Annotated in this window: 56 protein-coding genes and 1 tRNA gene (2 of these 57 running past the window's edge); 18 read left to right on the top strand and 39 right to left on the bottom strand. The window is 69.7% G+C overall.

The window, feature by feature from the left end; all coding sequences use genetic code 11:
• The 4 genes from clpX to MTBUT4_RS12955 form a co-directional block, all read right to left on the bottom strand.
• A protein-coding gene (gene clpX, locus MTBUT4_RS12970) for an ATP-dependent Clp protease ATP-binding subunit ClpX (RefSeq protein ID WP_173980107.1) crosses the window boundary here: on the bottom strand, positions 1-968 show its 5' portion. It extends 298 nt beyond the left edge of the window; 968 of the gene's 1,266 nt are visible here — the first part of the coding sequence; it begins with the start codon at positions 966-968; the stop codon falls past the left edge of the window.
• 157 nt (positions 969-1,125) lie between these two features.
• Complete coding sequence (clpP, locus tag MTBUT4_RS12965) at positions 1,126-1,773, bottom strand: ATP-dependent Clp endopeptidase proteolytic subunit ClpP (protein WP_173980106.1); 648 nt, start codon at positions 1,771-1,773, stop codon at positions 1,126-1,128.
• Between the two features lie 118 nt (positions 1,774-1,891).
• Positions 1,892-3,343 carry a trigger factor gene (tig, locus tag MTBUT4_RS12960; protein ID WP_173980105.1) on the bottom strand — a complete coding sequence of 484 codons (1,452 nt, stop codon included), beginning with the start codon at positions 3,341-3,343 and terminating at the stop codon, positions 1,892-1,894.
• Positions 3,344-3,420: 77 nt separating this feature from the next.
• Positions 3,421-3,506: transfer RNA gene (locus tag MTBUT4_RS12955), tRNA-Leu, on the bottom strand.
• A gap of 315 nt (positions 3,507-3,821) precedes the next feature.
• Here MTBUT4_RS12955 and MTBUT4_RS12950 point away from each other — a divergent pair.
• Positions 3,822-5,153: a globin-coupled sensor protein gene (locus MTBUT4_RS12950; RefSeq protein WP_173980104.1), complete on the top strand. Its 1,332-nt coding sequence runs from the start codon at positions 3,822-3,824 to the stop codon at positions 5,151-5,153.
• Between the two features lie 114 nt (positions 5,154-5,267).
• Complete coding sequence (locus MTBUT4_RS12945) at positions 5,268-5,465, top strand: hypothetical protein (protein ID WP_173980103.1); 198 nt, start codon at positions 5,268-5,270, stop codon at positions 5,463-5,465.
• 6 nt (positions 5,466-5,471) lie between these two features.
• Here MTBUT4_RS12945 and MTBUT4_RS12940 read toward each other — a convergent pair whose 3' ends face one another.
• The gene (locus MTBUT4_RS12940; RefSeq protein ID WP_254434853.1) at positions 5,472-7,613 is read right to left on the bottom strand and encodes a ComEC/Rec2 family competence protein; all 2,142 of its coding nucleotides are present in this window, start codon (positions 7,611-7,613) and stop codon (positions 5,472-5,474) included.
• Positions 7,614-7,751: 138 nt separating this feature from the next.
• On the opposite strand from MTBUT4_RS12940, the gene gltX reads away from it, so the two are divergent.
• Genes gltX through MTBUT4_RS12925 form a run of 3 tightly spaced genes read left to right on the top strand, consistent with a single transcriptional unit; the run spans position 7,752 to position 10,694 of the window.
• Entirely contained in the window at positions 7,752-9,158 is a 1,407-nt protein-coding gene (gltX, locus tag MTBUT4_RS12935) for a glutamate--tRNA ligase (protein ID WP_173980101.1), read from the top strand.
• Positions 9,159-9,214: 56 nt separating this feature from the next.
• Positions 9,215-10,519: a citrate synthase gene (gene gltA, locus MTBUT4_RS12930; RefSeq protein ID WP_173980100.1), complete on the top strand. Its 1,305-nt coding sequence runs from the start codon at positions 9,215-9,217 to the stop codon at positions 10,517-10,519.
• Complete coding sequence (locus MTBUT4_RS12925) at positions 10,512-10,694, top strand: hypothetical protein (protein ID WP_173980099.1); 183 nt, start codon at positions 10,512-10,514, stop codon at positions 10,692-10,694. Before gltA ends, MTBUT4_RS12925 begins: the two co-directional genes overlap by 8 nt.
• A gap of 1 nt (position 10,695) precedes the next feature.
• Here MTBUT4_RS12925 and MTBUT4_RS12920 read toward each other — a convergent pair whose 3' ends face one another.
• Complete coding sequence (locus MTBUT4_RS12920; RefSeq protein ID WP_173980098.1) at positions 10,696-11,553, bottom strand: DUF1207 domain-containing protein; 858 nt, start codon at positions 11,551-11,553, stop codon at positions 10,696-10,698.
• 186 nt (positions 11,554-11,739) lie between these two features.
• Between MTBUT4_RS12920 and MTBUT4_RS12915 the strand changes: the two genes are divergently transcribed.
• Positions 11,740-12,387: a TetR/AcrR family transcriptional regulator gene (locus MTBUT4_RS12915; protein WP_173980097.1), complete on the top strand. Its 648-nt coding sequence runs from the start codon at positions 11,740-11,742 to the stop codon at positions 12,385-12,387.
• Between the two features lie 69 nt (positions 12,388-12,456).
• The gene (locus MTBUT4_RS12910; protein WP_173980096.1) at positions 12,457-12,777 is read left to right on the top strand and encodes a hypothetical protein; all 321 of its coding nucleotides are present in this window, start codon (positions 12,457-12,459) and stop codon (positions 12,775-12,777) included.
• On the opposite strand, the gene MTBUT4_RS12905 is transcribed toward MTBUT4_RS12910, so the two are convergent.
• Together MTBUT4_RS12905 and MTBUT4_RS12900 are read right to left on the bottom strand one after the other, a co-directional pair.
• The gene (locus MTBUT4_RS12905; RefSeq protein ID WP_173980095.1) at positions 12,767-14,176 is read right to left on the bottom strand and encodes a malonyl-CoA decarboxylase; all 1,410 of its coding nucleotides are present in this window, start codon (positions 14,174-14,176) and stop codon (positions 12,767-12,769) included. The genes MTBUT4_RS12910 and MTBUT4_RS12905 overlap by 11 nt on opposite strands.
• Before the next feature lie 57 nt (positions 14,177-14,233).
• Positions 14,234-15,679: an NAD(P)H-hydrate dehydratase gene (locus MTBUT4_RS12900; protein ID WP_173980094.1), complete on the bottom strand. Its 1,446-nt coding sequence runs from the start codon at positions 15,677-15,679 to the stop codon at positions 14,234-14,236.
• A gap of 128 nt (positions 15,680-15,807) precedes the next feature.
• Between MTBUT4_RS12900 and MTBUT4_RS12895 the strand changes: the two genes are divergently transcribed.
• Entirely contained in the window at positions 15,808-17,076 is a 1,269-nt protein-coding gene (locus MTBUT4_RS12895) for a D-amino acid dehydrogenase (RefSeq protein ID WP_173980173.1), read from the top strand.
• Between the two features lie 29 nt (positions 17,077-17,105).
• On the opposite strand, the gene MTBUT4_RS12890 is transcribed toward MTBUT4_RS12895, so the two are convergent.
• Complete coding sequence (locus MTBUT4_RS12890; RefSeq protein ID WP_173980093.1) at positions 17,106-17,285, bottom strand: hypothetical protein; 180 nt, start codon at positions 17,283-17,285, stop codon at positions 17,106-17,108.
• 240 nt (positions 17,286-17,525) lie between these two features.
• Here MTBUT4_RS12890 and MTBUT4_RS12885 point away from each other — a divergent pair, with 240 nt between their 5' ends.
• Positions 17,526-17,699 (top strand): hypothetical protein, encoded by a 174-nt coding sequence (locus MTBUT4_RS12885; protein WP_173980092.1) that lies wholly within the window; start codon positions 17,526-17,528, stop codon positions 17,697-17,699.
• 9 nt (positions 17,700-17,708) lie between these two features.
• On the opposite strand, the gene MTBUT4_RS12880 is transcribed toward MTBUT4_RS12885, so the two are convergent.
• The 4 genes from MTBUT4_RS12880 to MTBUT4_RS12865 form a co-directional block, all read right to left on the bottom strand.
• A complete protein-coding gene (locus MTBUT4_RS12880; protein ID WP_173980091.1) occupies positions 17,709-18,023 on the bottom strand; it encodes a PilZ domain-containing protein in 315 nt (104 codons plus the stop codon).
• 85 nt (positions 18,024-18,108) lie between these two features.
• Positions 18,109-18,669 (bottom strand): biliverdin-producing heme oxygenase, encoded by a 561-nt coding sequence (locus tag MTBUT4_RS12875; RefSeq protein WP_173980090.1) that lies wholly within the window; start codon positions 18,667-18,669, stop codon positions 18,109-18,111.
• The gene (locus MTBUT4_RS12870) at positions 18,666-20,939 is read right to left on the bottom strand and encodes an ATP-binding protein (protein WP_173980089.1); all 2,274 of its coding nucleotides are present in this window, start codon (positions 20,937-20,939) and stop codon (positions 18,666-18,668) included. The genes MTBUT4_RS12875 and MTBUT4_RS12870 overlap by 4 nt, the downstream gene beginning before the upstream one ends.
• A 281-nt stretch (positions 20,940-21,220) precedes the next feature.
• Complete coding sequence (locus MTBUT4_RS12865) at positions 21,221-21,688, bottom strand: helix-turn-helix domain-containing protein (RefSeq protein ID WP_173980088.1); 468 nt, start codon at positions 21,686-21,688, stop codon at positions 21,221-21,223.
• 147 nt (positions 21,689-21,835) lie between these two features.
• Between MTBUT4_RS12865 and MTBUT4_RS12860 the strand changes: the two genes are divergently transcribed.
• From MTBUT4_RS12860 to MTBUT4_RS12840, 5 genes are all read left to right on the top strand, one after another.
• Positions 21,836-22,549 carry a LuxR family transcriptional regulator gene (locus MTBUT4_RS12860; protein ID WP_173980087.1) on the top strand — a complete coding sequence of 238 codons (714 nt, stop codon included), beginning with the start codon at positions 21,836-21,838 and terminating at the stop codon, positions 22,547-22,549.
• A 177-nt stretch (positions 22,550-22,726) separates the two neighbouring features.
• The gene (locus MTBUT4_RS12855; protein ID WP_173980086.1) at positions 22,727-23,380 is read left to right on the top strand and encodes an acyl-homoserine-lactone synthase; all 654 of its coding nucleotides are present in this window, start codon (positions 22,727-22,729) and stop codon (positions 23,378-23,380) included.
• Positions 23,380-23,592: a hypothetical protein gene (locus MTBUT4_RS12850; protein ID WP_173980085.1), complete on the top strand. Its 213-nt coding sequence runs from the start codon at positions 23,380-23,382 to the stop codon at positions 23,590-23,592. Before MTBUT4_RS12855 ends, MTBUT4_RS12850 begins: the two co-directional genes overlap by 1 nt.
• Entirely contained in the window at positions 23,573-24,925 is a 1,353-nt protein-coding gene (locus MTBUT4_RS12845) for an aspartate aminotransferase family protein (RefSeq protein ID WP_173980084.1), read from the top strand. Before MTBUT4_RS12850 ends, MTBUT4_RS12845 begins: the two co-directional genes overlap by 20 nt.
• 18 nt (positions 24,926-24,943) lie before the next feature.
• Positions 24,944-25,150: a hypothetical protein gene (locus MTBUT4_RS12840; RefSeq protein ID WP_173980083.1), complete on the top strand. Its 207-nt coding sequence runs from the start codon at positions 24,944-24,946 to the stop codon at positions 25,148-25,150.
• 180 nt (positions 25,151-25,330) lie between these two features.
• Here the strand turns inward: MTBUT4_RS12840 and MTBUT4_RS12835 are convergent, their stop codons facing one another.
• The 8 genes from MTBUT4_RS12835 to glmM all read right to left on the bottom strand — a co-directional run bounded on the left by MTBUT4_RS12835 (position 25,331) and on the right by glmM (position 35,883).
• Positions 25,331-25,828 (bottom strand): acyl-CoA synthetase, encoded by a 498-nt coding sequence (locus tag MTBUT4_RS12835; protein ID WP_173980082.1) that lies wholly within the window; start codon positions 25,826-25,828, stop codon positions 25,331-25,333.
• A gap of 3 nt (positions 25,829-25,831) precedes the next feature.
• Positions 25,832-27,877 carry a hypothetical protein gene (locus MTBUT4_RS12830; protein WP_173980081.1) on the bottom strand — a complete coding sequence of 682 codons (2,046 nt, stop codon included), beginning with the start codon at positions 27,875-27,877 and terminating at the stop codon, positions 25,832-25,834.
• Between the two features lie 95 nt (positions 27,878-27,972).
• Positions 27,973-29,262, bottom strand: coding sequence for an adenylosuccinate synthase (locus MTBUT4_RS12825; protein ID WP_173980080.1), 1,290 nt, complete (start codon positions 29,260-29,262; stop codon positions 27,973-27,975).
• 16 nt (positions 29,263-29,278) lie between these two features.
• A complete protein-coding gene (locus MTBUT4_RS12820) occupies positions 29,279-30,412 on the bottom strand; it encodes an ATP phosphoribosyltransferase regulatory subunit (RefSeq protein WP_173980079.1) in 1,134 nt (377 codons plus the stop codon).
• Between the two features lie 245 nt (positions 30,413-30,657).
• Positions 30,658-32,235, bottom strand: a complete 1,578-nt coding sequence (gene serA, locus MTBUT4_RS12815) for a phosphoglycerate dehydrogenase (RefSeq protein WP_173980078.1) — start codon at positions 32,233-32,235, stop codon at positions 30,658-30,660.
• Between the two features lie 139 nt (positions 32,236-32,374).
• Positions 32,375-33,553 (bottom strand): phosphoserine transaminase, encoded by a 1,179-nt coding sequence (locus tag MTBUT4_RS12810; protein ID WP_173980077.1) that lies wholly within the window; start codon positions 33,551-33,553, stop codon positions 32,375-32,377.
• A 114-nt stretch (positions 33,554-33,667) separates the two neighbouring features.
• The gene (thiD, locus tag MTBUT4_RS12805; protein ID WP_173980076.1) at positions 33,668-34,468 is read right to left on the bottom strand and encodes a bifunctional hydroxymethylpyrimidine kinase/phosphomethylpyrimidine kinase; all 801 of its coding nucleotides are present in this window, start codon (positions 34,466-34,468) and stop codon (positions 33,668-33,670) included.
• Positions 34,469-34,533: 65 nt separating this feature from the next.
• Positions 34,534-35,883: a phosphoglucosamine mutase gene (glmM, locus tag MTBUT4_RS12800; RefSeq protein ID WP_173980075.1), complete on the bottom strand. Its 1,350-nt coding sequence runs from the start codon at positions 35,881-35,883 to the stop codon at positions 34,534-34,536.
• A gap of 106 nt (positions 35,884-35,989) precedes the next feature.
• Between glmM and MTBUT4_RS12795 the strand changes: the two genes are divergently transcribed.
• Positions 35,990-36,757 (top strand): DUF4239 domain-containing protein, encoded by a 768-nt coding sequence (locus MTBUT4_RS12795; protein WP_173980074.1) that lies wholly within the window; start codon positions 35,990-35,992, stop codon positions 36,755-36,757.
• A 16-nt stretch (positions 36,758-36,773) separates the two neighbouring features.
• Here MTBUT4_RS12795 and MTBUT4_RS12790 read toward each other — a convergent pair whose 3' ends face one another.
• A complete protein-coding gene (locus MTBUT4_RS12790) occupies positions 36,774-38,006 on the bottom strand; it encodes a tetratricopeptide repeat protein (protein WP_173980073.1) in 1,233 nt (410 codons plus the stop codon).
• A 258-nt stretch (positions 38,007-38,264) separates the two neighbouring features.
• On the opposite strand from MTBUT4_RS12790, the gene MTBUT4_RS12785 reads away from it, so the two are divergent.
• From MTBUT4_RS12785 to MTBUT4_RS12775, 3 genes are read left to right on the top strand one after another with little or no spacing between them, the layout of a single operon-like run.
• The gene (locus MTBUT4_RS12785) at positions 38,265-38,561 is read left to right on the top strand and encodes a hypothetical protein (RefSeq protein ID WP_173980072.1); all 297 of its coding nucleotides are present in this window, start codon (positions 38,265-38,267) and stop codon (positions 38,559-38,561) included.
• On the top strand, positions 38,551-38,955 hold the full coding sequence (locus tag MTBUT4_RS12780) for a hypothetical protein (RefSeq protein ID WP_173980071.1): 405 nt from the start codon (positions 38,551-38,553) through the stop codon (positions 38,953-38,955). The genes MTBUT4_RS12785 and MTBUT4_RS12780 overlap by 11 nt, the downstream gene beginning before the upstream one ends.
• Position 38,956: 1 nt before the next feature.
• A complete protein-coding gene (locus MTBUT4_RS12775) occupies positions 38,957-39,376 on the top strand; it encodes a hypothetical protein (RefSeq protein WP_173980070.1) in 420 nt (139 codons plus the stop codon).
• 29 nt (positions 39,377-39,405) lie between these two features.
• On the opposite strand, the gene MTBUT4_RS12770 is transcribed toward MTBUT4_RS12775, so the two are convergent.
• From MTBUT4_RS12770 to MTBUT4_RS12690, 17 genes are all read right to left on the bottom strand, one after another.
• Positions 39,406-40,284 (bottom strand): hypothetical protein, encoded by an 879-nt coding sequence (locus tag MTBUT4_RS12770; protein ID WP_173980069.1) that lies wholly within the window; start codon positions 40,282-40,284, stop codon positions 39,406-39,408.
• Positions 40,281-41,810: a GlcNAc-transferase family protein gene (locus MTBUT4_RS19315; protein WP_305792116.1), complete on the bottom strand. Its 1,530-nt coding sequence runs from the start codon at positions 41,808-41,810 to the stop codon at positions 40,281-40,283. Before MTBUT4_RS19315 ends, MTBUT4_RS12770 begins: the two co-directional genes overlap by 4 nt.
• 78 nt (positions 41,811-41,888) lie before the next feature.
• Positions 41,889-43,025: a dihydropteroate synthase gene (folP, locus tag MTBUT4_RS12760; protein ID WP_254434852.1), complete on the bottom strand. Its 1,137-nt coding sequence runs from the start codon at positions 43,023-43,025 to the stop codon at positions 41,889-41,891.
• Positions 43,026-43,154: 129 nt separating this feature from the next.
• Entirely contained in the window at positions 43,155-45,092 is a 1,938-nt protein-coding gene (gene ftsH, locus MTBUT4_RS12755) for an ATP-dependent zinc metalloprotease FtsH (protein ID WP_173980068.1), read from the bottom strand.
• 92 nt (positions 45,093-45,184) lie between these two features.
• Complete coding sequence (tilS, locus tag MTBUT4_RS19825) at positions 45,185-46,528, bottom strand: tRNA lysidine(34) synthetase TilS (protein WP_305792115.1); 1,344 nt, start codon at positions 46,526-46,528, stop codon at positions 45,185-45,187.
• Positions 46,529-46,532: 4 nt separating this feature from the next.
• Positions 46,533-47,519, bottom strand: coding sequence for a tol-pal system protein YbgF (gene ybgF, locus MTBUT4_RS12745; protein ID WP_173980067.1), 987 nt, complete (start codon positions 47,517-47,519; stop codon positions 46,533-46,535).
• A gap of 134 nt (positions 47,520-47,653) precedes the next feature.
• Positions 47,654-48,145: a peptidoglycan-associated lipoprotein Pal gene (gene pal / locus MTBUT4_RS12740; protein ID WP_173980066.1), complete on the bottom strand. Its 492-nt coding sequence runs from the start codon at positions 48,143-48,145 to the stop codon at positions 47,654-47,656.
• Between the two features lie 178 nt (positions 48,146-48,323).
• Positions 48,324-49,661, bottom strand: coding sequence for a Tol-Pal system beta propeller repeat protein TolB (tolB, locus tag MTBUT4_RS12735; protein WP_173980065.1), 1,338 nt, complete (start codon positions 49,659-49,661; stop codon positions 48,324-48,326).
• 98 nt (positions 49,662-49,759) lie between these two features.
• Positions 49,760-50,128, bottom strand: coding sequence for a cell envelope integrity protein TolA (locus tag MTBUT4_RS12730; RefSeq protein ID WP_173980064.1), 369 nt, complete (start codon positions 50,126-50,128; stop codon positions 49,760-49,762).
• Positions 50,125-51,036, bottom strand: a complete 912-nt coding sequence (locus tag MTBUT4_RS12725; RefSeq protein ID WP_173980063.1) for an energy transducer TonB — start codon at positions 51,034-51,036, stop codon at positions 50,125-50,127. The genes MTBUT4_RS12730 and MTBUT4_RS12725 overlap by 4 nt, the downstream gene beginning before the upstream one ends.
• Before the next feature lie 9 nt (positions 51,037-51,045).
• Positions 51,046-51,510 carry a protein TolR gene (tolR, locus tag MTBUT4_RS12720; protein WP_173980062.1) on the bottom strand — a complete coding sequence of 155 codons (465 nt, stop codon included), beginning with the start codon at positions 51,508-51,510 and terminating at the stop codon, positions 51,046-51,048.
• On the bottom strand, positions 51,510-52,235 hold the full coding sequence (tolQ, locus tag MTBUT4_RS12715) for a protein TolQ (RefSeq protein ID WP_173980061.1): 726 nt from the start codon (positions 52,233-52,235) through the stop codon (positions 51,510-51,512). Before tolQ ends, tolR begins: the two co-directional genes overlap by 1 nt.
• 4 nt (positions 52,236-52,239) lie before the next feature.
• Positions 52,240-52,626: a YbgC/FadM family acyl-CoA thioesterase gene (locus MTBUT4_RS12710; protein ID WP_371737885.1), complete on the bottom strand. Its 387-nt coding sequence runs from the start codon at positions 52,624-52,626 to the stop codon at positions 52,240-52,242.
• A gap of 176 nt (positions 52,627-52,802) precedes the next feature.
• Positions 52,803-53,840: a Holliday junction branch migration DNA helicase RuvB gene (ruvB, locus tag MTBUT4_RS12705; protein ID WP_173980059.1), complete on the bottom strand. Its 1,038-nt coding sequence runs from the start codon at positions 53,838-53,840 to the stop codon at positions 52,803-52,805.
• On the bottom strand, positions 53,837-54,469 hold the full coding sequence (gene ruvA / locus MTBUT4_RS12700; RefSeq protein ID WP_173980058.1) for a Holliday junction branch migration protein RuvA: 633 nt from the start codon (positions 54,467-54,469) through the stop codon (positions 53,837-53,839). Before ruvA ends, ruvB begins: the two co-directional genes overlap by 4 nt.
• A gap of 139 nt (positions 54,470-54,608) precedes the next feature.
• Positions 54,609-55,109: a crossover junction endodeoxyribonuclease RuvC gene (gene ruvC / locus MTBUT4_RS12695; RefSeq protein WP_173980057.1), complete on the bottom strand. Its 501-nt coding sequence runs from the start codon at positions 55,107-55,109 to the stop codon at positions 54,609-54,611.
• A 134-nt stretch (positions 55,110-55,243) separates the two neighbouring features.
• Positions 55,244-55,607, bottom strand: partial view of a YebC/PmpR family DNA-binding transcriptional regulator gene (locus MTBUT4_RS12690; RefSeq protein ID WP_173980056.1) — the end only. Its footprint extends 386 nt past the window's final position; the window shows 364 of its 750 coding nt (coding positions 387-750); the start codon falls outside the window, past its right edge; the stop codon is at positions 55,244-55,246.

Here is a 55,607-nt window from a genome sequence, read left to right as displayed (position 1 = left end):
AGGATCTCCACCAGGGCATCGACGTCGAGGTCGTCCAGGGTGGCGATCACCGGCAGGCGGCCGACGAATTCGGGGATCAGGCCGAACTTCAGCAGATCCTCGGGCTCGACCTCGCGCAGGATTTCGCCGGTGCGGCGCTCGTCGGGGCCGCGCACCTCGGCACCGAAGCCGATGGAGGTGCCGTTGCCGCGATTGCCGATGATCCGCTCCAGCCCCGAGAAGGCGCCGCCGCAGATGAACAGGATGTTGGTGGTGTCGACCTGCAGGAACTCCTGCTGCGGGTGCTTGCGCCCGCCCTGGGGAGGCACCGAGGCGACGGTGCCCTCCATGATCTTCAGCAGGGCCTGCTGCACACCCTCGCCCGACACGTCGCGGGTGATCGAGGGGTTGTCGGACTTGCGGCTGATCTTGTCGACCTCGTCGATATAGACGATGCCGCGCTGGGCGCGCTCGACGTTGTACTCGGCAGCCTGCAGCAGCTTGAGGATGATGTTCTCGACGTCCTCGCCGACATAGCCGGCCTCGGTCAAGGTGGTGGCGTCGGCCATGGTGAAGGGCACGTCGAGGATGCGCGCCAGGGTCTGCGCCAGCAGCGTCTTGCCGCAGCCGGTGGGGCCGACCAGCAGGATGTTGGACTTGGCGATCTCGATCTCGCCGGCCTTGCCGCCGTGCTGCAGCCGCTTGTAGTGGTTGTGCACCGCCACCGACAGCACCTTCTTGGCGTGATCCTGGCCGATCACGTAATCGTCCAGGACCGCCCGGATATCCTTGGGCGTCGGCACGCCATCGCGCGAGCGGACCAGGTGGGTCTTGTGCTCCTCGCGGATGATGTCCATGCACAGCTCGACGCATTCATCGCAGATGAAGACGGTCGGCCCGGCGATCAGCTTGCGCACCTCGTGCTGGCTCTTTCCGCAGAAGGAGCAATACAGGGTGTTCTTGGAATCGCCGCTGGTGGACTTGCTCATCGGTACTCCATCGGGAAAGCGGCCGTGGTGACGGACCGGTGGTATGTTAGCCATACCGTCACGCGCCGCACAACGAAAAACGCCCCGCGGCGCGGGCGCCGTGCCGGCTGAGGAAACGGGCGGGCGGCGGGGTCACCCTCCGCCGCCGGACGTTGGATCAGCCCTCGCCCGAACCGTCGTCGGACTTCTCGGGACGGCTGCTCACCACCTCGTCGATCAGGCCGAATTCCTTGGCGTCGGTGGCGCTCATGAACTTGTCGCGCTCCATCGCCTGCTCGATGACCTCGATCGGCTGGCCGGTGTGCTGGACATACATGTTGTTCAGCCGCGCCCTGAGCGCAAGGATTTCGCGGGCATGGATCTCGATATCGGTGGCCTGGCCCTGGAAGCCGCCCGAGGGCTGGTGCACCATGATGCGCGCATTGGGCAGCGAGTAGCGCTTGCCCTTGGCGCCGGCGGTCAGCAGCAGCGAGCCCATGGAGGCGGCCTGGCCGAGGCAGACGGTGGACACCTCGGGACGGATGTACTGCATGGTGTCGTAGATCGAAAGACCACTGGTCACCACGCCGCCCGGCGAGTTGATATAGAAGGCGATGTCCTTCTTCGGATTCTCGGATTCCAGGAACAGCAGCTGGGCGCAGATCAGGCTGGCGACCTCGTCGTAGACCTGGCCGGTGAGGAAGATGATGCGTTCCTTCAGCAGGCGCGAATAGATGTCGTAAGCGCGCTCGCCCCGGTTGGTCTGCTCGACCACCATCGGCACCAGGGTGTTCATGTAGAGGTCGATGGGGTCTCTCTCGCGCATGGCTCGTCCTTGTCGTTGGGCGCCGGCGGCCTGCCCGCGCTTTCGCATCAGATGGGCGCGAACACGCCCGATGTCAAAGCGGCCGCCGGCCCCGCCGTCGCGGGGCCGGCGCTCCCGATCACTCGCCCTTGTCGGCCTTCTTCTTGGCCGCCGGCTTCTTGGCCGGCTTGGCCTCGCCCTCGTCGGCCGGCTCGGCCTTGTCCGCCGCCTTCTTCTTGGCGGCGGCCTTCTTGGCCGGCTTGGCCTCGGCCTCCGCCTCGTCCGGGTCGGTGCGCAGGTCGGCGGCGGCGACCTCCTTGTCGGTCACCTGGGCCAGTTCGAGGATGAAGTCGATGACCTTGTCCTCGAAGATCGGCGCCCGCAGCGCGTCGAGCGCCTCGGGGTTGCCCTTGTAGTACTGGAACACCAGGTGCTCCTGGCCGGGATAGCGGCGCGCCTCCTCGATCAGGGCCTTGTTGAGGTCGTCCTGGGTCACCGAGACCGAGTTGGCGCGGCCGACATCGGCCAGCAGCAGGCCGAGGCGGACCCGGCGTTCGGCCAGGGCGCGGTAGTCGGCCTTCACCGTCTCCTCGTCCTTGCCCTCGTCGGTGGGGTCGATGCGCCCCTGTTCGCGATCGGCGGCGACCTGCTTCCAGATGGCCTCGAATTCCTGCTCCACCATGCTGCCCGGGACCGGGAAGTCATGGCCGGCGGCCAGGGCGTCCAGCAGCTTGCGCTTGACCTTCATGCGGGCCAGGGCGTTCAGCTCGCGGACGATCTCGTCGCGGATGGCGGTCTTCAGCGCCTCCAGCGAGTCCAGGCCGACCTTCTTGGCCAGTTCGTCATCGACCGCCGACGGGGCGGCGGCGCGGACCTCCTTGACGGTGACCGAGAACTCGGCCGGCTTGCCGGCCAGCTCGCCATTGCCGTAGGCGTCGGGGAAGGTCACGGAAACGGTGACTTCCTCGCCCGCGCTCTTGCCGACCAGCTGGTCCTCGAAGCCGGGGATGAAGGTGCCCGAACCCAGCTTGAGCTGGTAGTCCTGGGCCGAACCGCCGGGGAACTCGATGCCGTCCTGGCGGCCGACGAAGTCGATCACCGCGATATCGCCTTCCTTGGCGGCGCGGCCGACCGGCTCCGACGATTCGTGGCGCTCGGCCAGGCGGGCCAGGGTGTCGTCGACCTCCTCCTCGGGGGCCGCCGCCTTCTCGCGCTCCAGGGTGATGGAGGCGAAATCCATGGGGGCGATGTCGGGCAGAACCTCGAGCGCCACCGTGAATTCCAGGTCGGCGCCCTCGGCATAGGCGGTGATCTCCACCTTGGGCTGGGCCGCCGGGCGCAGGTTGCGCTCGGCGATGGCCGACTGGGCGCCGTCATTGACCGCCTGCTCCAGCACTTCGCCCACCACCGAGGGGCCGTACTTCTGGCGCACGATCTTCATCGGCACCTTGCCCGGCCGGAAGCCCGGCATGCGGACCGTGCGTGCGATCTCCGCCAGGCGGTCCTCGGTACGCGTGGCCAGCTGCCCCGCGGGGACGACGACCTTGTACTCGCGCTTCAGGCCATCGGTGTTCGTCTCGGTTACCTGCATCAGTCTTTCGCCAATCGAATCAAATCGTTGAGGAACCCCGGCGGCCACCGCCCCGCCTGCGGACGGGTGGAAGAAGCTGGTGCGGGCGAAGGGACTTGAACCCCCACGGCCGAAGGCCGCCAGAACCTAAATCTGGTGCGTCTACCAGTTCCGCCACGCCCGCAGGGGCAGGTGCGCGGCCCCCGAAGCCCGAAAACCTGGGGGCCGGCCCGCCGGAAACGGTGTCTATAGCACAGTCGGTGGCGCCGATACAGGCCTTCTACGCGGGGTTTTTCGCCCAACCCGGCAGGCAAAAACATCGGCGCAATTCCCGTCGAAGAATATGGTTGCCTGATTCCCCGGCTGAGATATAACCCTTGCTATGACCAAAGTTTAGACCAAGCCTCATCGGGTCAAGGAAAGGCATGTCCTTCTTCTCTTGACCGCGCGACGGCGAAACTCGTATGGATTGATCGTCAATCAGGGTCGGGGGACTCACATGGATCTGGATCGTTCGGGGCGTCTGTCTTTCCTTCAGATCGACGACGAGACCTGCCGCACGCTGCGCGACTTCCGCGAGGTCCTGGCGACCCGCATCGACCAGGTGCTGACCGCCTTCTACGGCCACGTGCAGAAGAATGCCGAACTGGCGTCCCTGTTCGGCTCGCCCGATCGCGTCGCCCATGCCCGCGCCATGCAGAAGAAGCACTGGATGGACAGCGTGTTCGCCGGCAAGTTCGACGACACCTATTTCGCCAACGTCACCGAGATCGGCAAGGTCCACCAGCGGATCGGGCTGGAGCCGCGCTGGTACACCGCCGGCTATTGCTGTGTGCTGAACGACGTGTTCGAGCTGGCGATCCAGCACTACCGCAAGAAGCCCGAAATGGCGGCCAAGGTCATCGCCGCGGTGAACAGGGCGGCGTTCCTCGACATGGATCTGGCCACCTCGGCCTACATCGAGACCAACACCGCCGCCATCATCGCCCGCGAGCTGGGCGCCAAGGCCGACACCTTCGAGCGCAACGTCAAGGGCGTGGTGGGCGAGGTCGCCGCCGCCGCGACGCAGATGGAAAGCGCGGCCCGCACCATGGCGGACAATGCCGAGGAGACTTCGGCCCAGTCCACCACCGTGGCCGCCGCCGCCGAGGAGGCCACCACCAACATCCAGACCGTGGCCGCCGCGGCCGAGGAGCTGTCCTCCTCCATCGCCGAGATCAGCCGCCAGGTGTCGCAGTCGGCCGCCATCGCCTCGTCGGCCATGGACGAAGCCAACCGCACCAACGAGATGGTCCAGAGCCTGGCCGAAGCCGCCGCCAAAATCGGCCAGGTGGTCAAGCTCATCAACGACATCGCCTCGCAGACCAACCTGCTGGCGCTCAACGCCACCATCGAGGCGGCGCGGGCGGGCGAAGCGGGCAAGGGCTTCGCCGTGGTCGCCCACGAGGTCAAGTCGCTGGCCACCCAGACCGCCAAGGCGACCGAGGAGATCGGGGCGCAGATCGCCGCCGTCCAGGGCGCCACCCGCGACGCCGTCGGCGCCATCGCCGGCATCGCCCGGACCATCGGCGAGATCAACGAGATTTCCGGCTCCATCGCCGCCTCGGTCGAGGAACAGGGCGCCGCCACCTCCGAGATCGCCCGCAACGTCCAGCAGGCCGCCATGGGTACCCAGGAGGTCACCGGCACCATCGCCCGCGTGTCCGCCGCCGCCTACGAAACCGGCAACGCCGCCCGCCAGGTGCTCGAATCCGCCAGTTCGCTGGCGAACAACTCGAATATCCTGGAAACCCAGGTCGATCTGTTCGTCTCGGACATCCGCAGCGCCTGAGCAAGCCATGCGCCCGACGGCGTCTCGCAGTTGCGAATTCGCAAAGCGCAATTTCGGCTGAGTGACATACACTCGTTCCGACCAAGGTCCGACCGAACCGGAAGGAGGAACGGCATGGGAATGCTGCTCAGGGATCGCGCCTACTGGCGCGGACGCGAAATCGGCGCCGTGGCCGACGATACGGACGAGCTGGACTATCTGGTGCGCAGCTTCCTGCGTGGCAATCCCGACGCCGCCGACGACGACGAATGCGTCGCGGCCCTGTGGCAGGGCATCGGCGCCACCCGCCCCGAAGGCCTGCCGCCGCACTGACGGCAACTACTCTTCCGCCGCCGGCGGTTCCTCGGGCACGGGCACGGGCTCGGGAATGGGCATGGGCATGGGGTCGGGCCGCTTGCGGCGGCGATGGGGACGGTGCGACCACGGGCGGTCGCCCTGCCAGCCGGCCACCGTCTCGATGCGGGCGCCGCCCTCCTCCAGCCAGAGCGCATGGGCGCCGCGCCGCCACAGGTCGAACCGGTCGATGACCACCCTGGGCACCACCGCCGGGCCGCGGCAGGCGCCGCGCAACGGCACCGCCGACACCACCACGGCGGCGGCGGCGCAACCGGCGGCGATGCCGGCCTCGTCCTGCACCAGCGCCACCACCGCCCCCTCGCCCCGGTAAAGGCATCCCACCTCGTCGCAGGCCAGCCTTCCGTCCTCGCTGCGGCCCCGCTTCGGCCAGCGCCCGGCGGCCAGCGGCCCGGCCCGGCGGTCCCAGGTCTCCTTGAGGATGCGGCCGCCGCGATTGACCAGCAGCGCCCCATCGGCCGTGCGCACCGCCATGGCATAGCCGCGCCCGTCCACCACTACGTCGGGTGGCTGGTGCAGCGCCAGCGTCGCCAGCCCCGCCACCATCGCCACCCAGCCCCCGTGGCGCCAGCGCCGCCGCCACAGCAGCAGCCACAGCCCGCCCAGGGTGAACAGCGTCAGGCCCCAGGCCGGCATGGGCGGCAGCACCACCGCCGCCGCCGGCCAGGCGGCGATGGCGGCAGCCAGGCGGTTGACCGCCTCGACGCCCCAGCCCATGGGCACCAGCGCCAGGAATTCCAGCCCGAACGGCATCAGCAGCAGGGCCACCGGCACGAACGGCATCACCAGGAACCCGGTCAGCGGCACCGCCGCAAGATTGGCGGCCAGCGACCACACGGCGAAGCGGTTGAAATGGTAGGCGCCGTACACCGCGGTGGCCGATCCCGCCACCAGCGAGCTGAGGGCCACCCCGGCCAGGTACAGGCCGGCCCGCTGCCACAGGCGGGGATGCTCGATCCGCCAGGCCGTCAGGCGCGGCGAGGCGACCTCGAAGGCGGCGATCAGGGCGGCCACCGCCGCGAAGGACATCTGGAAGCTGGGACCGACCAGCGCCTCGGGGGCCAGCGCCAGCACCGCCAGTGCCGCCCACGCCACCATGCGCATGGAGATGGCCGAGCGGTCCAGCAGAACCGCCAGCAGCACGATGCCGGTCATCAGGAACGAACGCTGCGCCGGCACCGGCGCCCCGGCCAGCAACATGTAGAGGAAGGTCGCCGCCAGCGCCACCGCCGCCGCCCATTTCTTGATGGGATGGCGCAGGGCCACCGCCGGCACCAGCGCCAGCCCGCCGCGCACCACGAAGAACACCAGCCCCGCCACCATGCCCATGTGCAGGCCCGAGATGGACAGCATGTGGGCCAGCCCGGAATCGCGATAGGCGTCCAGCACGTCGCGCGGGATGGCGCCGGTCTCGCCGGTCACCAGGGCGGCGGCGACGGCCCCGGCCGATCCCGGGATCGCCGCCAGGATGCGCAGGGTGATGCGGTGACGCAGCGCGTTCAGCCAATGCCCCTCGGCCGCCGGGACTATCACCACCGGCGGCGACAGCGCCGTGCCCACCGCCCCCAGGCCCTGGAACCAGGCATGGCGGGCGAAGTCGAAGGCGCCCGGCATCTGCGGCTGCGGCGGCGGCGTCAGCAGAGCGGTGACGGCGATGCGCGCCCCCACGGGCACCGGCTCGTCGCCCTTCAGGCGCAGGCGGACCCTGTGGGGCCGCGCCCCCTCCACCGCCACCTCGGCGTCCTTCAGGGTGACGCGCTGGCCGCCGCCGGCCAGCGGCTCCACCTCCTCGACGATGCCGCTGACCGCCACCTTGCCGCTGGGCCGCTCCAGCACCGGCGCCGCCACCAGCGCCGCCCGCAGCTGCACCGCCGCGAAGCCGGCGGCGCACAGCGCCAGGGCCAGGGAGGCCGCGACCGCCGCCGGCCGCCGCCGGCCCAGCCACAGGCCGCCCAGGGCAAGCAACAGCGGCGGCAGCGCCAGCCACCCCGGCGGCTCGGCGGGGGCGGCGAAATAGGCGGCGATGCCGAGGCCGAACAGCACCGGACTCCACAGCATCCAGCGGTCCCGATCGGCGACCAGGGCGGCGGCGAGGGCAGCGCCCAACCTTTCGTACGGGGAATATCCTATCCGGTCGGGCGGGGTTTTCGCCATCCAGCACCATCTCCGGGCTGTCACGGCTGAAAGAATATGTTAGACAGAGCCTGCCCGCCACCAAAGGAACCGGAGGTTCTGGCCCCCGCCATGACGGTCGTCACCCGCTTCGCCCCATCCCCCACCGGCTTCCTCCACATTGGCGGCGCCCGCACGGCGCTGTTCAACTGGCTGTTCGCCCGCCACCACGGTGGCAAGTTCCACCTGCGCATCGAGGATACCGACCGCGCCCGCTCGACCCAGGACGCGGTGGATGCCATCTTCGACGGCCTGAAATGGCTGGGCCTGGACTGGGACGGCGAGGCGGTGTTCCAGTTCGCCCGCATGGACCGCCACGCCGAAATGGCCCATCGCCTGGTCGCCGAGGGCAAGGCCTATCGCTGCTGGTGCACGCCGGAAGAGCTGGACAAGGTACGCGAGGAGCAGCGGGCCAAGGGCCTGCCCATGCGCTATCCCGGCATCTGGCGCGACCGCGACCCGGCCGAGGCCCCCGCCGGGCAGCCCTTCGTCGTGCGTCTGAGGGCGCCGCAGGACGGCGAGACCATCATCCAGGACCTGGTCCAGGGCGAGGTCAAGGTGGCCAACGCGCAACTGGACGACATGGTTTTGCTTCGCGGCGACGGCACCCCCACATACATGCTTTCGGTGGTGGTGGACGACCACGACATGGGTATCACGCACATCATCCGCGGCGACGACCATCTGACCAACGCCTTCCGCCAGTACCAGCTGTACAAGGCGTGCGGCTGGGAGCCGCCGGCCTTCGCCCATATCCCGCTGATCCACGGCCCGGACGGCGCCAAGCTGTCCAAGCGCCACGGCGCGCTGGGGGCCGAGGCCTACCGCGACATGGGCTTCCTGCCCGAGGCCATGCGCAACTACCTGCTGCGGCTGGGCTGGTCCCACGGCGACGACGAGGTGATCTCCACCAAACAGGCGGTCGAGTGGTTCGGCCTGGACAGCGTCGGCCGCTCGCCCGCCCGCTTCGACATGGTCAAGCTCGCCAACCTGAACGGCCATTACCTGCGCCAGGCCGAGGACGGCCGCCTCGCCGCGCTGGTGCTGCCGCTGGTCGAGGCCCGCATCGGCCATCCCGCCGACGACCTGGCCAAGGCCCGCATCCGGGCCGGCATGGGCGGCCTCAAGGAGCGCGCCAAGACCCTGGTCGAGCTGGCCGATTCGGCCGCCTTCTACGCCCGCCGGCGGCCGCTGGCGCTGGACGACAAGGCGGCCAAGGCGCTGGCCGACGACGAGGCCCGCGCCCTGCTGTCCGAGTTCCTGAACGCCGCCGCCGCCGGCGAGTGGACCAAGGCGGCACTGGAGGAAGCGGCCCGCGTGTTCGCCGAGGCACGCGGCCAGAAGCTGGGGAAGATCGCGCAGCCGCTCAGGGCGGCGCTGACCGGATCGTCGGTCTCTCCCCCCATCTTCGAGGTGATGGAGGTACTGGGGCGCGAAGAAACCCTGGGCCGCGTCGACGACGCCGCGACGCCGACCTGACGGACCTGCAGTCAACAACCAAACGCACTTGAGTGTGGAACCACGGGGTAGAAGACATGACGACAAACAGCGAAAGCGTCACGCTCATCAACAACAGCAACGGCAAGCAGATCGACCTGCCGCTGCACTCGGGCACCATGGGTCCGAAGGTGATGGATATCCGCAAGCTTTACAGCGACATGGACGTCTTCACCTATGACCCGGGCTATACCTCGACCGGCTCGTGCAAGTCGGCGATCACCTACATCGACGGCGACGAGGGCGTGCTGCTGCATCGCGGCTACGCCATCGACGACCTGGCCGAGAACTGCAACTTCCTGGAAGTCGCCTACCTGATCCTCAAGGGCGAGCTGCCCAACGCCGCCGAGAAGGCCAAGTTCGAGAGCGACATCAGCCACCATTCCATGCTGAACGAGCAGGTCTCGTTCTTCTACCGCGGCTTCCGCCGCGACTCGCACCCGATGGCGGTGATGTGCGGCGTGGTCGGCGCCCTGGCGGCGTTCTACCACGATTCCACCGACATCAACGACCCGCACCAGCGGATGATCGCCAGCTACCGGCTGATCGCCAAGATGCCGACCATCACCGGCTGGACCTACAAGTACTCGCAGGGCCAGCCGTTCATGTACCCGCAGAACCGCTATTCCTATTCCGAGAACTTCCTGCACCTGATGTTCGCCACCCCGTGCGAGGCGTTCGAGCCCAGCCCGGTGCTGTCGCGGGCCATGGACCGCATCCTCATCCTGCACGCCGACCATGAGCAGAACGCCTCGACCTCGACGGTGCGCCTGGCCGGGTCCTCGGGCGCCAACCCGTTCGCCTGCATCGCCGCCGGCATCGCCTCGCTGTGGGGTCCCGCCCATGGCGGCGCCAACGAGGCGGTGCTGACCATGCTGCACGAGATCGGCTCGGTCGACCGCATCCCGGAATTCATCGCCAAGGCCAAGGACAAGGACGATCCGTTCCGGCTGATGGGCTTCGGCCACCGCGTCTACAAGAACTACGACCCGCGCGCCAAGATCATGCAGCGCACCTGCCACGAGGTGCTGGACGAGCTGGGCGTGCACGACGAGCCCCTGCTCAAGCTGGCCATGGAGCTGGAGCGCATCGCGCTGGAGGACGAGTATTTCGTCAGTCGCAAGCTGTTCCCCAACGTCGATTTCTATTCGGGCATCATCTTCCGCGCCATGGGCATCCCGACCTCGATGTTCACCAGCCTGTTCGCGCTGGCCCGCACCGTCGGCTGGATCGCCCAGTGGAACGAGATGCTGACCGATCCGGACCAGAAGATCGGCCGTCCCCGCCAGCTCTATGTGGGTGCCGCACCGCGCAAGGTGCAGCCTCTCGAGCAGCGTGGCTGATCCGGTCCGCCTTTCCGTTCATCCCGAAGGGCGGCGCCTGCTGGCGCCGCCCCGACGGATTCCGCCGCCGGCCAACGACAACCGGGCGCCCATGCGCCTGCGCCTGCAACGCGCCGCCTTCGGCACCGCCATCCTGCTGATGGCCGTCAGCGTCGCCGCCAAGTGGCTGGGGTGACTCAGAAATAGGCGTGCAGGCCGAGGCCCCAGTACTCCGCCTTGTCCACGAAGAACTGCCCGTTGGGATTGCGGCCGCGGTAATAGTCCAGGCTGAGCTGCAGGGTGTAGTTCTCGCCGCCGCTGCCCACCAGTTCCACCCCCAGGCGGGCGGAGACGTCCCGCCCCCACCCGGTCTCCTCCAGGGCCTGCAGGTCGAGGGCGGCGATCGGCCGCAGCAATCCGTCGGCGAAGCTCCACGGGCCGCGCAGTTCGATGCCGGCCTGGGCCATGCCCCGGCGGATGTCCGATGGCTCCTGGTCGAACAGCACGCCGCCGCCGCCGTACAGGCGCAGCGCCCCGCCGGCGAAATCCCGCGACAGCTTGAGGTCCACCGCCTCGTAGCTGAGATTGATGCGGTTGCGCTGGTTGTCGCGGCTGCGCAGCAGGTATTCGTCGCCGAGATGCGAGCTTTGGTGATAGAGGCGCGCCAGCGCCGACCACGGCCCCCGGCGCCAGGCCAACGGCAGCCCGACCCAGTAATCGGCGTTGATCAGGTCCTTGGACGGGGCTTCCAGGTCGAAGATGGCGAACACCCCCACCTGCAGCCCGATGCCCCAGCGCCCGCCCGCCGCCGGCGCCTGGTAGAACGAGAAGGAATCGCCGATGGTGGCCTGGCCGACCGTGCCCAGACCGGCGTGGCCGCCGTAATCCTGCAGGGCGGCGGCGTAATGGGGCCAGCGCGGATCGGCCAGCAGCGGCGCGAACAGGATTTCGCGCGGCAGCACGGTGGCGCCGTCGGCCGCGTCCGCCGCCGCCGCACGGCACGGGTCCGCCAGCACCATTGCCGTCAGCACCGCCGCCGCCCATCTCGCCCGCATCGATCTCTCCGCCCACCGCCCGGCTTCATGTCGAGCGCCGCCCCTCCGCGCGCCACCCTGACGGAAGAGGGGCTGTGCTAAACCTGCATATTCCAGGCGTGAACCTGCTGGATAGCGACGCGCGAACCGTGCTAACAATCCGCACATGCCATTCCGGCATCTGCGACCGCACCGAGACGAGCTTCCATGGTGCTTGAAGCGAAGCCCAGATCCGCCCAGCGCCGCCTGCCCCGCCAGGAACGGGAACGGCTGATCCTGGACGAGGCCATCCGCTTCTTCGCCGAGGTCGGGTTCGAGGGCCAGACCCGGGTCCTGGCCGAGCGCATCGGCGTCACCCAGCCGCTGCTGTACCGCTACTTCCCCGACAAGGACGCGCTGATCGAGCAGGTCTACCGCCATGCCTTCGTCGATGGCTGGAACCCGGCCTGGGACGCTGCCCTGGCCGACCGCGAGCGGCCGCTGGAAGACCGGGTCGTCACGCTCTACCACAATTACAACCGCATGAACTTCACCTTCGAGCGGGTGCGGCTGTTCATGTTCGCCGGGCTGAAGGACAGCCGCCTGGCCGACCGTTTCATGGATTTCCTGCGCGAGCACATCCTGGTGCCCTTGGCCCGCGAATTGCGCCACGAGGCGGGACTGCCCGAGGCCCCGCCCTCGCCCGCCGAGATCGAGTTCGTCGCCGGCCTGCACGGCGCCATCGGCTATGTCGGGGTGCGCCGCTGGGTCTACCAGGTACCCATGCCCGACGACATCGAGCCGGTGATCGGCGCCATCGTCTCGGCCTTCCTGGCCGGTGCGCCGGCCGCCATGCGGCGCCTTTCACCGGTCTAAGCTCTTGCCAAGCGGGCGCGGGAAGGGTACGGGTTCAGACAGCCTGGCTCGAAGGGGAATATAAATTCAATGAACCGCATCGCCGTCGCCGTCGCCTGCGCCACCCTGCTGGCCGGCTGCTCCACCACGCCGCGCCCGCTGGCCCCCGACAGCGCCGAGGGACCCACCAGCTACGTCTGCTATTCCAGCGTCACCGCCGAGCCGGGCGAGGTCTACGCCATCGCCGCCCGCCAGTGCGCCCGCTCCGGCCAGGGCGTCAAGGGGCTGATCGGCCAGTCGTGGACGCCGTTGCGCTGCGGCGTGCTGACCCCCAGCGTGGCCGCCTTCCAGTGCGGCGGCGCCGCCGGCTATTACCCGTCCACCGGCTACTTCCCGACCATCACCCCCTGACCAGACCCTTGATCTCGGGCGACACAGCAACCTTGCCGGTGCCGGCATAGGCTTCGTGGTTGGCCTCGATCTCGTCGGGATTGTAGAGGTAGTTGACCATCAGGCCCGAGGACTGGGCCAGCCCTTTGGTGCTGACATCGGCTCGCCAGTTCAGGCGCTCGACGCGAGCGCCGTTGGACAGGTGGAAATGGGCGACGGGGTCGAGGGCGCGGCCGTCCCCCTTCTTCTCCAGCACCAGGTAGCGCGCCGCCAGGCGGGTCAGCGGGGCGGACAGCGCCTCGGCCAGCATGGCATCGTCGCCCCAGCCGCCATCCGCCAGCAGCGCCTTGAGGCTGCCCTTGGCCCCCAGCCCGTTGGACATCGCGGTGAGCTGCCGGTGCTCGGCGGCGGTCAGCAGGCCCGGCTCGCCCTGGGCCAGGCGCTCCTCCAGCCAGGCGCGGAAGCCCGGGATCGGCGACAGGGTGGCGAAGGTGGCGAGGCGCGGGAATTCGGCGGTCAGTTCCTCGACCACCCGCTTGATCAGGAAATTGCCGAAGCTGATGCCGGCCAGGCCCTTCTGGGCGTTGTTGATGGAATAGAAGATGGCGGTATCGGCAGCCTCGGGATCGCCGGCCGGGGCGGCGGTGTCGAGCAGGTCGTGGACGTTGCCGGCGATGCCCTTGACCAGCGCCACCTCGACGAAGATCAGCGGCTCGTCGGGCATGCGGGGATGGAAGAAGGCATAGAGGCGGCGGTCGGAATCGAGACGGTTCTTGAGATCGTCCCAGCCCTGGATGGCGTGCACCGCCTCGTAGGCCATGATCTTTTCCAGCACGCAGGCCGGCGAGCGCCAGGTGATGCGGCGCAGCTCCAGGAAGCCGACGTCGAACCACGAGGCCAGCAGCCCCTTGAGATCGGCCTCCAGCGCCGCCAGGGCGGCATCGCCCCGGGCCATGGCCATCAGCTCGGCGCGCAGATCGACCAGGAACTTCACGCCCTCGGGCAGGGCGTTGAACTGAGTCAGCAGCCGCAGCCACGGCGGCTCCAGCGCCGTGCGCAAGGCCCGCTCGACGGCGGCGCGCTCGCCCTCGCCGGCCTCGGCCAGACGGGCCAGGGCGGCATCGACGGCGGTGCGGTCGGGGCCGAAGCGGTGCACCATCAGCGACAGGAAGCGCCGGCGGCCGTCCGCCGACAGGGCGAGATAGGCCCGCCCCAGCTCGGCCGCCCGCGCCCGCGCCGACACCTCGCCACCGCGAACCTCGAGGCAGGCCCGCATCTGCTCGGCCAGCCGCTCCAGGTCATCGTCGGGCAGATCGGGGGCGAACACCGGCCCGTCCCCCCGCCCGCCCGAGAAATCCCGCCACAGCCGCCCCAGCGCCTTGATGCGGGTCATGAAGGTCTCGGAAATGGCCTGGGTCATGGGTCCGCTCCCGCTATTCTCCTTTCTGGATATAGGTGCGGGGAACGGGGGTGCCAGCTACGGCGTGCGCAGCCGCCCCACCACCGCCGGCACCATCTCCGCCAGGTCCTCGGCGATCAGGCCGGGGCCGAAGGCGGTGGCGGCTTGGCCGTGGATCCAGGCGGCGGCGCAGGCGGCGTCGAAGCTGTCCATGCCGGCCGCCATCAGGCCGCCGGCCAGGCCGGCCAGCACGTCGCCGGCACCGGCGGTGGCCAGCCATGGCGGTGCGTTGGCGTTGATGACGGCGCGGCCGTCGGGATGGGCGATCACCGTGTCGGGTCCCTTCAGCAGCATCACCGCGCCGGCGCGGGCGGCGCCGTGGCGGGCGCGCTCCAGCCGGCTGCCCTCGACCTTGCCGAACAGGCGGGTGAACTCGCCGTCGTGGGGGGTGAGGACCACCCGTCCCGAGCAGGCGCGGAACAGCCGCTCGGGCTGGGCGGCGAAGGCGGACAGGGCGTCGGCGTCGAGCACCGCGGCGCGGCCGGCCTTCAGCACCTCGAGCACCAGCCGGTCGAGCCCGGCGCCGCCCCCCGGCCCCAGCACCCAGGCGTTGCGGCGGGGATCGGCCAGCAGCGCGGCGGCCTCGTCCAGGTCGGCGACGATGGTGCCGGGATCGCCGGCGCGGTAAACGTCCAGCGCCGCCGCCGGCGCCGCCACCGTCACCAGTCCGGCGCCGACGCGGCGCCCGGCGCGGGCCGCCAGCCGGGCGGCGCCGGTCATGGCGGCGCCGCCGACCACCACCAGATGGCCGCGGTCGTATTTGTGCCCGTCGGCCCGCGGCCACGGAAACTGCCCGCCCCAGCAGCCGGGACCGTTCTCGCGCACCGAGGGCTCGATATCGGCCAGCACCGCCTCCGGGATGCCGATGTCGGCGACGGCCACCGCGCCGCACAGCAGGCGGCCGGGCAGCAGCACGTGGCCCGGCTTCTTGCGGAAGAAGGTGATTGTGGCCACCGCCTGCGGCGCCGCCCCCAGCACCGCCCCGGTATCGCCGTCCACACCCGAGGGCACATCCACCGCCACCACCGGCAGGCGGCGGCGCCCGATCTCCTCGATCACCCGGCGCGCCACGCCGTCCAGCGGCCGCGCCAGCCCGGCGCCGAACAGGGCATCGACCACCATGTCGGCGCCGTCCAGGGCCTCGGGCGCCAGCGCCGTCACGGCACCGTCCCAGCGCGCCGCCATGGCCGCGGCGTCGCCTTTCAGCGCGCGCACGTCGCCCAGCAAAGCGAGCCGCACCGCGTATCCGGCGCGCGCCAGCAGCCGTGCCGCGACGAAGCCGTCGCCGCCATTGTTGCCCGGCCCGCACAGGATCGCCACCCGGCAATGTCCGAAGCGGCGCCGCACCTCGCGCGCCACCGCCCAGCCGGCCGCCTCCATCAGGCGCCCGCCGCCCATGCCCGCCGCCATGGCCTGGGCGTCGGCGCGGTACATCTCGGCGACGGAAAGAATCTCGCTGGTCATGGTCGAAGGCTACGCCCGGCGGCGGCGATTGCAACCTGCGTTGCATGCGCCCCACCCCTGCGGGGATTGCCGACATCGCCGCCATGCGCTACCACCATACTCCGTTCACGTACCAGGGAGGCTTCGCGGTGAAGGTGCTGGTCCTCGGCGCCGGTGTCGTCGGCACCGCCGCCGCCTGGTATCTGTCCCGGGCCGGTCACGAGGTCACGGTGGTCGAGCGGCAGCACGGCCCCGGGCTCGAGACCAGCTTCGCCAATGGCGGCCAGGTCTCGCCCTGCCATGCCGAGCCGTGGGCCAACCCGGCGGTGCTGCCCAAAGTGCTGAAATGGCTGGGCCGCGACGACGCGCCGCTGCTGTTCCGCTGGCGCCGCTTCGACCCCGCGCTGTGGCTGTGGGGCCTGCGTTTCCTGTCCAACTGCACGGCCTTCCGCGCCGAGGTCAACACCGAGCGCACCCTGCGGATCGCCATCTATTCCCGCCACTGCCTGCAGGAGCTGCGGGCCGAGCTGGGCCTGGATTACGAGCAGCGCCGGCTGGGCATCCTCCACATCTACCGCGACGCCCGCGAGTTCGACCAGGCCTGCGAGACGGCCGAGACCATGCGCCAGTACGGCCTGCTGCGGCTGGAGAAGTCGGCCAGCGAATGCGTCGCCATCGAGCCGGCCCTGGTAGCGGTGGGCGGCCAGCTGGCGGGCGGCATCCACACCCCCGACGACGAAAGCGGCAACGCCTATCTGTTCACCCACCGGCTGGCCGACGAGGCGGCGCGCCGCGGCGGCGTCGACTTCCGCTACGGGGTCACGGTGACCGCCCTGCGCCAGGATTGCGGCCGGGTGATCGGGGCGGCCACCGACCACGGCGATCTCGACGCCGACGCCACCGTGCTGGCGCTGGGCAGCTACAGCCCGCTGCTGGCCGCCCGGGTCGGGCTGCGCCTGCCCATCGTGCCGGCCAAGGGCTACTCGGTCACCATCCCGGTGGACGGGCGCAAGGGCGCGCCTTACGTCTCGATCACCGATGACGAGCACAAGATGGTCTATTCGCGCCTGGGCGACCGCCTGCGCGCCGCCGGCACCGCCGAGATGACCGGATACGACACCAGCCTCAATGCGCAGCGCTGGAAGCTGGTGCTGGATCGCGCCCGCGCCCTGTTCCCCGCCGCCGGCGACTTCGCCCACGCCGAGCCGTGGACCGGCCTGCGCCCGGTGACCCCGGACAGCGTGCCGCTGATCGGCCGCACCCGCGTTCCCGGGCTGTGGCTGAACACCGGCCACGGCACCCTGGGCTGGACCATGGCCTGCGGCTCCGGCCGCCTGCTCGCCGACCAGATCTCGGGCCACCGGCCGGCCATCGACACCGAGGGGCTGGGCCTGGAGCGGTTCCGGATTCCGGTGTAGGACCGCGCTCCTCCCCGTCCGGATCGGGGTCAGGACCGCGGGAGGGCGAGATCGGGCAGGTATTCCAGAAGCTTGTGCTGCAGAAACACTGAACGCCGTTCCGCGACCAGGCGGTGATAGACCCGCTCGAACCGGGGCAGGCATTCAAGAATGCGGCATCCCTCGGCATGGTCGGCCATCCCGCGACCGCAGACGTGGCACCTCTTCATGACCCATCTCCCGCATGCGAACCCTTGACCTAAGTATGGCCCGGATGGGCGGCGAAAGCGCAGCGGGCATTGGCTTCCCCGCAGCGGGCATGGGTATAAGGCGCCAGGGTCCGAGCTATTCCGGCTGAACCATACCTTCGTATGGTCCGATGGCGTCACCGGCCGCGCTTTTGCCGCAATGCAGCATTCTTCTCCGGGCCGACAGAGGCCCCGCTGTCCGGGGTCCGAAGGAGGCCGACCATGTCCCTGACCGACCAGCATCTCGAGGTCTTGCGCCGTGCGCCGTTCACCATCGCCCCGGTTCCCGGCATCCCTCACGACCTGTGCCGCAAGGGGTTCCTGGCGTGGCGCGACGGCGCCTGGCGCCTGACCGAGGCCGGCTGCGAAGCGCTGCGGCACCACGAAGCGCGCTGAACCGGAAGCTCAGCCGTCGAGCATGGCGGCAAGCCGGTGCGGGTCGATGGTCTCGGTGAAATGGCAGCCGATGGCGCTGTAGTTGGGGGTTGCCCAGGCGACGGTGGCGGCGACGTCCTGCCCGCCGATCAGCACCCGCACCGGCAGTCCCGGCGGCATTCTCCAGGCCGCCAGGGTCTCCAGCTGGAACGGCATGAATTTGCAGCCGCCGGCCGACACGTCGACCACCTGGCCCTCCTCCTCCAGTTCCGGGAACAGAAGTCGGGCGGGGCGGCTGCAAGAGAGGCGCGGAAAGGCGCGCAGTTCGATCTGGGACTTGGTCACGGTCGTCCTCCTGGGGGGCGAGACCATAACCGAGACGTAACCGGAAGTTCATGGAGAATTCGCATAGGGGTGTACACCCGATGCATCAGGCGGACAGAACCGCCACGAACGCGGCGAAGGTCGCCCGTGCCGCCGTGACCGCCCGGTCCAACTGCGCCGGCGATGCCAACGCAGCGTCCAGGGCGGAGCGGACGCGCTGCCACTGGGGGCCGGCCGCGTCGCCGTAAGGCAGGTAGAACGCGGCGGCGGCAGGCGGCAAATCGGGGAACAGCCGGCAGATATGGCGGTGGATCAACTGGCCGCCGAGGATCGAACCCTCGATGACGTAGAGCGCGCCCCAGCGCGACGCCGCATTCCCCAGCTCCGGCACGGCGGCTGGCCGGGCAAGCGCAGGATCGGCACCGAGGGCGGCGAGTCCGGCCTGCAGCAGCGGCACCCGCGGCAGGTACCCGACCGCGGCACCGGGGTCGACGGCCAGCACCGCCTCCAGCGGCGCATGCAGCGCAAGCATGCGCGTCAGAAGGTCGCGGAATTCATCGACGCGAAAGTCGTCGGCGAACAGCCGGCGCATGCGCGGCAGCGATTCCACCAGGGCGTGATCGGCACGGGTGCTGTCGCGCAGGGTGGGCCAGGCGGCCTCGTTCATGGCGGCGCTTGCGAGGGCACGGCCCGCTCCGCCGGGAAGCGCAGGCTTACCGTGGTGCCCACTCCCACGGTGCTTTCAATCTCGAGCGTGCCGCCGTGCAGCTCGATCAGCGCCTTGACGATGGGCAGCCCCAGGCCGGTGCCGGGATGGGCCAGGGTGACCTCGTCGTGGGCCTGGCGGAACGGCTCCAGCACCCGGGCCAGCTTTTCGCGCGGAATGCCGCGACCGGTATCGGCGACCCGCAGCACCACCTCGCCGTCGTCGCCAGGGGCGGCGGAGACCGTCAGCGTGCCGCCGCGGGGGGTGAACTTGATGCCGTTGGACAGCAGGTTCAGCAGCATCTGCTTGACCAGCCGTTCGTCGGCGAGCACCGCCCCGATGGCGGGGTCGAGCCGGACGACGATGGAAAGCCCCTGCTCGCCCGCCATCTCACGCAGAAGGTTGGCGATGCGGGTCACCACTTCGGCCAGGTCGATCTCGCGCTCGTGCAATTCCAGGCGGCCGGCCTCGACCTTGGACAGATCGAGGATGTCATTGACCATGCTGAGCAGGTGGCGGCCGGCTTCGGTGATGGCGCGCACGCTGGTCTGCTGGCTGTCGGTAATGGTGCCGTAGATGCCGGTGTCCAGCATTTCCGAAAACCCCAGGATGGCGTTCAGCGGGGTCCGAAGCTCGTGGCTCATGTGCGACAACAGGCGCGACTTGGCGCGATCGCTCTCGGCCAGGCGGGTATTGAGGGCGCGGATGGTGCGCATCTGGCGCAGGATGACGTCGTTCAGGGCGGTGCGCAGGGATCGCGCGATCTCGATCTTCCATGTCGGCCAGGCGCGCGAATGGCCGCGCCGCTCCTCGACCCAGCGGGCGAAGGAGCGGCGGGGATAGTAGTTGCCCAGGCGCTTCTCGGCCTCGACCTGGGCCGGGCTGGCGCCGCCCCACACCCTGGTGCTCACCGTCTCGGGCCGGAACCAGATGATCATGTGCCGTCCGTTCTCGCCGATGGTGATCGCCAGCATGCCGGCGGCCGCCGCGGCGTAGCGCGAGAAGGCCGGCATGATCCGCGAAACGCAGTCGGTGGCGAACACTCCGTCGTGGAGATGGTCGCGGCAGAGCTGCGACAGGACCAGCACCGATTCGGCGTCGGGGGCTTCGCCCACGGTACGAATCTCCAGATGCTCGTCGGTGCCCTCACCCTGGCGGTAGACCACCGCCGCGCCGCTGGAGGCGAAGAACAGGTCGGTCAGGCGGACGTCGCCGTCGATGAGCGGCGAGACGAAATCGTCGGCGCCGGCGATCTGCTCCAGCAACCGGGCATGCATCACCACGTGGCGGGCGCGGGCATCGCGCTCCTCGGCGGTCTCGGTCGCCGACAGCCGCATGGACAGCGCCGAGGCCACCGCCATCGCCTGCTGGCGCGCCGGGATGGGCACCCGGTGGGGCTTGCGGTGATGCCCGACCACCAGGCCCCACAACTTGCCGTCATTGACGATGGACAGCGACATGGCACCATCCACCCCCAGATTCTCCTGGTAGGCACGGTGGACCGGCGACAGGCTGCGACTGCGGCAGCGGCCGATGTCGAAGGGCTTGCCGGTGACCGGATGATCCGCCGGCACGATGGCGATCGGGTCGTATTCGCGCCGCGCGGTGAAGCGGACCGGGCTGGTCAGATAGAGGGTGCGGGCCTGGATCGGGATGTCGGCGGCGGGAAAGCTGAAACCCAGGAAGCTTTCGTCGAAGCCGGGAGCCAGCGCCTCGGCGATGACCTCGCCATGGCCCTCGCCATCGAACCGGTAGATGAGCACCCGCTCCATCCCGGTGAGCGACTGGATGGCGCCGGCGGCAATGTCCGACAGGGATTCCAGGGTCACCGCACGGCCCATCTCGCTCAAGGCGGCGTTGACGGCGAAGAACCCGCCGGCATCGGGGGCATCCTCGGGCAGGTGCGCCTCGAACTCGACCAGCAGGACGTTGTCCTGGACATGGGCGAAGACGGTGAGGCGGCCATCCTCGGCCACGAACTCGGTACCGGCCCGCGCCGAGCCATCGGCAACGGCATTGGACAGACGGACGGAAATGGTCTCGGGAAGCGTCGGCGCGCCCAGCACTTCGGCCAGGTTCGGGGTGGCGGCAAGGACGCAGAGGTCGCCGGGGTCGAGGCACAGCAGCGCCGCCGGCGGCTGGATGCAGCCGGGGGCCTGGATCTGCTCGCGCTCGCAGGGATCGCGCCCGTGAATGCCGGATGCCGGGGGAATGATCGCTCGGGCAGCCATTAAACCATCCGTTCGGGCGCCGTTCGCGCCACTATACAGAACGTATAGTTCATATATCCAGAAGATAGTATTCGGGGATGGGGGCATTCCCGCAGCCTCCCGGGATGTGGTCCCGGTCTGGCAGGCTGCGGAAAATCGCCCATCTCATTCCCGCGCCGGCGGGACTCCATGCCTCAGCACACTCTGCATTGCGGTCAGGCCGCCCATTTTCCCGACATGGCCCGCCGCCTTCGCGGGGGTGACGGATCGGAGGGTGGCAAACAGCGGTTCTCCGCAGCCTGTTAGGCGCTCTTGGCCTCGGCGGGATCGGACAGCGCCAGGGCCAGATCCATGATCTGCTTGCGCAGGCGGGGATCGCCGATCCGGTAGTAGTTGCGCACCAGTTCGAGCGTCTCGCGCTTCAGGGCGGCGTCCTTGCCCTGGTCGGGGAAGGTGGCGTCGGCCGGCGCCATCTTGGCCAGCAGACCGGGCGACAGAGCCATCGCCTCCTCGGCCAGGCCTTCGAAGAAATAGCCGACCGGAACGTCGAGGACGCGGGCCAGGTCGAACAGCCGGCTGGCGCCGATGCGGTTGGCGCCGCGCTCGTACTTCTGGATCTGCTGGAAGGTCAGGCCGAGCAGGGCTGCCAGGCGCTCCTGCGTCATGCCCAGCAGGGTCCGCCGCAGGCGCACACGCCCTCCGACATGGGAATCGATGGGATTGGGGGCGCCGTTGGGAAGCCGTCCGCGGGAACCGGTCTTTCGTGCCATGCCGTTCTTCTCCTTAGCCTGTGAGGCCTGAAGCGATTTTGTAATGCGATTCCGGAAAAAATCAAACGTTGTTCGCATTGCATATGTGGCTTCGGAAGAGTTACAACAATCAGAGCTTGAGGATTCCGTCGCTAGGCTTCGCCCCCGATGTTGCTGTCGGCACCTCTTTCCGAACTGGATTCAGCCACCACCACCGACGCGGTGGAGGATGTGGCGGTGCGAACGGTACGGAATTGCGGCTTCGGCGGCTACACTTACCACTTGTACCGCCCGGGGCGCGGCAGTCTGGTCTATATCGGCGACTGGCAGGCGGAATGGTCGCAGCGCTACGCCGACCAGGGCTATCTCGACATCGACCCGGTGGTCGAACGGCTGTTGCGCTCGGTGACCCCGTTCCTGTGGCAGGACACCGTCGCGCAACGCCCCACCGGCGCGCCCGAGCGGGTGGTGCTGAACGAGGCGCGCGACTTCGGGCTCAAGGCCGGGGCCGAGATCCCCATCCATGAGCACGGCTTCGGCGTCGCCACCTTCTCGGTCTTCTCGGAGCGCGAGTCCGACTTCGTGAAGGCCTGGGCCGAGTACAAGCACAACCTGCACATCTTCAGCCTCTACTTCCATGAAAAGTACGCCTCGCTGCTGCCCCCCGACGAGGAGCTCGCCCCGCCGGCGCTGTCGCGGCGCGAACGCGAATGCCTGGTCTGGACCAGCCGCGGCAAGACCGCCTGGGAAGTGGCGGAAATCCTCCACATCTCGGAACGCACGGTGAAGCTGTATCTGGACGCGGCGACCCGCAAGCTGGGGTCGTTCTCCAAGCACCACGCCGTCGTCAAGGCCGTGCTCAACCGCATCATCCTGCCCTGAACCGTCCCGCGGCGCCTGCGCCGTGGCGCCGGCAGGCGCTGAATTCACCATTTCCGGTAGTGCATACAATATCCGCGCCAGCCTAGGTGTGGCGTCACCTGTCCTTTCCGACGAATACCGGACCAAGGGCCTATGAGGCCAGAGTCCCCCCTGTCCAATGGTCAGAGGGGAGTGGCTATGATCGTCGATCTCATCACCGCCCAGAACATGCACGCCAAGCAGGATCTGCTGCGCGAGATGTTCCGCCAGCGTCACCGTGTCTTCGTCGAACGCCTGGGCTGGGATGTGCCCAGCATCAACGGCGAGGAGGAGCGCGACGAGTTCGACCGCCCCGACACCGCCTATCTGGTGGTGAGCGAGCCGTCGGGCCGGGTCATCGGCTCGTGGCGCCTGCTCTCCACCGAGCAGCCCTACATGGCCTCCACCGTCTTCCGCCACCTGTTCGACGGCGCCGAGCCGCCCCGCGCCCCGGACATCTGGGAGATCAGCCGCTTCGTGGTCGAGCCTTCGGGCCAGGGCACCACCCGCGCCGGCATCGATCACGCCACTGGCTTCCTGTTCGCCGCCCTGTTCGAGTGCGCCTTCACCTATGGCGTGCGGGAGCTGGTGACCGTCGAGGACATCGCCGTCGCCCGCCTGGCGAAGAAGGTGCTGGAGACCAAGCCGCTGTGGCACGGCCCGGTCTGCGCCCTGGGCAACACCCGCGCCATCGTCGCCCGCTATCCGGTCAACGGCCAGATCGTGCAGACACTGCGCGACAAGTTCGTCACCCGCCTGCCCATCGTGCAGCAATTCGCGCTGTGGCAGCCGCCCCTGGCCGAGGCCGCGTGATGGCCAGGCGCAACGCGGCGCTCGCCCGCCGTCAGGAGGCGACCGACCTACGCTACGCCATCGACTACCTCACCCAGCAGGCCCATCGCGGCGGATTCGTGCGGACCGCCCAGTTCCTGGCGGCCGCCGGCGAGGTCTTGAACGACGACACCAACCGCCCCGACGGGGCTCGTGAACAGGGAATTTCGAACCATGGCTCAAAGCGCTCTTAAGCTCCGCCGGTCCAGCCGCCTCGAAGAGGCGCAGGATGCGCTGAACGCCCGCACCCGGGCGTCGCAGCAGATGGCCCGCGACCGCTCCGAGGTGATCAACGGCGCCATGGCGGCTTCGGGCATGGCGCCGCCGCCCCTCTTCATCGCCGAGAACACCGGTGCCACCTTCGTCGATATCGACGGCAACCGCTACCTCGACACCTGCATGGGCTTCGGCGTCCACGTCCTCGGCCATCGGCCGCCGGCGGTGGAGGCGGCCCTGCGCGCCCAGCTCGACAAGGGCTGGCACTATTCCCTGCGCGGCGAGGACCAACTGGCCTATGCCCGCATGATCCGCGACGCCTCGCCCACCAACGAACGGGTGGTGCTGGCCAATACCGGCACCGAGGCCACGCTGTACGCCATCCGCGCCGCCCGGGCGCTGTCGGGCAAGACCAAGGTCGCCCTGTTCGACGTCAGCTATCACGGCGCCCACGACACCGCCCTGGTGTGGGCCGGCCCCGGCTCCACCGCCGAGCGTTCCGAGCCGGTCACCCTGGGCAACGGCATTCCCACCGCAGTGACCGACGATGTGCTGCTGCTGCCCTACCTCAGCCCGCACGCGCTGTCCGCCATCGCCGACCATGCCGACGAGCTGGCGGCGGTGCTGGTCGAGCCGATCCAGGGCTCGCGTCCCGACCCGGAGGTCGGCGACTTCCTGCATGCGCTGCGCGCCCTGTGCGACGAGAAGGGCATCATCCTGATCTTCGACGAGGTGCTGACCGGCTTCCGCCTGGGCTATGGCGGCGCCCAGGGCCGCTACGGCGTGGCGGCCGACCTGTCCACCTACGGCAAGGTCGCCGGCGGCGGCATGCCCATCGGGGTGGTCGCCGGCCGCGCCAGCCTGATGGCGTCGTTCGGCGACTTCACCAAGCCGGGCGGCATCTTCTTCGGCGGCACCTTCTCGGGCAACCCCATGAGCATCGCCGCCGGCCTGGCGGCGCTGACCCAGCTCAAGGCGCGGCCCGAGGTCTACACCCATGTGGACCGCCTCACCGCCCATGTCCGGGACGGCTTCAACGCCTATGCCGAGACCCACGGCTTCCCGGCCCGCATCATGGCGGCCGGCTCCATGTGGCAGATCTTCTTCGGCTCCCACGTGCTGGGCGAGTTCGACTACGCCGGCAAGGAAGCCGAGGGCGCCTTCTACCTGCACTGCCTGAACATGGGCATCTTCATCCACGCCACCCACCGCTGCTTCTTCTCGGCCGCGCACACCGATGCCGATTCCGAGACCGTCCTCGATGTTCTGAAGACGGCCCTGCAGCTGGTGCGTGACGACGGCCTGGCCTGATCGAGAGGGGGACAAGACATGAGCATCGAACGCAAGAGCATGAAGGCGCTGCAGGGGCAGTGCATCGAGATGGCGAAGATGGCCGGCCGGCTCGGCCTCAACGACGTCGCCTTCATGCTGCAGGTGGCCGCCGAAGGGGTGAGCGAGGGTCTGGCCGGACGCGAGACCGCCGCCATCCGGGTGCGCCGCGTCTACCCGCCGCCGCGCCTGGTCGCCAAGGGCTGATCGCAGCGCAAACGAAAGGGGCCGCCGGCACGTCGCCGGCGGCCCTGTCCATTCGACACCCCGCTATTCCCGCGCAGGCGGCACTCCAGGAATCTCGGAGAAGCTGTCAGTGCACCCCCTGGGGTCCCGCCTTCGCGGGGACGACGGTCAAGCCGAAGCCGGGCGTTGTTCCCCGATCTATCACCCGCCCTTGCGCGACACCTCTTCACCCCATTCCTCGACCAGCTTCTTCTGCGCCGATTTCAGCGACGCGACGCGGCGGTCGGTGGTGAAGGACAGCCAGCTGGCGACCATCGGCGGGGTGATCATGTAGAGCAGCCAGCCGAAGCCCGAGGCGCCGTAGGCCCACAGCAGCACGCCGGCGTCGGACAGCATGTTCAGCGCCTCGTCGACGGTGTGGACGCCGAACCACAGGGTGAACAAATACGGGATCACCCCGGCGAAGTTCAGCCCGCCGACGCACAGCCAGGCGTATTTGTGACGGCCCTTTTCGCTGGCCCAGGCGCCCAGGGTGGGCAATCCGGTGAAGAACAGCAGGATCACCGTGGGCAGGGAGAACGGCACCAGGGCCGCCAGGATCATCAGCACCGCGGCCTTGTTCATGCCGACGCCGCCGCCCTTCTTGGCCTTCGCCGCCGCCTGCGCCTGCGCCACCGCCGATTTCTTCTTCGCCGCCATGGATCACCACACCTTCGAGATGACGACGAAGGTCGTCGTGACGAAGGCGATCAGGATGCCGATCATGGCGGCGGTCTGCTTGCCCACCCGCTCGGCCTCGTCGGCGCGCTCTTCGGAATCGGTCTTTACCCGCTTGATCTCCTCCTCGGCCGCCTGGTACTGCGCCTGCGCCCAGGCGAACTCGTTGACGTCCTTGTCCTTGGCCTCGGCATTGTCGAGAAGGTTGTAGATCTCGACGATGGAGCCGCGGCGGATGATCTTGGGCAGTTCCTTGTCCAGCTCCTTGCGGCGGTCGCGGGAGTGGAAGGAATTGACGATGGGCTGGGCCAGCGCGCCCAGCCACGCGGTCAGGTTGGGCAGCGATTCGGGACCCAGGCGGTACTGGAACACGGCATAAAGGTTGAGCAGCGCCATCAGCGCCTTGCTCGGCTCGGGATCGCTGAGGCCCTGCAGGTTGCGGTCGATGTCGGAGCGGGCACGCGCCCCCATGAACGCCGCGATGTGGCGGTCCACCGGCACCTGCTTGGTGTCCGAGCGCCTGGCCGCGGCGGCGTTGAGCGCCGGCAGCAGCTCCTTCAGCTCGACCACGTAATCTTCGCCCAGCAGCGAACTCTGGCACGGCAGCGCGTCGTTGAGTTCGTAAAGGCACCGCTCGAGGCCGAAGCCCATGCCGGTCTGCCCCAGATAGGCCTTCAACTCCTTGAAGTTGCCTTCCATCAGCGAGTTGTCGGGCAGGTAGGCCTTGCGCGCCTCGAACCACAGGCTGGGCACGGCGCGCAGGATGATCTCGACCAGCAGCCGGTTGTCGGCCTTCTGCGCCACCACCGCCGCCAGCGCCGAGCCGAAGCCGTCGGGCATGGCGTTGAAGCCCTTGTAGCGGATGGGCGCCGGCGGATCGAGCAGGATCAGCACCTTGCACAGCATCAGGTCGGCGGCGACCTTCTTGTCGGTGGTGCCGGTCAGCGCCATGCGCACCACGTCGGCGATGACCTGGGCGCGCTCCTTGTCCTCGACGGCGCGGCGCAGCCACAGCTCCAGCTTGCCCTCGAGCACCGGCGGGATCGCCGCCTCCCAGTTCTTGGCCATGGCCTGGGCCAGCTCGCGGCAATTGAAGTATTCCTTGCCGTTGAAGGGGAAGCCGCGCGCCGCCCGCTTCTCCATGCGCGACTGCAGCGGCGACAGGCGGCGGCCCGACAGCCACAGATCGAGCGATTCGATGTCCCAGCGCTGATCGGGGTCGTCGCACAGCAGGCCGCGCAGCAGTTCGATCAGCGCCAGCGGCAGGCGCTCGTCGCCCACCAGGGTGCCGTACGAGCCCTGCTGGATCTTCTGCTTGAGGATGGCCTCGTCGTCCAGGTGGGCGACCGGGTTGCGCCCCAGGAACAGGAAGATGAGCATGACCCCGAGCGAATACAGATCGTCGGAATAGGTGCCCGAGCCGCGGGCCACCGGATTGGCCATGCCCGATTCGATGGTCTCGAACACCAGCGGCTGGTCGAAGCCGGCAGGGGTGGAGACGCAGTCGCCCAGGGCCAGCCGCTCGCCGGCGCCATCCATGTAGAACAGGTTGGTGGCGCGGATGGCCCGGTGGGTGATGCCGCGGCTGGTCAGCTCCTTGATGGCCGAGACCATCGGCTCCACCACCCTGCGCTGAATGTCGTACTCGTCGATGCGGCGGAATTCCGAGCGCAGGTTGGCCATCAGCCGCTTGCCGGCGGGGCGTTCGTAGACCACCGTCATGCACTGGCGCCCGGCCGGCGCCCAGTTCATCGCCCCCCATTCCACCAGCTGGACGATGCCGGGCGAGAGGACGCCCTTCAGCGCCCGCATGACGGTGACCCGCGGCGGCAAATCGGGGCGGCAGATCAGGGCATAGAGGGATCGGTTGGGATCGCGCTTGTCCTCGGCCACATAGGCCTCGGCATTGGGCGTGAACAGGTCGGGCAGCGGCTGGTTGGAGCGAATGGTGAAGCGATCGCGCAGCACGCCGGGTGGGCCGGCGGTCTTGGCGGCCTGCGTCTCGGTCCTCGCATCCTCGGCTTCTGCCATTGGCGACCGTTTCCTATCCCACGCCGTGGGCGGCGTTGCCCCGCCCCACCCCCTTTGTACGGGGGTGAGGGCCGGGGCTCAAGCGCTAAGGGACATCACTTCGCGAAGGGGTCGTGCACCAGGATGGTGTCTTCCCGCTCCGGGCTGGTCGACAGCAGCGCCACCGGCGCCTCGATCAGCTCCTCGATGCGGCGCACGTACTTGATGGCGGTGGCCGGCAGATCGACCCACGAGCGCGCCCCCCGGGTGGTCTCGCTCCAGCCCGAGATGGATTCGTAGATGGGCTCCACCTTGGCCTGGCCCGCCTGCGACGACGGCAGGTGGCTCAGCACCTTGCCGTCCACCTTGTAGCCGGTGCAGATCTTCAGTTCGTCGAAGCCGTCCAGCACGTCCAGCTTGGTCAGGGCGATGCCGTCGATGCCGCCGACCTTGACCGCCTGGCGCACCAGCACCGCGTCGAACCAGCCGCAGCGGCGGCGGCGGCCGGTGACGGTGCCGAATTCGTGGCCGCGATCACCGATCCGGTGGCCGATCTCGTTGTCCAGCTCGGTGGGGAACGGCCCCGAGCCGACGCGGGTGGTGTAGGCCTTGCAGATGCCCAGCACGTAGCCGACCTGGCCCGGTCCGACGCCCGAGCCGGTGCCGGCATTGCCCGACACGGTGTTGGACGAGGTGACGAAGGGATAGGTGCCGTGGTCGATGTCGAGCATGGCGCCCTGGGCGCCCTCGAACAGCACCCGCTTGCGGGTGTGGCGGATCTCGTCCAGGCGCTGCCACACCACGTCGGCGAAGGGCAGGATCTTGGGCGCGATCTCCTTGATCTGGCGCAGCATCTGCTGGCCGTCCAGCAGCGGCGCCCCCAGTGCGGTCAGCAGCGCGTTGTGGTGGGCCAGCAGCTTGTCGACCTTCTGCTCGAGGATGCGCTCGTCGTCGAGGTCGCAGACGCGGATGGCGCGCCGGCCGACCCGGTCCTCGTAGGCCGGGCCGATGCCGCGGCCGGTGGTGCCGATCTTGGCCGCCCCCGAGGCTTCCTCGCGGGCGCGGTCGAGATGGCCGTGGCAGGGCAGGATCAGGCAGGCGTTCTCGGCGATCTTCAGCTCGTTGGGGGTGATGGTGACGCCCTGGCCCTTGATGCGCTCGATCTCGTCCAGCAGCGCCCAGGGATCGACCACCACGCCGTTGCCGATGATGCTGAGCTTGCCGCGCACCACGCCCGAGGGCAGCAGCGACAGCTTGTAGGTGACGCCGTTGATCACCAGCGTATGGCCGGCATTGTGGCCGCCCTGGAAGCGCACCACCACGTCGGCGCGCTCGGACAGCCAGTCCACCACCTTGCCCTTGCCCTCGTCGCCCCACTGGGCGCCCACCACTGCCACATTCGCCATCTTGAAAGCCCCTTCCCTATTCCACCGACTTGACGCCGGATTCCGCCCAATAGTGGCGGCAGTTCAAACGTTTGGCCTCGGCCGCCGGGTCGGCGGCCGCCTCCAGCCCCGGCACCGTGATCCAGCCGTCGGCGCGCACGGCGCGGGCCGTCCCCTCCGGGGTGCCGGACGGCAGGAACAGCCGGCGCGGCATCTCCGGCAATGGTGCCGCCGCCAGCACGCTGTCGAGGAACAGGGTGGCGCCGGTGGCCGCCTCGGCGCCGCCGGCCAGGTAGCGCCCGCCACGGCCCAGCTCGCCCGACAGGTTGCGGGCGAACAGGGTGAAGCCGATGCCGGCATGATATTCGAAGCCGCGGTTTTCCACCGGGTCGATGGTCAGCGTCACCTCGGGCGCGGCGGCCTGGATCAGCGCCACCACCTCGGCCAGGCGGTCGCGCTCGGCGGCGGCGGCGGCGGGCAGGTCGAGGCCGGCGAGGATGCCCAGCGCCCGCTCGGCCGGCCCCACCGAGGCCAGCAGCGCCGACAGCAGCGGCGCGGCGGTGCCGCCCGAGGCGGCGACGGCGGCGGCGTCCTTGTGGTCGAGGCCGCCCCGCAACGCCTCGCCGGCATCGAGGTCGAGCCCGGCCAGCAGCGCCGGCACCAGGGTCGGCAGCGACAGGTCGATGGAGACGCCGGGCACGCCCAGGGCGCGCAGCGCCTCGGCCGCCAGCACCGCCACCTCGGCATCGGCGGCGGCGGAATCGCTGCCGAACAGCTCGATGCCGGCCTGACCGAACTGGCGCTCGGGCCGCAGCTGGCTGCCCTTCACCCGCAGCACCTGGCCGGCATAGCACAGGCGAAGCGGGCGCGGCGCCCCGGCCAGGCGGGTGACGGCGATGCGCGCCACCTGCGGCGTCATGTCGGCGCGCACCCCCATCATGCGCTGGCTCATGGGGTCCATGACGCGGAAGCACTGGGACGCGGTGGCGGCGCCGGCGCCGTCCAGCAGGGTGTCCTCGAACTCGATCAGCGGCGGCTTCACCCGCTCGTAGCCGCGGGCGGCGAAAAAGCCCATGACGCGGCCGACCACCTGCGCCTCGTGCTCGGCGTCAAGAGGCAGGATGTCGCGCAGGCCGGCGGGCAGCAACGCCCGGTTGGCGGAATCGGTCATGGGAAGGGCGTCGGCTTCCTGTGGCGTAGGGCAGCCCGGTTTATCGCGTTTGCCCGTTCACGGCAAACGGAAATCGCCGCCGCCAACCCTCGCCCGCCTGCGGGAGAGGGTGCGAGGCAAAGCCGAGCGGAAGAGGGCTTGCGTCCGCCTTCGCGGCTGGCGCCCAGGCCCTCACCCTCCCGGCCTGACCGCCGGGCCCCTCCCTCCCCCGCAGGCGGGGGAGGGGGAGTCTTGCGGTACCATGGTCAGAACGTCAGCGCCTTGGCCTGGACCACGTGCGGCAGGGCCTTGACCTCGGCGATGATGGCGTCGGTCAGCGGCTGGTCGACCTGGGTCAGCAGGATGGCGTCGCCGCCGGCCTCGGAGCGGCCCAGGTGGAAGGTGGCGATGTTGACGCCGTGCTTGCCCAGCGCCGTCCCCAGGGCGCCGATGAAGCCGGGCTTGTCCTGGTTGGTGACGTAAAGGACGTGCGGCCCCAGCTCGGCCTCGATGGGGATGCCCTTGATCTCGACCACCCGGGGCTTGTGGCCGCCGAACAGGGTGCCGCCCACCGAGCGGGTGCGGGCCTCGGTGACCACGGTGACGCGGACCAGGGTGTGGTAGTCGCCCTCGCGCTCGTTCTTGACCTCGGAGACGTCGATGTTGCGCTCCTTGGCCAGCACCGGCGCGTTGACCATGTTGACCGCCTCGTTCATGGGCTTCAGCAGCCCTTCCAGGATGATGGCGGAGAGCGGCTTGGTGTTCAGGGTGGCGACGTGGCCCTCGTACTCGATGCGCACTTCCTTGATGGCGTGCTCGGTGAGCTGCCCGGCGAACGAGCCCAGCTGGCCGGCCAGCTGCATGTAGGGCCGCAGCTTGGGCGCGTCCTCGGCCGACACCGACGGCATGTTCAGGGCATTGGTGACGGCACCGGTGAGCAGGTAGTCGGCCATCTGCTCGGCCACCTGCAGCGCCACGTTCTCCTGCGCCTCCGAGGTCGAGGCGCCGAGATGCGGGGTGCACACCACCTTGTCCATGCCGAACAGGCCGTTCTCCTTGGCCGGCTCGACCTTGAACACGTCCAGGGCGGCGCCGCCGACCTGGCCGGCTTCCAGCGCCACCTTGAGGTCCTCCTCGACCACCAGGCCGCCGCGGGCGCAGTTGATGATGCGCACGCCCTTCTTCATCTTGGCGATGGCCTTGGCGTCGATGATGTTGCGGGTCGCCTCGGTCAGCGGGGTGTGCAGGGTGATGAAGTCGGAGCGCGCGAACAGGCCGTCCAGGTCCACCTTCTCGATGGACAGGTCCTGGGCGCGTTCGGCCGACAGGAAGGGATCGTAGCCCAGCACCTTCATCTTCAGGCCCAGGGCGCGGTCGGCGACGATGGCGCCGATATTGCCGCAGCCGATGATGCCCAGGGTCTTGCCGGTCAGCTCGACGCCCATGAACTTGGACTTCTCCCACTTGCCGGCATGGGTCGAGGCATTGGCCTGGGGAATGTCGCGGGCCAGGGCGAACATCATGGCGATGGCGTGTTCGGCGGTGGTGACCGAATTGCCGAAGGGGGTGTTCATCACCACGATGCCGCGCGCCGTGGCGGCCGGAACATCGACGTTGTCGACGCCGATGCCGGCGCGGCCGACCACCTTGAGGTTGCCGGCGACGGCCAGGACCTCGGCGGTGACCTTGGTGTTGGAGCGGATGGCGAGGCCGTCGTAATCGCCGATGACGGCCTTCAGCTCGTCGGGCGTGAGGCCGACCTTGACGTCGGTCTCGATGCCGCGATCCTTGAAGATCTGGACGGCGGCGGGGCTCAGTTTATCGCTGATGAGAACCTTGGGCATGGACTCTTCCTTCCCGGAACGTGTGCGGGCCGCCGCCCTCTCCCTCCCCCGCCCTCCCTCTCCCGCAGGCGGGCGAGGGAGGGGGCTGCTCCCCTCGCCCGCTTGCGGGAGAGGGGCTGGGGGAGAGGGCCGGTGCCGCTTATTGAACCTTCGGCTCGAACTCCGCCTTGACCTGGGCGAAGGCCCAGTCGAGCCAGGGCAGCAGCGCCTGGATGTCGGCGGTCTCGACGGTGGCGCCGCCCCAGATGCGCAGGCCGGGCGGGGCGTCGCGGTAGGCGCCGATGTCGTAGGCGACGCCTTCCTTGTCGAGCAGCGAGACGATCTTCTTGGCGGCGGCCGCCTTGTCGTCGTCGGACAGCTTGGCGAAGAACGGCGCCTTGATGGCCAGGCAGATGGAGGTGCACGACCGCACCTTGGCATCCTTGGCCAGGTTCTCGGCCCAGTCGGATTGGTCCAGCCAGGCCTGCACCGCCGCCAGGTTGGCCTCCGAGCGGGCGATCAGGGCCTTGAGGCCGCCCACCTGCTCGGCCCATTTCAGGGCGTCGATCTGGTCCTCGACGGCGATCATCGACGGCGTGTTGATGGTCTCGCCCTTGAAGATGCCTTCGGCCAGCTTGCCGCCCGAGGTCAGGCGGAAGATCTTGGGCAGCGGCCAGGCCGGCTTGTAGGTGGTCAGGCGCTCGACCGCGCGGGGGCTGAGCACCAGCATGCCGTGGCCGCCCTCGCCGCCCAGCACCTTCTGCCAGGACCAGGTGACCACGTCCAGCTTGTCCCACGGCATGGCCATGGCGAACACCGCGCTGGTGGCGTCGCAGATGGTCAGGCCCTTGCGGTCGGGCTTGATCCAGTCGCCGTTGGGGATTCGGGCGCCGCCGGTGGTGCCGTTCCAGGTGAACACCACGTCGCGGTCGCAATCGACCTGGGCGAGGTCGGGCAGTTCGCCGTAGGGCGCCCGGAAGACGCGGACGTCAGCCAGCTTGAGCTGCTTGGTGACGTCGGTGACCCAGCCCTCGCCGAAGCTTTCCCAGGCCATCATATCGACGCCGCGCTCGCCCAGCAGCGACCACAGCGCCATCTCGACGGCGCCGGTATCCGAGGCCGGCACGATGCCGATGCGGTAATCGTCGGGGATGCCCAGCACCGCGCGGGTGCGGGTGATCACCTCCTCCAGCCTGGCCTTGCCGATCTTGGCGCGGTGGGAGCGGCCCACCGGCGTGCCGGCCAGGGCCTGGACCGTCCAGCCCGGACGCTTGGCGCAGGGACCCGAGGAGAAATTGGGGTTGGCGGGCTTGGAGGCCGGCCGCGGAAGCTCAGTCATACGAGAAACCCTCCCTCACAGAAGGGACGCGGCCCGTTGGGGGGCCGTGGCCCGGCGCGGAGTGTAACAGGGTGCCGGTGGCTGGCAAGCGCGGTGTTTTTGAGGGATTCCAGTCTAGGGAAACGCGCTTACCGTGTGCAGGTGGTTGAGCGGTCCGTGGCCGCTCCCCAGGCCCGGCGCCGTCTCGATGGCCTTGCGGACATAGGCCCGCGCCCGGTCCACCGCATCGGCCAGGGCCATTCCCTGCGCCAGCCCGGCCGCCACCGCCGAGGCCAGGGTGCAGCCGGTGCCGTGGGTGGAGGAACTGGCGATGCGCCGCCCGGTGAAGGCGGTGACGCCCGCCGCCGTCGCCAGCAGATCGACCAGCACCTCGCCCTCCATGTGGCCGCCCTTCAGCAGCACCGCGCTCGGCCCCAGCGCCAGCAGCTCCACCGCCGCCGCCTCCATGGCCGCCAGATCGGGAATGCGCCGGCCCAGCAGCACCTCGGCCTCGGGGATGTTGGGGGTGATCAGCGCGGCGCGCCGGACCAACAGATGGATCAGCGCGGTGGCGGCGTCGTCGGCCAGCAAGGGCGCCCCGCCCTTGGCCACCATCACCGGATCGACCACCAGCTTTATGCCCGGTGCATGGGCCTGCAGCGCCCCGGCCACCGCCTCGATGATGGGCACGCCGGCCAGCATGCCGGTCTTGATGCAATCGGCGCCGATATCCTCGAGCACCAGCTTCATCTGCTGCGCCACGAAGGCCGGCGGCACCTCGTGCACGCCGAACACGCCCCTTGTGTTCTGGGCGGTCAGCGCGGTGATGGCGGTGGAGCCGTAGGCGCCCAGCGCCGAGACCGTCTTGATGTCGGCCTGGATGCCGGCCCCGCCCCCCGAATCCGACCCGGCGACGATGAGGACGCGACCGTTCATGGGGGGCTCCCTTCTGGCATCGGTTGCGGAACTGGCGGTCGTTGATCGACCGCCTGTCGCTTCGCTTAAGCCGCCGCCTCGATGGCGGCGACGATGTCATCGACCACCGCGGTGACCGCCGCCTTGTCCTCGCCCTCGGCCATCACCCGGATCAGCGGCTCGGTGCCCGACTTCCTGATCAGCACCCGGCCGGAGCCGTCCAGGCGGCCCTCGCCGGCCTTGATGGCGTCCACCACCGAGGCCTGCTCCAGCACCGCCGAGGGCTGGCCGGCGACGCGGACGTTCTTCAGAACCTGCGGGAAGGGATCGAACAGGTGCAGCACCTCCGAGGCCGGCTTGCCCGATTCCACCAGCGCCGACAGCACCTGCAGCGCCGCCACCAGGCCGTCGCCGGTGGTGGAATGGTCGGACAGGATGATATGGCCCGACTGCTCGCCGCCGATGTTGAATCCGTCCTTGCGCATGCGTTCCAGCACGTAGCGATCGCCCACGGCGGCGCGGTGCAGGGCCAGGCCGTGGCCGCCCAGGAACTTCTCGAGGCCCATGTTGGACATGACGGTGGCGACGATGCCGCCGCCCTTCAACTGCCCGGCCCGGTGCCACGACGCGCCGATCAGCGCCATCAGCTGGTCGCCGTCGATGATGCGGCCCTTCTCGTCGCACAGGACCACCCGGTCGGCGTCGCCGTCCAGGGCCAGCCCAAGATGGGCGCCGTGGGCCACCACCTGGGTCTGCATGGTCTGGGTGTGCAGCGAGCCGCAATCCTTGTTGATGTTGAAGCCGTCGGGGGTGATCGCCACCGGCACCACCTCGGCGCCCAGTTCCCACAGCACGGTGGGGGCGACCTTGTAGGCGGCGCCGTTGGCGCAATCGACCACGATCTTGAGGCCGTCGAGGCGGCGCCCGCGCGGGAAACTGCTCTTGGCGTATTCGATGTAGCGCCCGACCGCGTCGTCCAGGCGCTTGGCCCGGCCGAGATGGTCCGAGCCGACCCGGTAGGCATCGAGGCCGTTGAACATCTTGGCCTCGATGTCCAGCTCGTCCTCGTCCGACAGCTTGAAGCCATCGGGGCCGAACAGCTTGATGCCGTTATCCTGATAGGGATTGTGCGAGGCCGAGATCATCACCCCGAGATCGGCCCGGAGCGAGCGGGTCAGCATGGCCACCGCCGGCGTGGGCAGCGGCCCCACCAGCATCACGTCCATGCCAACGGCGACGAAGCCGGCGGTCAGGGCCGGCTCGATCAGGTAGCCCGAGAGGCGGGTATCCTTGCCGATCACCACCATGTGGCGATGCTGGCCGCGGGTGAAATGGCGGCCCGCCGCCATGCCCAGCTTCAGGGCGGTCTCGGCGGTCATGGGGTCGAGGTTGGCGGTGCCCCGGATGCCGTCGGTGCCGAACAGCTTGCGCGTCATTCCCTGTCTTGCCCACTATTGCGGAAGGATGACTGATTAGCGCGACTTGGCCGCCCAAGGGAAGGGATTTCGGCCGGCCGCGCCCCCCTCCGGACGGATGCCCCAGATGCCCCAGCTGATCCAGACCCACGACCATTTCCTGCTGGCCGCCATCGCCTTGTTCGGCACCCTGGGGGCCGCCGCCTTCCTGCTGTGGCTGGCCTACCGCTCGCGCCACGCCGCGGCCATCAGCGCCTTCCGCGGCGTCTCGCCGCCCTTCGTCAACGTGGTCGGCGTGCTGTTCGCGCTGACCCTGGCCTTCCTCGCCAACGACACCTGGAACGCCCACGACCGCGCCGTCACCGCCACCTTCCACGAGGCCGGCAACCTGCGCAGCATCCTGGCCCTGTCCCAGCACCTGCCCGAGCCGCAGCGCGACGCGGTGGCGGCGGCGGTGAAGCGCTACGCCGCCAGCGCGGTGGACGAGGAATGGCCGCTGCTGGCCCGCCGCGCCAGCAGCGCCGCCACCGCCGAGATGACCGCCGAGCTGCTGGCCACCCTCTCGCGGCCCGATTTGGCGGCCGGCCTGGCCCCGGCGGTGCACCAGCAGATGCTGCAGCGGGCGGTGGAGGTCAGGGACGCCCGCGAGCAGCGCATCGCGCTCAGCCAGACCCACGTCAATCCGCTGAAATGGCTGGGCATGGCCTTCCTCGGCCTGCTCACCATGATCTCCATCGCCATGGTCTATGTGGACCAGCCCAAGGCCGAGCTGCTGGCGGTCGCCCTGTTCGCCGCCGCGGCCGCCCCCACCGCCGCCATCGTCCTGATCCAGGGCAACCCCTTCCAGCCCCCCAGCGCGGTCTCGGCGGCGCCTCTGGCCGGGCTGATGCGGTAGCCGGAATACCCCCCCGTCACCCCCGCCGGACCCGGTCGCGCCAGCGCACCAGTCCCTGGTCGTCCGGGGCCAGCGCCAGCGCGCGATCCATGGCGGCCAAGGCCTCGTCCGTCCGCCCGGCCTGCAGCAGGCACTCGGCCAGACGGACATGATTGTGGGCGATCGCCGGGTTCAGCTCCACCGCGTGGCGCGCCGCCGCCAGGGCCGCCGCGTCCCGGCCGGTGCGTTCGAGAAGGATGCTCAGCCGAAGGTGCAGGCCGGATATCTCGGGGCGCAGGGCGATGGCGCGGGCCAGCGCCGCCTCGGCCCCGGCCCAATCCTGGCGGTCCTGGCGGACCTGGGCCAGGTGCATCCAGGCGAGGTGGCTGTCGGGCCAGCGCGCCACCAGGGCCTCGGCCCGGCCCAGGGCGGCGTCGTGCCGCCCCAGGCGGCGCATCACCTGAAGCGCCGCTTCGGCCGTCTCGAACTGGTCGGGCGCCGCTTGCGCCGCCGCCTCGGCCGCCGCCTGCGCCGCGTCGCCCCGGCCGCGGGCCTCCAATTGGCCGGCCCGGCGCAACAGGATGGTGGCGCGGACCAGCGGGCTGGCCTTGCGCAGTCCGTGGAAGAACGCCCGCAGGTCGCCGCCGCCCAGCAGCAGATCCAGGAAACGCCCGAACGGCTCGGCCCCGGCCACCAGCCGCACCGCCGCATGGCCGCTGTGATGGACCGGCACCGAGATCACCGGCACCCGTTCGGCGAGGCGGTCGTGATGCCATCGGTCCTCGGCCGTCGAGGGATCGAACACCACCGCCGCCGGCACCGGGCAGTCGCCGCCCTCCACCGCCATGCCGGCATGCAGATCGACGTGATGATAGGCGGCGAAGCGGCGGTCGGCGTTCCCCAGCAGCGCCGGCTCGATGGACCATTGCGGGCAGAAGGCGGCCACCCGGGTGGCCCGCAGCGCGGCGGCGTATTTGACGGCGCCGTAGCCGCCCTGGCTGTGGCCGTAGGTGATGATGTCGTGGTGGCGGGCCAGGATCGGGGCCAACGCCGCCACCGCCTGGGCCATGTCGGCGACGGGAAACCAGTTGGGCCGGCGGGAGACGATGCCGACCGCATCCAGGTTCAGGCGGTCGCATACCGCCTGGCCCCAGAACCGGGTGCCGTCGGCAATCATGCCCAGTTCGTTGAAGGTGACCAGCAAGGGGCCGCCCGGGCCGGGGCGGTGGAATACCTCGAGATGCGCGGTGTCGAGCAGCTTGCGCGTCATGTCCCGGCCTGGCCACCATGGCGAAAGAAACAGAAAGCGGCGCGGCGCGGCGGCAGCGCAGGTAAGGCCAGGATGCTACACCTGAGTCCAGCCCACGACCATTTCCTGCTGGCCGCCGTCACCCTTCGTCAACGCGGTCGCCGTGCTGTTCGCGGCGGCGGCACCGGCCCGGCTGGTGCGACAGGGGCCGCTTATTGACACCGCGTTCCTTTCGATGGATATTTTCGGCGTTACACCCACAGGGATGGCGGCACCCCCATGAGTTCAGCTGACAAACTTCGCCAGAGGTTCAGTTCATTCAACAAGACCCACTCCTTCAAGCCCGGGGACATCGTCCGTTGGAAACGGGGGCTGAAGAACCGGAAGCTGCCGAACGAAGCCGACCCGGCCATCGTCATCGAAGTTTTCGCGACGCCGTTGAAGGATCCGCAACACGGCTCCGGAAGCCCTTATTTCGCCGAGAAGCTCGACATCAGTCTCGGCATTCTCGACGACGAGGACGATTTCGTCATCTACTGCTTCGACAGCAAGAGATTCGAGCCACATGACGAATGAACCATGGGGATATTGGCGCCGCGCGGTCACCACCCTGGTTGGTGCCTATGCCGGTGCCGTCTTTTCCCTGGCCACCACCCCAGAGATCATGCGCCTTTGGTCCGAGGCCCCCTGGATATCCATCCTGTTCGCCATCGTCCTGACCGCCTACGGCCTGACCACCTTGGCCGTGTACGATAGCGAGGGCCATGCCGACGGCGTGGTCTATTCGCTCGCCCTCAATATCTTTGCCATCCTCGTCACCGTGTACCTGGCCTTCAGGTTCGCCGAACATGGGTTGGTTGCCCACCTGTTCACCTCTGCGACGCTTTTTTTCGGACTCCTTGCGGCAGCGCAGTTCTTGGAATATCTTGTGCTGCACACCCTGATTCCGTTCGCCCTGAGAGATAGGTGAGTTGAGCGCCCAGGCCACCCTTTCCGCCATCGACGCGCTGATCCTGGGCGGAGCCATGATCGGGTTGGTGGTGTTCGCCGTCCTGGTGGTTGCTCTGCGCTTCAGGTCATTCCGAAGCCGAAGGGCCAGGATGGAGCGGGCTCCCCGGGACGACACCGGTGATTCCCCCCCTTTTTCCGAACACGCCGTTGAAGCCATTGCCGAGCGGGTCGCCGACCGCGTGGTCCGACGGCTTGGCGACCACATTGAAAATCTTTCCGCCGATTACCAGACCATCCTGAAGCCGGGCAGTCTGGAACCCCGACCCCAGCCGGCCGTTGGGCGCAGCTTCATTCCGCTCAAGGAAAGCAACCAGAACCATCCGTCGCCGGCGGGGCTGTTGACGGACAAGCATAACGTCGCTGACCAACGCACCAACTGATCCGCCTTGCCTCCTCGGCCGGACCGGCGTCAGCGGGCTTGTCCGGTAAGGAAGAGTTCGGAGAGGTCGGCCCCGGCCGCCCGCCCGGCCGCCACGAAATTGGCCACCGCCTCGTCCGCTGTCGCGGCCTTGGGCCGGGCCGACAGGGCGGCGAAGAAGCGGGGGTAGCCGGACTCGCCCAGGCGCTCGAAGGTGCGCCACCAGAGGGCGGCGGCGAGGTCGTTGGCGCCCCAGCCCCGGGGATGGGGCGGCAGCCGGCTCTCCAGCAGGGCACCCTTCCAGTCCAGGCCGGGAGTGGAACGGTACAGCGCCCAGGTCTCGTCCAGCGAGGCCCGCAGCTGGCGGAAACTCATGTCGCGGAACGGCGCCCCCTCCAGGCCGGCCCGCTCCATCACCAGGAACTTGTTGGCGACGGCGAAGCCGACCTCGAAGGCCTTGACCGCGCCCAGCTGCGGCCGCCACAGCCAGAAGTTCCGCCCCATCTCGTGGATGACGATGTGGTCGTGGCGGCCGCTGGCGGCGAATTCCCGGTAGATGCGGGGGAAATGGTCGCGGTACAGCTCGATGCCCTGGCCGCCCATATGGCCGCGCGCCGCCGCCACCCTGTCCTCGTCGGGCGACTGGGCGACGCTGGCGCGGCCGTCGATGGTGCAGCAGGCGCGCGGGCCCGGCGCGGCGCCGACCAGGCGCTCATAGGCCGCCCAGGCGCGGTCGTAATCGGCCACCAGCCGGCCCATCACCGCCCCATCATAGGTCTGGCCGGGCGGTGTCAGCACCGTCACCCGCTCGCCCTTCCACGCCTCCATCTCCCGGCAGACCGCCTGGAAGCCGCAATAGCGCAGGGTCTCGGCGTCGGCGGGCGCCAGGCCGGACAGCAGGAGCAGCAGGCCGGCGAGAAAACGCCTCACGGGCGCAGCCTCCACACCCCCAGCCGGCAGTCCTCGGGTCCGCCGCCATCGACCATGGTGCAATCGGGCGGGCCCAGGCCGAACAGCGGCGCCGACAGGTCGAGGGGCCGCCAGCCGCCATTGACCACCGGGCGATTGTCCCCCTTGCCGTAGGTGGTGGCGATCAGGACGCGGCTGCCGCCGGCCCGCAGCAGGTCCAGCGCCTGGCCCACCAGCGCGTCGTCGAGGTGGGTGAGAACGTGGCGGCACAGCACGGCGTCGGCGGCCGGCAGGCGGTCGCGGGTGATGTCGGCGACGGTGAACAGGTGGTTGGCGCGGTGGCCGAACATCTGCCGGTTCCGCTCGATCAGCGGCGCGACGATGTCGGCGCCGAGATACAGGTCGAGACGATCGGAAATCGCCTCCATCCAGTTGAGGTCGCCGCAGCCGGCATCCACCAGGGTGCGGATGCCCATCTCCTGCCACAGCGCCGCCAGCCGGCCGGCCATGCCCTGCGTGACCAGACGGGTCGAGCCCGGGCCGCTGCGGGTCTCGGAGTTCTGCCACTGGTTGCCCCGGTAGATGCCGGTGAAGGTGCGGGCCAGCGCGGAGGGCGGACCGGCCGGCGGGAACTTGCCCTCCTCGGCGCGCGGCCCGAAGCTGCGGCGGACGAAGTCCACGTCGGCGAAGGCCTCGTACTCGGCGAGGCTGCGCGCCGAGCCCAGCCCGTGGCGGTCGATGTCCACCAGCGCCTCGGGCGGCGCCGGCTCGCCGGCCAGGATGTGGCGGGCGCGGGCGAAGGAGCGGCGGTTGGTGCTCCCCCAGTCGCGGTTGTCGCTCCAGTGCCGCGGCCGGCCGCGATCGGGCGAGTAGTCGTGATAGAGCGCGATGTCGTCGGGCGAGAACAGGTCGTAGCCCGAGGTCCACAGCCGCACCGCCAGGCTGATCTCCTCGCCGTGGAAATACAGATGCGGGTCGTAGGGCACGTCGGCCACCATGGTCCCCGGCCCGAACAGGCAATTGGCGCCGATGAAGGCGGTGGGAAGCGGCCGCTCGGGCCGCACCTGCAGCGGAATGGCGCGGCTTTTCAGCAGCAGGATGCCGGCCTCGTTGAAGCGGTTGGCCACCAGCACCGGGATGAAGGGATCGCGCAAGGTGTCGGGCGGAACATAGCCGACCGGATAGGTGGACAGCACCGGGCGCGGCGACGGGCAGCGCCCCAGCATGGCGATCAGCATGTCGTCCCAGCCGGGGGCGAAGCGGGAATGGCTGTCGATCTGGAGGAAATAATCCTCGCCGTCGAACAGCTCGGCCTGGATGCGGTGGCGCGCCCAGCAGGCCCCCTGGCTCTCGTTGGCGTGGACCCGGATGCCGCGGATGTTGGCTTTGAGGCCGGCGGGAACGGCGACGCAATCCTCGTCCTCGTCGGGCACCACCTGCCACAGGATTCCGGCGACCACCCGCTCCGGATGGGCGGCCTTGGCGACCATGTCGGCCAGGGTCGGCGGGCATTCGGTGTCGCGGTAGCAGGCGACCGATACGAAGATGCGCGGCAGCGTCAGCGGCGAGTCCTCCCTAATCCCTGCAACGACCTTAGCGCGCCCGGCGGGATCAGGCCAGTGGGCTCAGCCCGCCGCCCGCATCCCCCGCCACACCGCCACCGCCTGGGCGGTTTCCGCCACGTCGTGGACGCGCAGGACCTGCGCTCCGGCATCGAGGCCGGCGAGGTGGGCGGCGAGGGTGCCGGGCAGGCGCTCCCTCGGCCCCTCGCCCCGGCTGAGATGGGCGACGAAGCTCTTGCGGCTGGCGCCCAGCAGCACGGCGCAGCCCAGGCCGTGCAGCAGCGCCAGGGTGGCCAGCGCCTGGGCATTGTGGGTAGCGGTCTTGCCGAAGCCGATGCCGGGATCGACGGCGATGCGGTCGCGGCCGATGCCGGCGGCCTCGCACGCCGCCACCCGCCCGGCGAGGAATTGGTAGACCTCCAGCGGTGCGCAGGCGTAACCGGGGGCGGCCTGCATGGTGCGCGGCTCGCCCTGCATGTGCATCAGGCAGATGGCGGCGCCCGAGGCCGCCGCCGCCTCCAGCGCGCCGGCGCCGCGCAGGGCGCCGACGTCGTTGATGATGCGCGCCCCCGCCGCCACCGCCGCACCCATCACCTCGGCATGACGGGTGTCGATGGAGACGGCGATTCCCTTGTCCGCCAGGGCACCGACCACCGGCAGCACCCGGGCCAGTTCCTCGGCGACCGGCACCGGGGCGGCGCCGGGGCGGGTGGATTCGCCGCCGACGTCGATGATGTCCGCCCCCGCCGCCGCCATGGCCAGACCGCGCGCCACCGCATCCTCCACCGCCAGCGCCTCGCCGCCGTCCGAGAAGCTGTCGGGGGTGACGTTGACGATGCCCATCAGCCGCGGGCGGTCCAGCCCCACCCCGCCCCAGGGGGCGCGGGCGGCGCCGATGCGGCGCACCAGCCGGCCGACATGGCGGGCCATGTCCTCGCCCTCGCGCTCGCTCCACTCCACCATCTCGCCATAGGGAGCATGGGCGATCCAGGCGGTGCCGCCCTCGCGCCAGACGATGCCGGCCGAGGTGAAGGCCAGCGGCCCGTCGGCGATGGGCCAGCCATGGCCGCCGATGATGGCGGCCGCCGCCGCCTCGCCCGAGACCATGCCGGTGGGAAGAAGAAAGATGCCATCGGCGGCGCGGCCCTGGGGCAGCGCCGGCGAGCGGCGGAAGGCGGAGGGGGTGGAAGGCATCTGCATCAAGTCCCCCTCCCCCCTTGCGGGGGAGGGCTGGGGTGGGGGGTGAACCGCGTCGGCGGAGCCGTGTGCGACTCCACCCCTCCCCTACCCCTCCCCCTCAAGGGGAGGGGAAATAAGCAGGGGGAGGTCCTACTGCCCCGGCTGCGGTTCCGGCCCGGGGCCGAAGCCGCCCGGCTGTTCCTTGCCGGCGGCGGGGCCCGAGGTCGGCACCGAGGAGCGCCGCGGCGGGTCCTTGGGGCGGCTGGAATAGCCGTCGTCGCGCACCACCGGCTCGCCCCGCAGCAGGCCCTCGATGTCCTCGCGCGACAGGGTCTCGTATTCCAGCAGTCCCTTGGCGATGGCTTCCAGCTCGTCGCGATGGGTGGTCAGGATCTCGCGCGCCTTGGCCTCGCCGGCCTCGACGAAGCGGCGGACCTCGGCGTCGATCAGGCTGGCGGTGGCGTCGGACATGTTCTTGTGCTGCGTCACCGAGTGGCCCAGGAACACCTCCTCCTGGTTCTCGTTGTAGCGCAGCGGCCCCAGCTTGTCGGAGAAGCCGAACTCGGTGACCATCTTGCGGGCCATCTGGGTGGCCTGCATGATGTCGTTGGAGGCGCCCGAATTCAGGTGGTCCTCGCCGTAGATGAGCTGCTCGGCGACGCGGCCGCCGAAGCACACCGCCATGCGGGCCTCGAAGAACTTCTTGGAATAGCTGAGACGGTCCCGCTCCGGCAGCGACATGGTGACGCCCAGGGCGCGGCCGCGCGGGATGATGGTCACCTTGTGCAGCGGATCGGAATGGGGCATGTGCAGGTTGACCACGGCGTGGCCGGCCTCGTGGTAGGCGGTGGCCTCCTTCTCGGCCTCGGTCATCACCATGGAGCGCCGCTCGGCCCCCATCATCACCTTGTCCTTGGCGTTCTCGAACTCGAACATGGTGACCACCCGCTTGCCGGCGCGGGCGGCCAGCAGCGCCGCCTCGTTGACCAGGTTGGCGAGGTCGGCGCCCGAGAAGCCGGGGGTGCCGCGGGCGATGATCTTGGGTTCCACGTCGGGGGCCAGGGGCACCTTGCGCATGTGGACCTTGAGGATCTTCTCGCGGCCCATGATGTCGGGGTTGGGCACCACCACCTGGCGGTCGAAGCGGCCGGGGCGCAGCAGCGCCGGGTCGAGCACGTCGGGCCGGTTGGTGGCGGCGATGAGGATGACGCCCTCGTTGGATTCGAAGCCGTCCATCTCGACCAGCAGCTGGTTCAGGGTCTGCTCGCGCTCGTCGTTGCCGCCGCCCAGGCCGGCGCCGCGATGGCGGCCGACCGCGTCGATCTCGTCGATGAAGATGATGCAGGGGGCGTTCTTCTTGCCCTGCTCGAACATGTCGCGGACGCGGGACGCGCCGACGCCGACGAACATCTCGACGAAGTCGGAGCCCGAGATGGTGAAGAAGGGCACGTTGGCTTCGCCGGCGATGGCGCGGGCCAGCAAGGTCTTGCCGGTGCCGGGCGGGCCGACCAGCAGGCAGCCCTTGGGGATCTTGCCGCCCAGGCGCTGGAACTTCTGCGGGTCCTTGAGGAACTCGACGATCTCCTCGAGCTCCTGCTTGGCCTCGTCGATGCCGGCGACGTCCTCGAAGGTGACGCGGCCGGTCTTCTCGGTCAGCAGGCGGGCGCGGCTCTTGCCGAAGCCCATGGCCTTGCCGCCGCCCGACTGCATCTGGCGCATGAAGAAGATCCACACGCCGATCAGCAGCAGCATGGGGAACCACGACACCAGCACTCCCCACAGGGTCGGCTGGTCGTCGGCCGGCGGCACCGCCGTCACCCGCACCCCGGCCTCGCGCAGCTTGGGAACCACGTTGGCCTCGGGCGGCAGGTAGGTGGAGAACGGGCGGCCGTCGGCGTAATGGCCGGTCACCGTGTAGCCCTGGATGGTGACGTCGGACACCTGGCCCTTCTCGACCTCGCCGATGAAATCGGAGAAGGCGGTCTGCCCCAGCCCGCGCTGCGGCGAGGAGGTCTGGAACAGGTTGAAGAGCATCACCAGCAGCAGCGCGATGATGATCCACAGCGCCAGGTTCTTGCTGAAGTTCAAGGTGAGGCCTTTCCTTCTTCGGCGAGCCGCGTCATTCCCCGGCAGGGCCGGTCGCAGCGAATGGGTTTCCTACAGATAATGCCGTGACGGCGCTACACAAGGCAACCGCCGGGGCAACCGCCGGCCACCGTCAATGGGCGGGGGGTGGCAGCCTCGATCCAGGACAGGACCGGCAGGCCGCCGCCATCCCGGTTATAGCCGAGGTGGGGCACGGCGAGAATAGCATCTCCGTCATGGATGGCCGGCAAAGTCGGACGCACGGCGGCGGGCAGGACCGCCAGCCCCCGCGCCCCGCCCCCCCGAAACCCAGCAGCCCGCAGCCGGCGCCAGCCCTGGCTGCCCAGCGCCCCCAGGCGCAGCCCGGCCGGGGCATGGTCCGCCAGCCGGAGGCGGAAGCGGCCGTCCCAGGCTGCCTCTTGCCCCGGCGCCAACGCCACCGGCGGGGCCATGCGGGCGGCCTCGCGGCAGACCAGGACCCGCCCCCCGTCCAGCGGCGCCAGCCGGCAGCCACCCAGGGTGCGCGCGCCGGACAGGCCGCCCTTCAGCGCGGCGTGAAGGCCCTCCAGCCGCTCCAGGCGGGGCGCATAGGCGTCGCCGCCCATGGCCTGGAGCAGCCGCGCCAGCAGCCGCAATCCGATTTCGTCGTCCAGCCGGCCGAATGCCCCCGCCGCCAGCACCGCATACCCGGCCGGATGCACCGCGACGAAATCGAGAACCGCCCGCGCCACGGCGGCATCGAGCGTGGCGCGGGCACGGGCGAGCCGCCCGGCGGTGGCGGCGAGACGGGCGGGAGTCAGACCCTCGGCGGCGAGAACCGGGCCGAGCGCGCGCAGGCGCACCCTGGCATAGGCGGGATCGGCGTTGGAGGGGTCCTCGACCCAGTCCTGCCCGGTTGCCCGCAGGCTCGCCGCCAGACCGGCCCGCGGCACCGACAGCAGCGGACGCAACCAGACCACGTGGCGGCCGGCACGCACCGGCGCCATGGCCGCCAGCCCATCGACGCCGGACCCGCGGGCAAGGCGCAGCAGCAGGGTCTCGGCCTGGTCCTCGCGGTGATGGGCGAGCAGGCAGTGCAGGATGCCGGCCTGGCGGCAGGCCTCGTCCAGCAGGCCGTAGCGGGCGGCGCGGGCCGCCGCCTGCAGATCGGATTCGGGCTTGGTCCCGGTCCAGGGAAGGATGCGATGGGCGATGCCGCGGGCCGCCATCCAGGCCCCGACGCGGGCCGCCTCGGCGGTGGACTCGGGCCGCAGCTGGTGATCGACGGTAAGCGCCAGCACCGCCCCTCCGCGCTGGCGCGCCCAGGCATCGGCGAGCAGCGCCAGGGCCATGCTGTCGGCCCCGCCCGAGACCGCGACGCCCAGGCGCGGCGCCGCCCCGAACGGCCCCAGCGGCGCCATCAGGGCGGCGAAGCCGGCCAAGGTCAGCGGCGCGGACACCGGCCTACTTGCAGTCGTACTTCTGCCGTTCCGCGGCGGCGGCGCGCTTGACCCGGTCGGGCATGTTGGGGTGGTCCTGGTAGAGGATGGTGAAGGCGGTGCAGGCCTCCTTCTTCTTCCCCATCAGGCCGAAGGCGGAGCCGGCCTTGTAGATCATGTCCGGCGCCTTGCCGTGCTTGGGATACTTCTTGTAGGCCTCGAGGAAGGTGCCGGCGGCGGCGCCGTAATCCTTGCGGTTGAAGGCGATGTCGCCCAGCCAGTAGCTGGCATTGCCGGCCAGCTCGTGCTTGGGGCTCTTGTCGAGGAACTCCTGGAAGCCGCGCTCGGCCGAGGCGAAGTCGCCGCGCTGGGCGGCGGCGTAGGCCTCGTCGTAGACGCCCTGCGGGGTCTTGGGCGCCGCCACGGCGGGGGCAGGTTGGGCCGTTGGCAGCAGCTTCTTCATGTCCTTCTCGGGCATGGTGCCCAGGGTCTGCGGCCCGGGCGCGCCGCCGGGGGTCTCGGCGCCCTTGGACGGGGTGGTGGCTCCGGTGGCCGGCATGGCGAGCTGGGCGCCACCCGGCTGGGCCGCCTGCAGGTCCTTGAAGCGCAGGTCGATGTCGGCCTGCAGCCGTTCCATCTGCTTGACCGCCTGGTTGGCCTTGAAGTTGGCCTCCTCCAGCTTGCCGGTCAGCTGGCGCACCAATTCCTCGAGCTGGTCGACGCGGTCGTCCAGGCGGGCGGCCATGCCGCTCGGCAGCGGTGCCGTGTCGGCGGCGCGCGGCGCCACCGCGCCACCCGCCGACGGCGAGGTGATGACCATGCCGCCGCGGGCCGACTGCGCCTGCATCATCTGGAGATCGCGCTCGAGGCGCTCGATGCGGTCGAACAGGGCGCGGTTGGAGTCGTACTGGGCGAAGGCGGGCTGGACAAAGGCAGGCGAGGCGGCGGCAAGGAGCGTCGCCAGGACGGAAGGGATCAGGATGCGTCGCACGGCATTGACCTCGTCGGACACGGGAAGGGGTCCCGGATTGGCGGGACCACCTTGGAAGAGCTTACCGGCAAAAATAAGGCGCCCGCCGATTCCGAGGGTCGTGGGACCTTCGGAAGGGCGGGCGCCCCATCATCATGTCGATGAACGGCTGAAGCTTACTTGCTCAGCACGGTCACGCCACGGCGGTTCTGCGACCAGGCGGCCTCGTTCGAGCCGAGGGCGACCGGACGCTCCTTGCCGTAGGAGATGGTCTTGATACGGTCCTTGGGAAGGCCGGCACCGACCATGTACTCCTTGACCGAATTGGCACGACGCTCGCCCAGGGCGAGGTTGTACTCACGGGTGCCGCGCTCGTCGGCGTGACCCTCGATGGTCATCTTGTAGGTCGGGTACTTCTTCAGCCAGGCGACCTGCTTGTCCAGGGTGGCCTTGGCGTCGGTGCGCAGCGCCGACTTGTCATAGTCGAAGAAGACGCGGTCGCCGACATTGGCGATGAAGTCCTGCTCCGAGCCCGGAACGATGCTGGGCTTGGCAGCGACGGGCGGAGCGGCGCCGGCACCGGCCTTGGCACCGGTGGCTTCGGGGGCCGACTCACAGGCCGCGAGCAGGGCGGCGGCGGCGAAGATGCTCAGGAAACGCAGTTTCATATTTGAGGACTCCCCCTCAATGGAACTCAGGGATAGGAAAGAGGATTTGAACCTTGGGAACTCACGGCCGGCGCGATCTTTCACATGACCAACCGATACGACTTTCCGACGGCAGCGGCAAACCATGCCCCTGCCATCGGAAAAAATCCTGTTCGGCGCGGACTATACTAAGATGGTTCTAGGGAATCAAGGGGGACCACGCAGGATCGGAGCCATCCAGAGGAGTGACCACCTGACGTTCATTGAAACCGGTCAAGTCGATGGTATAGAGCTTGGCGGTCATGCCCCGGCCGCGTTCGTCCGACGGGCCTTCCTTCCAGAACGCCAGCACGCGGCCGTTGGGCGCCCAGGTCGGGCCTTCCACGAGGAATCCCTGGGCCAGCAGGCGCTCGTCGGAGCCGTCGGGACGCATCACGCCGATGAAGAATTCGCCGCCCTTCATCTTGGTGAATGCTATGAGGTCGCCGCGCGGGCTCCATACCGGAGTCGCATAGCGGCCGTCGCCGAAGCTGATGCGCTGCACGCCGGCGCCGCTGCTGTCCATGACGTAAAGCTGCTGGGCGCCGCCGCGGTCGGAATTGAAGACGATCCGCGCGCCGTCGGGCGAATAGCTGGGCGAGGTGTCGATGGCCGGATGGTTGGTCAGGCGGCGCTTCTGCCGGTTCAGCAGGTTGAGGGTATAGAGCTCGGTATTGCCGTCCTGGGCCAGGCTCATGACCACGCTGTTGCCGTCGGGCGAGAACCGGGGCGCGAAGGTCATGCCGGGGAAGTCGCCCAGCAGCTCGCGCCGCGCGGTGTCGATGTTGAGCACGTAGACCCGCGGCGTGCCGCGGAAATACGACATGTAGGTGATCTCGCGCGCGGTCGGCGAGAAGCGCGGGGTCAGCACCAGGTCGGCGCCATCGGTGAGAAAGCGGTGGTTCTCGCCGTCCTGGTCCATGATCGCCAGGCGCTTCCTGCGGTCGTTCTTCGGCCCGGTCTCGGAGATGTAGACGATCTGGGTGTCGAAATAGCCGTCCTCGCCGGTGATGCGCTTGTAGACGGCATCGGCGATCAGGTGGGCGACGCGGCGCCAGCCGGCCGGCGACGCGGTGAAGACCTGCCCCGCCATCTGCTGCTCGGAGAACACGTCCCACAGCCGGAACTCGACCCGCATGCGGCCGTCCGGCCCCATCTCGGCCTTGCCCTGGACCAGCGCCTCGGCGTTGATCTGCTTCCAGTCGGGGAAGCGCGGTCCGGCCTGCAGCGCCGCCACGCTCTGGATGAAGGCGCGGTTGTCGATGGGCTTGAACAGGCCCGAGCGCTCGAGGTCGGCCGCCACCACGCGGGCGATGTCGCGGCCCAGCTGGCCTTCCTGCGGCCCGGCGCCGAAGAATTCGGGGACGGCGATGGGCAGCGGCTTCATGTGGCCGCGGGTGATGTCGATGCGCACTTCGGCGGCCGCCGGCGCCGGCGCGGCGGCGGCAAGGAAAGCGAAGGCCAGCGTGGCGGCAAGAGCGCGAAGTCGGATCAGCATGAGGCATACCCTGTCGGTCGGCGAGCAATTGGCGGCAAGGAAACACGACGATTGGGGCAAGGGCAAGGCATGGTTTGGTGTCCGGGTGCCGGGCGCTCTCACTGCCCCCGAAGGTGGAGCGGGCGGGGATCGAAGCGGAACACCAGGCGCCCGCCGGAGACCTGCTCGGCCAACTCCGGGGACATGGGCAGCGGGCTGCATTTCCTCACCGCATTGGCGGCGGCGTTGCCCAGGGCGCGGACCACCGAATCGGCGCCGGGGGGCGGGTTGGGCGCCGCGTCGAGGACGTTGCCCTGGCGGTCGGTGAAGATCCGTACCTCGATGGATTCGGTCTTGGGGGAACTGGACGGCGGCGTCCAGCACCGGCTGAGATAGAGCTGCAGGCGGTCGATCCCGGTCTGGCCCAAGGCCGGCAGGGCGAAGAGGCCGAGCAGCCCGGCCGCCATCAGCGCGGTCTTGCCGATCATCGCCCCTTCATCGCCTTGCTGAGGTCGAAATTCAGCACCAGGCCGCCATTCTTCAGTGAATCGTACTTGTCCGCCGGAATGGGAAGCGGGCTGCAGGTCCGCACCGCGCGCCGCGCGCTGTCGGCGGCCGCCTGCCAGAACGAATCGGCGAACATGGGCTTGTCGACGATCTGGGCATCGACGACGCCACCATCGGGCAGCACGAACACCCGGATGGCGACGGCCATCTTGTCGGCGTCCTTGGCGCCGGCCGGGGGCGTCCAGCACTTCTCCACATGGGCGCGGATGCGGTCCATCTCGGTCATCGAGACCGGCTCCAGCGGGTTGTGCTGGTTCGACCCCTTGACGCTCTGCGGTTTCGGGTTGGTGCCCTGGTCCTGGGTCGCCGGCTTGGACTTCTCGGCGGTCTTCAGCAGATCGTCCAGCGGATTGGTCTTCGGCTTACTCTTGTCGATGGACTTGAGCAGCGAATCCACGTCGTCGGCCGGCTTGGGCTTCGGCGGCGGCTTCAGGTCCTTGAGCAGCTGGTCGGCGCTGGGCTTGGGCTCGGGCTTCGGTTCCGGCTTGGGTTCCGGCTTGGGTTCAGGCTTGGGCTCGGGTTTCGGCGTCGGGGCCGGCTCCGGCTTGGGCGGCGGCGGCGGCGTCGGCTCGGGCGGCTTGGGTGGTGGCGGCGGTTCCGGCTTGGGCGGCTCGGGCTTGGGCTCGGGCTTGGCGGGCTCGGGCTGGACCTCCTCGGCCTGCTTGGGCGGCGGGTTGGTCTTGGCGCCGATGGGCACCAGATCGACCACGATGGGGGTCTCGACCGGCGGCGGATCGCGGAAGAATTGCGGCAGCCCGAACAGCGCGACCAGGGCCACGACGAGGTGCAGGATTGCCGAGAAGACGAAGCTTTCGCGCCGCATTTCCATGATGATGCGCTAGCGCGCCCCCTTGCCGGCGACGGGCTTGGTCTCGCCCTGCTTCATCTCGGTGACCAGCGCCACCTTGGCGATGCCGGCGCCGCCCAGGGTGCCCATCACCTCCATCACCCGGCCGTAATCGATGGACTTGTCGCCGCGGACGAAGATGCGGGTCTCGGGCTTCTGGGCGGTGATGGCCTGCAGTTTCGGCACCAGCTCGTCGAGGGTGACCTTGGTCTCCTGGATCCAGATCTCGCCATGGGCGTCGACGGTCACCGACAGCGGCTGGTCGTCGCCCTTGATGGGCGCCGCCTCGGTCTTGGGCAGATCGACCTGGACGCCGGCGGTGAGCAGCGGCGCCGTCACCATGAAGATGACCAGCAGCACCAGCATGACGTCGACCATGGGGGTGACGTTGATCTCGGCCACCGGCCGATGGCGCTGGCGCCCCGTCCCCTTGCGCGGGCCGACGGAGGCTCCCATCAGACCTTCTCCTCGAGCTGGCGCGACAGGATGGCGCCGAACTCGCCCGAGAAGTTCTCGAGCCGCTTGGCGTAGCGGTCGAGATCGTTGGAGACCTTGTTGTAGGCGATCACCGCCGGAATGGCGGCGACCAGCCCGAGAGCGGTGGCGAACAGCGCCTCGGCGATGCCCGGGGCGACCACCGCCAGGCTGGTGTTCTTGGTGGCGGCGATGGACTGGAACGAGTTCATGATGCCCCAGACGGTGCCGAACAGGCCGATGAACGGCGCCGTCGAGCCGACCGAGGCGAGAACGCCCAGGTTCCGTTCCAGAATGTCCATCTCGCGACCCAGGGTGACGTGCATCACCCGGTCGATGCGCTGCGGCAGGCTGACCCGGGTCGCCTCGCGGTCCGACAGGCCCTTGGCCGCCGAGCGCCGCCATTCGCGCATGGCGGCGACGAAGATGGCCGACATGGGATCGAGCGGGCGGGCGCCGATGCGGTCGTAAAGCTCTTCCAGCGAGCCGCCGGACCAGAAGCTTTCCTCGAACTGCTCGGCCCGCTGCCACAGCGAACGCAGGCGCATCAGCTTGTCGAAGATGATCGCCCAGCACCAGAACGAGGCCAGGATCAGGGACACCATCACCGCCTTGACGATGATGTCCGCCCGCAGGAACAGGGCCCACATCGACAGGTCGTGTTCGGCCACCGAGCCCGCCAGTTGCACCGCTTGCACAGAGTCCATGACACTAAAGCCTTTCGTTCGTCTCGTTCACTTTTGCCTGCATCGGGGCCTGCATCGGAGCCTTCAGCCCGGGCGGAATGCGCGCAGGCTTCCCGTCCGCCAGGCTGATATACGCCAGCCGCACCTGGAGACGCACCAAAACGGCGCCGTCGTCAAGTCGGCTGATGATCTGGGCCAGTTCCATGGAGGCCCCCCCGACCTCCACCACCGCCGTCTCGACCTCCAGCAGATCGTCCAGGCGGGCGGGCTTCAGGAAGTCCACCCCCATATGCCGGACGGCGAAGGCGTGCCCCTTGCCGCCCGCGGCCAGATCGGATTGCCGGATGCCGAGGGTGCGCACCATCTCGGTGCGCGCCCGCTCGGCGAAATTGAGGTAGTTGGAATGGTACACGATGCCGCCGGCATCGGTGTCCTCCCAATAGACGCGGACCTGGTGTTTGTGGACTCTACCCCCTCCCCCTTGATGGGGGAGGGTCGGGGTCGGGGTGCCGCCCGGCACGCAGCCGGGGGTTCCCCCCCCACCCCGACCCTCCCCCACGAGGGGGGAGGGAGTCCTGCACCATCCGCTCATTCCCCGTCCTCCTCGCGCGCCAGCAGATCCAGCTGCACCAGCACCTCGCGGGGCGGGTTGAGGCCGATGTGCTTGAACCCCGAAGCCGACAGCATGCGCCCCCGGGGGGTGCGCTGGATCATGCCCTGCTGCAGCAGGAAGGGCTCGATCACCTCTTCGATGGTGTCGCGGCTTTCCGACAGGGCGGCGGCCAGGGTGTCGACGCCCACCGGCCCGCCGCCGTAATTCTCGGCGATGCAGGCGAGGTAGCGGCGGTCCATGGCGTCGAGGCCGAGTTGGTCGACCTCCAGCCGGGTCAGGGCGGCATCGGCCACCGGGGCGTCCACCGGACTCTTGCCCGCCACCGCCGCGAAGTCGCGCACCCGCCGCAGCAGCCGGCCGGCCACCCGGGGCGTGCCGCGCGAGCGCCGCGCCACCTCGGCCGCGCCCTCGGCGGTGAGGTCGAAGCCGAGCACGCGGGCGCCGCGGCGGACGATCAGTTCCAGTTCGTCGGGGGTGTAGAAGTTCATGCGGCAGGGAATGCCGAAGCGTTCCCGCAGGGGCGTGGTCAGCAGCCCCGAGCGGGTGGTGGCGCCGACCAGCGTGAAGGGCGGCAGCTCGATGCGCACCGAGCGCGCCGCCGGCCCCTCGCCGATGATGAGGTCGAGCTGGAAGTCCTCCATGGCCGGATAGAGCACTTCCTCTATGGCGGGATTGAGGCGGTGGATCTCGTCGATGAACAGGACGTCGCGCGGCTCCAGGTTGGTCAGCAGCGCCGCCAGGTCGCCGGCCCGCGCGATGACCGGACCCGAGGTGGCGCGGAAGCCCACCCCCAGCTCGCGGGCGACGATCTGGGCCAGGGTGGTCTTGCCCAGGCCGGGCGGGCCGTGGAACAGGGTGTGGTCGAGGGCCTCGCCGCGCGCCCGCGCCGCCTCGATGAAGATCTTCAGGTTCTCGCGCACCGCCTTCTGGCCGATGAAGTCGCCCAGGGTCTGCGGCCGCAGATGGGTCTCGGCCTCGCCGGGCGCCTGTTCGGGGGAGACCACCCGGGTCATCGCGCCAGATCCTTGCCCAGCACCTTCAGCGCCTGGCGGATCAGGGCGCCCACATCGGCGCCCTCACCCAGCTCGCGCGACGCCACCCCGGCCGCCTCGAACGCCTCCAGCCGGCGGTATCCCAGATTGACCAGGGCCGAGACCACGTCCTCCAGCGCGCCGCCCGCCGGCACCGGCGCACCGGCGGCGGCCACCGGCCCGGAGGCCGGCGCGAAGGCGCCCAGCGCCATGCGCCCGGCCTTGTCCTTGAGCTCGGTGAGGATGCGCACCGCCAGCTTCGGCCCGACCCCCGAGGCACGGGTGAGGATGGCCTTGTCCTGGGCGGCGATGGTCTGCAGCAACTGGTCCGGCGTCGCCACCGTCAGGATCGCCAGCGCCACCTTGGCCCCCACCCCCTGCACCGTGGTCAGCAGGTTGAACCAGTCGCGCTCGCCGGCCTCGAGGAAGCCGTAGAGGTGGATGTGATCCTCGCGCACATGGGTCTCCACGTGCAGCGCCGCCGCCGCGCCCGGCTGCAGCCGCCCCAGGGTGCGCCCCGAGCAGAACACCAGGTAGCCGACGCCGTTCACGTCCACCACCGCGAAATCGTCGCCCAGCGTGTCGATCAGGCCCTTCAGTTTGGCTATCATGGCAGGGCCTTCGTCGGCATCGTCGCGGAATCACCCCCACCCCAACCCTCCCCCATCAAGGGGGAGGGGGAAGGTTGGAAAGAGCCCCCTCCCCCCTTGTGGGGGAGGGTTGGGGTGGGGGGGAATCCCGGTGCTTGGGTCATCCCGCCACCGCCCGCGCCAGCCGGCGCTTCGTTCCCAGATGGTGGGCGTGGCAGATGGCGACGCCCAACGCGTCGGCGGCGTCGGGGCTTTTCACCAGGCAGCCGGGCAGCAGCGTGCGCACCATCATCCCCACCTGATCCTTGGCCGCCCGGCCGGTGCCGACCACCGCCTGCTTGACCGCGGCCGGGCTGTACTCCCCCACCGCCAGCCCGGCCAGCGCCGGCGCCAGCATCACCGCGCCCCGGGCCTGGCCCAGCTTCAGGGTGCTTTCCGGGTTCTTGTTGACGAAGGTCTGCTCCACCGCCGCCTGGTCGGGGCGCCACTCGGCGATCACCGCCTGGATGCCGCGATGCAGTTGCACCAGCCGCTCGGCCAGGGACAGCGAATCGTCCGACTTCACCACCCCGTCGGCCACATGGCGCAGCGACGAGCCCTCGGCATCGACGATGCCCCAGCCGGTGGTACGCAAACCTGGGTCGAGGCCAAGAACTCTCATCACACAGCCTTCCGGCACCGTCGCGGAATCACCCCCACCCCGACCCTCCCCCATCAAGGGGGAGGGGGACGCGGCGGCGCCTCCAAGCCCCCCTCCCCCCTTGCGGGGGAGGGCCGGGGTGGGGGGGCTGGCACCTAAGCCAGCCGTTCCATCACGTCGTCTGGAATCTCGAAATTGGCCTGGACGCGCTGGACGTCGTCGTTGTCCTCCAGCACGTCCAGCAGCTTCATCAGGGTCCTGGCGGTGTCCTCGTCGGCCACCGGCACGCTGGTCTGGGGGCGCCAGTCGAGGCGGGCGTATTCCGGGGTGCCGAACTTGGACTCCAGCGCATCGCGCACCGCGCCCAGATCGTCGGGGGCGCAGGTGATCTCGTGGCCGTCCTCGCCGGATTCGACGTTGTCGGCGCCGGCCTCCAGCGCCGCCTCGAACATGTCCTCGGCCGAGGTCGCGCCGGCGGGATAATGGATGGCGGCGATGCGGTCGAACATGAACGACACC

It is taken from the genome of Magnetospirillum sp. UT-4 (assembly GCF_902729435.1).
Lineage (GTDB): Bacteria > Pseudomonadota > Alphaproteobacteria > Rhodospirillales > Magnetospirillaceae > Magnetospirillum.
Note: the sequence above shows the minus strand (reverse complement) of the source record. Positions and strands in the feature narration are given on the sequence as shown.

Coding starts and splice junctions, on each gene's coding strand:
- clpP (WP_173980106.1), bottom strand. CDS start 1,773: ATGCGCGAGAGAGACCCCATCGACCTCTACATGAACACCCTGGTGCCG.
- tig (WP_173980105.1), bottom strand. CDS start 3,343: ATGCAGGTAACCGAGACGAACACCGATGGCCTGAAGCGCGAGTACAAG.
- MTBUT4_RS12950 (WP_173980104.1), top strand. CDS start 3,822: ATGGATCTGGATCGTTCGGGGCGTCTGTCTTTCCTTCAGATCGACGAC.
- MTBUT4_RS12945 (WP_173980103.1), top strand. CDS start 5,268: ATGGGAATGCTGCTCAGGGATCGCGCCTACTGGCGCGGACGCGAAATC.
- gltX (WP_173980101.1), top strand. CDS start 7,752: ATGACGGTCGTCACCCGCTTCGCCCCATCCCCCACCGGCTTCCTCCAC.
- gltA (WP_173980100.1), top strand. CDS start 9,215: ATGACGACAAACAGCGAAAGCGTCACGCTCATCAACAACAGCAACGGC.
- MTBUT4_RS12920 (WP_173980098.1), bottom strand. CDS start 11,553: ATGCGGGCGAGATGGGCGGCGGCGGTGCTGACGGCAATGGTGCTGGCG.
- MTBUT4_RS12915 (WP_173980097.1), top strand. CDS start 11,740: ATGGTGCTTGAAGCGAAGCCCAGATCCGCCCAGCGCCGCCTGCCCCGC.
- MTBUT4_RS12910 (WP_173980096.1), top strand. CDS start 12,457: ATGAACCGCATCGCCGTCGCCGTCGCCTGCGCCACCCTGCTGGCCGGC.
- MTBUT4_RS12905 (WP_173980095.1), bottom strand. CDS start 14,176: ATGACCCAGGCCATTTCCGAGACCTTCATGACCCGCATCAAGGCGCTG.
- MTBUT4_RS12900 (WP_173980094.1), bottom strand. CDS start 15,679: ATGACCAGCGAGATTCTTTCCGTCGCCGAGATGTACCGCGCCGACGCC.
- MTBUT4_RS12890 (WP_173980093.1), bottom strand. CDS start 17,285: ATGAAGAGGTGCCACGTCTGCGGTCGCGGGATGGCCGACCATGCCGAG.
- MTBUT4_RS12885 (WP_173980092.1), top strand. CDS start 17,526: ATGTCCCTGACCGACCAGCATCTCGAGGTCTTGCGCCGTGCGCCGTTC.
- MTBUT4_RS12875 (WP_173980090.1), bottom strand. CDS start 18,669: ATGAACGAGGCCGCCTGGCCCACCCTGCGCGACAGCACCCGTGCCGAT.
- MTBUT4_RS12870 (WP_173980089.1), bottom strand. CDS start 20,939: ATGGCTGCCCGAGCGATCATTCCCCCGGCATCCGGCATTCACGGGCGC.
- MTBUT4_RS12865 (WP_173980088.1), bottom strand. CDS start 21,688: ATGGCACGAAAGACCGGTTCCCGCGGACGGCTTCCCAACGGCGCCCCC.
- MTBUT4_RS12860 (WP_173980087.1), top strand. CDS start 21,836: ATGTTGCTGTCGGCACCTCTTTCCGAACTGGATTCAGCCACCACCACC.
- MTBUT4_RS12855 (WP_173980086.1), top strand. CDS start 22,727: ATGATCGTCGATCTCATCACCGCCCAGAACATGCACGCCAAGCAGGAT.
- MTBUT4_RS12850 (WP_173980085.1), top strand. CDS start 23,380: ATGGCCAGGCGCAACGCGGCGCTCGCCCGCCGTCAGGAGGCGACCGAC.
- MTBUT4_RS12845 (WP_173980084.1), top strand. CDS start 23,573: ATGGCTCAAAGCGCTCTTAAGCTCCGCCGGTCCAGCCGCCTCGAAGAG.
- MTBUT4_RS12840 (WP_173980083.1), top strand. CDS start 24,944: ATGAGCATCGAACGCAAGAGCATGAAGGCGCTGCAGGGGCAGTGCATC.
- MTBUT4_RS12835 (WP_173980082.1), bottom strand. CDS start 25,828: ATGGCGGCGAAGAAGAAATCGGCGGTGGCGCAGGCGCAGGCGGCGGCG.
- MTBUT4_RS12830 (WP_173980081.1), bottom strand. CDS start 27,877: ATGGCAGAAGCCGAGGATGCGAGGACCGAGACGCAGGCCGCCAAGACC.
- MTBUT4_RS12825 (WP_173980080.1), bottom strand. CDS start 29,262: ATGGCGAATGTGGCAGTGGTGGGCGCCCAGTGGGGCGACGAGGGCAAG.
- MTBUT4_RS12820 (WP_173980079.1), bottom strand. CDS start 30,412: ATGACCGATTCCGCCAACCGGGCGTTGCTGCCCGCCGGCCTGCGCGAC.
- serA (WP_173980078.1), bottom strand. CDS start 32,235: ATGCCCAAGGTTCTCATCAGCGATAAACTGAGCCCCGCCGCCGTCCAG.
- MTBUT4_RS12810 (WP_173980077.1), bottom strand. CDS start 33,553: ATGACTGAGCTTCCGCGGCCGGCCTCCAAGCCCGCCAACCCCAATTTC.
- thiD (WP_173980076.1), bottom strand. CDS start 34,468: ATGAACGGTCGCGTCCTCATCGTCGCCGGGTCGGATTCGGGGGGCGGG.
- glmM (WP_173980075.1), bottom strand. CDS start 35,883: ATGACGCGCAAGCTGTTCGGCACCGACGGCATCCGGGGCACCGCCAAC.
- MTBUT4_RS12795 (WP_173980074.1), top strand. CDS start 35,990: ATGCCCCAGCTGATCCAGACCCACGACCATTTCCTGCTGGCCGCCATC.
- MTBUT4_RS12790 (WP_173980073.1), bottom strand. CDS start 38,006: ATGACGCGCAAGCTGCTCGACACCGCGCATCTCGAGGTATTCCACCGC.
- MTBUT4_RS12785 (WP_173980072.1), top strand. CDS start 38,265: ATGAGTTCAGCTGACAAACTTCGCCAGAGGTTCAGTTCATTCAACAAG.
- MTBUT4_RS12780 (WP_173980071.1), top strand. CDS start 38,551: ATGACGAATGAACCATGGGGATATTGGCGCCGCGCGGTCACCACCCTG.
- folP (WP_254434852.1), bottom strand. CDS start 43,025: ATGCAGATGCCTTCCACCCCCTCCGCCTTCCGCCGCTCGCCGGCGCTG.
- pal (WP_173980066.1), bottom strand. CDS start 48,145: ATGAAACTGCGTTTCCTGAGCATCTTCGCCGCCGCCGCCCTGCTCGCG.
- tolB (WP_173980065.1), bottom strand. CDS start 49,661: ATGCTGATCCGACTTCGCGCTCTTGCCGCCACGCTGGCCTTCGCTTTC.
- MTBUT4_RS12730 (WP_173980064.1), bottom strand. CDS start 50,128: ATGATCGGCAAGACCGCGCTGATGGCGGCCGGGCTGCTCGGCCTCTTC.
- MTBUT4_RS12725 (WP_173980063.1), bottom strand. CDS start 51,036: ATGGAAATGCGGCGCGAAAGCTTCGTCTTCTCGGCAATCCTGCACCTC.
- tolR (WP_173980062.1), bottom strand. CDS start 51,510: ATGGGAGCCTCCGTCGGCCCGCGCAAGGGGACGGGGCGCCAGCGCCAT.
- tolQ (WP_173980061.1), bottom strand. CDS start 52,235: ATGGACTCTGTGCAAGCGGTGCAACTGGCGGGCTCGGTGGCCGAACAC.
- ruvB (WP_173980059.1), bottom strand. CDS start 53,840: ATGACCCGGGTGGTCTCCCCCGAACAGGCGCCCGGCGAGGCCGAGACC.
- ruvA (WP_173980058.1), bottom strand. CDS start 54,469: ATGATAGCCAAACTGAAGGGCCTGATCGACACGCTGGGCGACGATTTC.
- ruvC (WP_173980057.1), bottom strand. CDS start 55,109: ATGAGAGTTCTTGGCCTCGACCCAGGTTTGCGTACCACCGGCTGGGGC.